At 68.0% G+C, this 56,002-nt stretch carries 52 protein-coding genes (2 of these 52 only partly in view); 39 read left to right on the plus strand and 13 right to left on the minus strand.

Annotated elements, in window-relative coordinates; genetic code table 11:
- A protein-coding gene (gene uvrD, locus ACUXVE_RS01800; protein ID WP_032976788.1) for a DNA helicase II crosses the window boundary here: on the plus strand, positions 1–2,186 show its 3' portion. 7 nt of this gene lie to the left of the window's left edge; the window shows 2,186 of its 2,193 coding nt (coding positions 8–2,193); its start codon lies off the left edge, out of view; its stop codon occupies positions 2,184–2,186.
- A gap of 97 nt (positions 2,187–2,283) precedes the next feature.
- Positions 2,284–2,610, plus strand: a complete 327-nt coding sequence (locus ACUXVE_RS01805) for a low molecular weight protein tyrosine phosphatase family protein (protein ID WP_059065622.1) — start codon at positions 2,284–2,286, stop codon at positions 2,608–2,610.
- Positions 2,611–2,622: 12 nt separating this feature from the next.
- Here ACUXVE_RS01805 and ACUXVE_RS01810 read toward each other — a convergent pair whose 3' ends face one another.
- Positions 2,623–3,249 (minus strand): hypothetical protein, encoded by a 627-nt coding sequence (locus tag ACUXVE_RS01810; RefSeq protein ID WP_445513698.1) that lies wholly within the window; start codon positions 3,247–3,249, stop codon positions 2,623–2,625.
- A 140-nt stretch (positions 3,250–3,389) separates the two neighbouring features.
- Here ACUXVE_RS01810 and ACUXVE_RS01815 point away from each other — a divergent pair, with 140 nt between their 5' ends.
- Positions 3,390–3,944, plus strand: coding sequence for a hypothetical protein (locus tag ACUXVE_RS01815; RefSeq protein ID WP_093821052.1), 555 nt, complete (start codon positions 3,390–3,392; stop codon positions 3,942–3,944).
- Positions 3,945–3,956: 12 nt separating this feature from the next.
- On the plus strand, positions 3,957–4,502 hold the full coding sequence (locus ACUXVE_RS01820; protein ID WP_445513699.1) for an SUKH-4 family immunity protein: 546 nt from the start codon (positions 3,957–3,959) through the stop codon (positions 4,500–4,502).
- Positions 4,503–4,577: 75 nt separating this feature from the next.
- Here the strand turns inward: ACUXVE_RS01820 and ACUXVE_RS01825 are convergent, their stop codons facing one another.
- Together ACUXVE_RS01825 and rtcR are read right to left on the minus strand one after the other, a co-directional pair.
- A complete protein-coding gene (locus ACUXVE_RS01825) occupies positions 4,578–4,724 on the minus strand; it encodes a hypothetical protein (RefSeq protein WP_445513700.1) in 147 nt (48 codons plus the stop codon).
- A gap of 75 nt (positions 4,725–4,799) precedes the next feature.
- Entirely contained in the window at positions 4,800–6,395 is a 1,596-nt protein-coding gene (rtcR, locus tag ACUXVE_RS01830; RefSeq protein WP_445513701.1) for an RNA repair transcriptional activator RtcR, read from the minus strand.
- Between the two features lie 187 nt (positions 6,396–6,582).
- On the opposite strand from rtcR, the gene ACUXVE_RS01835 reads away from it, so the two are divergent.
- From ACUXVE_RS01835 to ACUXVE_RS01850, 4 genes are all read left to right on the plus strand, one after another.
- Complete coding sequence (locus ACUXVE_RS01835; RefSeq protein WP_445513702.1) at positions 6,583–8,130, plus strand: vWA domain-containing protein; 1,548 nt, start codon at positions 6,583–6,585, stop codon at positions 8,128–8,130.
- 528 nt (positions 8,131–8,658) lie between these two features.
- The gene (locus ACUXVE_RS01840; protein ID WP_080149563.1) at positions 8,659–9,885 is read left to right on the plus strand and encodes an RtcB family protein; all 1,227 of its coding nucleotides are present in this window, start codon (positions 8,659–8,661) and stop codon (positions 9,883–9,885) included.
- A gap of 81 nt (positions 9,886–9,966) precedes the next feature.
- The gene (gene rtcA / locus ACUXVE_RS01845; protein ID WP_445513703.1) at positions 9,967–10,983 is read left to right on the plus strand and encodes an RNA 3'-terminal phosphate cyclase; all 1,017 of its coding nucleotides are present in this window, start codon (positions 9,967–9,969) and stop codon (positions 10,981–10,983) included.
- Positions 10,984–11,175: 192 nt separating this feature from the next.
- Entirely contained in the window at positions 11,176–11,622 is a 447-nt protein-coding gene (locus ACUXVE_RS01850) for a universal stress protein (RefSeq protein WP_025878044.1), read from the plus strand.
- 295 nt (positions 11,623–11,917) lie between these two features.
- On the opposite strand, the gene ACUXVE_RS01855 is transcribed toward ACUXVE_RS01850, so the two are convergent.
- On the minus strand, positions 11,918–12,202 hold the full coding sequence (locus ACUXVE_RS01855) for a DUF2782 domain-containing protein (protein ID WP_093819545.1): 285 nt from the start codon (positions 12,200–12,202) through the stop codon (positions 11,918–11,920).
- Between the two features lie 97 nt (positions 12,203–12,299).
- Here ACUXVE_RS01855 and polA point away from each other — a divergent pair, with 97 nt between their 5' ends.
- The gene (polA, locus tag ACUXVE_RS01860; RefSeq protein ID WP_445513704.1) at positions 12,300–15,074 is read left to right on the plus strand and encodes a DNA polymerase I; all 2,775 of its coding nucleotides are present in this window, start codon (positions 12,300–12,302) and stop codon (positions 15,072–15,074) included.
- A gap of 315 nt (positions 15,075–15,389) precedes the next feature.
- Positions 15,390–15,872 (plus strand): DUF421 domain-containing protein, encoded by a 483-nt coding sequence (locus ACUXVE_RS01865; protein ID WP_093819541.1) that lies wholly within the window; start codon positions 15,390–15,392, stop codon positions 15,870–15,872.
- Between the two features lie 95 nt (positions 15,873–15,967).
- Here the strand turns inward: ACUXVE_RS01865 and hemF are convergent, their stop codons facing one another.
- The 6 genes from hemF to ACUXVE_RS01895 are packed head-to-tail and all read right to left on the minus strand — an operon-like array spanning position 15,968 to position 22,712.
- Positions 15,968–16,864, minus strand: coding sequence for an oxygen-dependent coproporphyrinogen oxidase (gene hemF / locus ACUXVE_RS01870; RefSeq protein ID WP_093819539.1), 897 nt, complete (start codon positions 16,862–16,864; stop codon positions 15,968–15,970).
- A 10-nt stretch (positions 16,865–16,874) separates the two neighbouring features.
- Positions 16,875–18,053, minus strand: coding sequence for a hypothetical protein (locus ACUXVE_RS01875; RefSeq protein ID WP_445513705.1), 1,179 nt, complete (start codon positions 18,051–18,053; stop codon positions 16,875–16,877).
- Positions 18,054–18,094: 41 nt separating this feature from the next.
- A complete protein-coding gene (locus ACUXVE_RS01880; protein ID WP_445513706.1) occupies positions 18,095–19,294 on the minus strand; it encodes a hypothetical protein in 1,200 nt (399 codons plus the stop codon).
- Between the two features lie 35 nt (positions 19,295–19,329).
- On the minus strand, positions 19,330–19,893 hold the full coding sequence (locus ACUXVE_RS01885; RefSeq protein ID WP_093819533.1) for a hypothetical protein: 564 nt from the start codon (positions 19,891–19,893) through the stop codon (positions 19,330–19,332).
- Between the two features lie 30 nt (positions 19,894–19,923).
- Positions 19,924–20,343 carry an NUDIX hydrolase gene (locus ACUXVE_RS01890; RefSeq protein WP_093819531.1) on the minus strand — a complete coding sequence of 140 codons (420 nt, stop codon included), beginning with the start codon at positions 20,341–20,343 and terminating at the stop codon, positions 19,924–19,926.
- A complete protein-coding gene (locus tag ACUXVE_RS01895; RefSeq protein ID WP_222388137.1) occupies positions 20,340–22,712 on the minus strand; it encodes a S9 family peptidase in 2,373 nt (790 codons plus the stop codon). The genes ACUXVE_RS01890 and ACUXVE_RS01895 overlap by 4 nt, the downstream gene beginning before the upstream one ends.
- 167 nt (positions 22,713–22,879) lie before the next feature.
- Here ACUXVE_RS01895 and ACUXVE_RS01900 point away from each other — a divergent pair, with 167 nt between their 5' ends.
- From ACUXVE_RS01900 to ACUXVE_RS02025, 26 genes are all read left to right on the plus strand, one after another.
- On the plus strand, positions 22,880–23,209 hold the full coding sequence (locus tag ACUXVE_RS01900; protein WP_025878030.1) for a hypothetical protein: 330 nt from the start codon (positions 22,880–22,882) through the stop codon (positions 23,207–23,209).
- 37 nt (positions 23,210–23,246) lie between these two features.
- Positions 23,247–23,891 (plus strand): RNA polymerase sigma factor, encoded by a 645-nt coding sequence (locus tag ACUXVE_RS01905; RefSeq protein ID WP_093819527.1) that lies wholly within the window; start codon positions 23,247–23,249, stop codon positions 23,889–23,891.
- Positions 23,888–24,103 carry a membrane protein gene (locus ACUXVE_RS01910; RefSeq protein ID WP_032976798.1) on the plus strand — a complete coding sequence of 72 codons (216 nt, stop codon included), beginning with the start codon at positions 23,888–23,890 and terminating at the stop codon, positions 24,101–24,103. The genes ACUXVE_RS01905 and ACUXVE_RS01910 overlap by 4 nt, the downstream gene beginning before the upstream one ends.
- Positions 24,104–24,407: 304 nt before the next feature.
- Positions 24,408–25,805, plus strand: a complete 1,398-nt coding sequence (locus ACUXVE_RS01915) for a cytochrome ubiquinol oxidase subunit I (protein WP_445513707.1) — start codon at positions 24,408–24,410, stop codon at positions 25,803–25,805.
- A 1-nt stretch (position 25,806) separates the two neighbouring features.
- Positions 25,807–26,820 carry a cytochrome d ubiquinol oxidase subunit II gene (gene cydB / locus ACUXVE_RS01920; RefSeq protein ID WP_093819521.1) on the plus strand — a complete coding sequence of 338 codons (1,014 nt, stop codon included), beginning with the start codon at positions 25,807–25,809 and terminating at the stop codon, positions 26,818–26,820.
- A 229-nt stretch (positions 26,821–27,049) separates the two neighbouring features.
- Complete coding sequence (locus ACUXVE_RS01925; RefSeq protein WP_093819519.1) at positions 27,050–27,796, plus strand: beta-ketoacyl synthase chain length factor; 747 nt, start codon at positions 27,050–27,052, stop codon at positions 27,794–27,796.
- On the plus strand, positions 27,789–28,586 hold the full coding sequence (locus ACUXVE_RS01930; protein ID WP_025878020.1) for a lysophospholipid acyltransferase family protein: 798 nt from the start codon (positions 27,789–27,791) through the stop codon (positions 28,584–28,586). Before ACUXVE_RS01925 ends, ACUXVE_RS01930 begins: the two co-directional genes overlap by 8 nt.
- A complete protein-coding gene (locus ACUXVE_RS01935) occupies positions 28,573–28,830 on the plus strand; it encodes a phosphopantetheine-binding protein (RefSeq protein WP_222388141.1) in 258 nt (85 codons plus the stop codon). Before ACUXVE_RS01930 ends, ACUXVE_RS01935 begins: the two co-directional genes overlap by 14 nt.
- Before the next feature lie 16 nt (positions 28,831–28,846).
- Positions 28,847–29,104, plus strand: coding sequence for an acyl carrier protein (locus tag ACUXVE_RS01940; protein WP_025878014.1), 258 nt, complete (start codon positions 28,847–28,849; stop codon positions 29,102–29,104).
- A gap of 22 nt (positions 29,105–29,126) precedes the next feature.
- On the plus strand, positions 29,127–29,678 hold the full coding sequence (locus ACUXVE_RS01945) for a COG4648 family protein (RefSeq protein WP_093819572.1): 552 nt from the start codon (positions 29,127–29,129) through the stop codon (positions 29,676–29,678).
- Entirely contained in the window at positions 29,671–31,359 is a 1,689-nt protein-coding gene (locus ACUXVE_RS01950) for an AMP-binding protein (RefSeq protein ID WP_222388142.1), read from the plus strand. Before ACUXVE_RS01945 ends, ACUXVE_RS01950 begins: the two co-directional genes overlap by 8 nt.
- The gene (locus ACUXVE_RS01955) at positions 31,349–32,119 is read left to right on the plus strand and encodes a glycosyltransferase family 2 protein (protein ID WP_222388143.1); all 771 of its coding nucleotides are present in this window, start codon (positions 31,349–31,351) and stop codon (positions 32,117–32,119) included. The genes ACUXVE_RS01950 and ACUXVE_RS01955 overlap by 11 nt, the downstream gene beginning before the upstream one ends.
- A gap of 1 nt (position 32,120) precedes the next feature.
- Positions 32,121–33,062 carry an LpxL/LpxP family acyltransferase gene (locus ACUXVE_RS01960; protein ID WP_132823665.1) on the plus strand — a complete coding sequence of 314 codons (942 nt, stop codon included), beginning with the start codon at positions 32,121–32,123 and terminating at the stop codon, positions 33,060–33,062.
- Positions 33,052–34,602, plus strand: a complete 1,551-nt coding sequence (locus ACUXVE_RS01965; protein WP_445513708.1) for an HAL/PAL/TAL family ammonia-lyase — start codon at positions 33,052–33,054, stop codon at positions 34,600–34,602. Before ACUXVE_RS01960 ends, ACUXVE_RS01965 begins: the two co-directional genes overlap by 11 nt.
- Positions 34,589–35,020 carry an acyl-CoA thioesterase gene (locus ACUXVE_RS01970; protein WP_025878003.1) on the plus strand — a complete coding sequence of 144 codons (432 nt, stop codon included), beginning with the start codon at positions 34,589–34,591 and terminating at the stop codon, positions 35,018–35,020. The genes ACUXVE_RS01965 and ACUXVE_RS01970 overlap by 14 nt, the downstream gene beginning before the upstream one ends.
- Complete coding sequence (locus ACUXVE_RS01975) at positions 35,017–35,646, plus strand: outer membrane lipoprotein carrier protein LolA (RefSeq protein WP_445513709.1); 630 nt, start codon at positions 35,017–35,019, stop codon at positions 35,644–35,646. The genes ACUXVE_RS01970 and ACUXVE_RS01975 overlap by 4 nt, the downstream gene beginning before the upstream one ends.
- A complete protein-coding gene (locus ACUXVE_RS01980; RefSeq protein WP_445513710.1) occupies positions 35,639–37,984 on the plus strand; it encodes an MMPL family transporter in 2,346 nt (781 codons plus the stop codon). The genes ACUXVE_RS01975 and ACUXVE_RS01980 overlap by 8 nt, the downstream gene beginning before the upstream one ends.
- Before the next feature lie 62 nt (positions 37,985–38,046).
- Positions 38,047–39,321, plus strand: a complete 1,275-nt coding sequence (locus ACUXVE_RS01985) for an NAD(P)/FAD-dependent oxidoreductase (protein ID WP_222388145.1) — start codon at positions 38,047–38,049, stop codon at positions 39,319–39,321.
- Positions 39,309–39,863 (plus strand): DUF3261 domain-containing protein, encoded by a 555-nt coding sequence (locus ACUXVE_RS01990; protein WP_222388146.1) that lies wholly within the window; start codon positions 39,309–39,311, stop codon positions 39,861–39,863. Before ACUXVE_RS01985 ends, ACUXVE_RS01990 begins: the two co-directional genes overlap by 13 nt.
- Positions 39,860–41,047: a beta-ketoacyl-[acyl-carrier-protein] synthase family protein gene (locus tag ACUXVE_RS01995; RefSeq protein WP_445513711.1), complete on the plus strand. Its 1,188-nt coding sequence runs from the start codon at positions 39,860–39,862 to the stop codon at positions 41,045–41,047. The genes ACUXVE_RS01990 and ACUXVE_RS01995 overlap by 4 nt, the downstream gene beginning before the upstream one ends.
- Positions 41,044–41,502 carry an ApeP family dehydratase gene (locus ACUXVE_RS02000; protein WP_025877993.1) on the plus strand — a complete coding sequence of 153 codons (459 nt, stop codon included), beginning with the start codon at positions 41,044–41,046 and terminating at the stop codon, positions 41,500–41,502. The genes ACUXVE_RS01995 and ACUXVE_RS02000 overlap by 4 nt, the downstream gene beginning before the upstream one ends.
- Positions 41,499–42,230, plus strand: a complete 732-nt coding sequence (locus ACUXVE_RS02005; RefSeq protein ID WP_025877991.1) for a 3-ketoacyl-ACP reductase FabG2 — start codon at positions 41,499–41,501, stop codon at positions 42,228–42,230. The genes ACUXVE_RS02000 and ACUXVE_RS02005 overlap by 4 nt, the downstream gene beginning before the upstream one ends.
- Entirely contained in the window at positions 42,230–43,468 is a 1,239-nt protein-coding gene (locus ACUXVE_RS02010; RefSeq protein ID WP_025877989.1) for a beta-ketoacyl-ACP synthase, read from the plus strand. The genes ACUXVE_RS02005 and ACUXVE_RS02010 overlap by 1 nt, the downstream gene beginning before the upstream one ends.
- Positions 43,469–43,505: 37 nt before the next feature.
- Complete coding sequence (locus ACUXVE_RS02015) at positions 43,506–43,946, plus strand: hypothetical protein (protein WP_025877987.1); 441 nt, start codon at positions 43,506–43,508, stop codon at positions 43,944–43,946.
- A 159-nt stretch (positions 43,947–44,105) separates the two neighbouring features.
- Positions 44,106–44,366, plus strand: coding sequence for a YcgL domain-containing protein (locus tag ACUXVE_RS02020; RefSeq protein ID WP_032976812.1), 261 nt, complete (start codon positions 44,106–44,108; stop codon positions 44,364–44,366).
- Positions 44,359–47,697 (plus strand): ankyrin repeat domain-containing protein, encoded by a 3,339-nt coding sequence (locus tag ACUXVE_RS02025; protein ID WP_445513712.1) that lies wholly within the window; start codon positions 44,359–44,361, stop codon positions 47,695–47,697. Before ACUXVE_RS02020 ends, ACUXVE_RS02025 begins: the two co-directional genes overlap by 8 nt.
- 54 nt (positions 47,698–47,751) lie before the next feature.
- Here the strand turns inward: ACUXVE_RS02025 and ACUXVE_RS02030 are convergent, their stop codons facing one another.
- A complete protein-coding gene (locus ACUXVE_RS02030; protein ID WP_445513713.1) occupies positions 47,752–49,539 on the minus strand; it encodes a monovalent cation:proton antiporter-2 (CPA2) family protein in 1,788 nt (595 codons plus the stop codon).
- A gap of 343 nt (positions 49,540–49,882) precedes the next feature.
- Between ACUXVE_RS02030 and mgtE the strand changes: the two genes are divergently transcribed.
- The gene (mgtE, locus tag ACUXVE_RS02035; RefSeq protein WP_093819494.1) at positions 49,883–51,253 is read left to right on the plus strand and encodes a magnesium transporter; all 1,371 of its coding nucleotides are present in this window, start codon (positions 49,883–49,885) and stop codon (positions 51,251–51,253) included.
- 135 nt (positions 51,254–51,388) lie between these two features.
- Positions 51,389–54,115: a bifunctional acetate--CoA ligase family protein/GNAT family N-acetyltransferase gene (locus tag ACUXVE_RS02040; protein ID WP_445513714.1), complete on the plus strand. Its 2,727-nt coding sequence runs from the start codon at positions 51,389–51,391 to the stop codon at positions 54,113–54,115.
- Between the two features lie 42 nt (positions 54,116–54,157).
- Here ACUXVE_RS02040 and ACUXVE_RS02045 read toward each other — a convergent pair whose 3' ends face one another.
- On the minus strand, positions 54,158–54,538 hold the full coding sequence (locus ACUXVE_RS02045; RefSeq protein ID WP_222388150.1) for a YbjQ family protein: 381 nt from the start codon (positions 54,536–54,538) through the stop codon (positions 54,158–54,160).
- Between the two features lie 45 nt (positions 54,539–54,583).
- Here ACUXVE_RS02045 and ACUXVE_RS02050 point away from each other — a divergent pair, with 45 nt between their 5' ends.
- On the plus strand, positions 54,584–55,285 hold the full coding sequence (locus ACUXVE_RS02050) for an alpha/beta fold hydrolase (RefSeq protein WP_222388151.1): 702 nt from the start codon (positions 54,584–54,586) through the stop codon (positions 55,283–55,285).
- 73 nt (positions 55,286–55,358) lie between these two features.
- On the opposite strand, the gene dkgB is transcribed toward ACUXVE_RS02050, so the two are convergent.
- Positions 55,359–56,002, minus strand: partial view of a 2,5-didehydrogluconate reductase DkgB gene (dkgB, locus tag ACUXVE_RS02055; RefSeq protein WP_093819486.1) — the 3' portion only. 166 nt of this gene lie beyond the right edge of the window; 644 of the gene's 810 nt are visible here — the last part of the coding sequence; its start codon lies off the right edge, out of view; it ends in the stop codon at positions 55,359–55,361.

Below are 56,002 nucleotides of genomic sequence, written 5' to 3' on the forward strand. Positions count from 1 at the left end.
TCTCCCACTTGCTTGATGGCCTGAACCCGGCCCAGCGCGAAGCCGTCTCCGCTCCCCTCGGTCACCACCTGGTGCTGGCCGGTGCCGGGTCGGGCAAGACGCGCGTACTCACCCACCGCATTGCCTGGCTGCATGAAGTCGAAGGCGTGCCGACCCACGGCATTTTCGCGGTGACCTTCACCAACAAGGCCGCCGGCGAGATGCGCCATCGCATCGACGCGCAGCTGCCGCATGGCAGCCGCGGCATGTGGATCGGCACCTTCCACGGCCTGGCCAACCGCCTGCTGCGCCTGCACTGGCAGGATGCCAAGCTGCCTGAAGGCTTCCAGGTGATGGATTCGGACGACCAGCTGCGGCTGGTCAAGCGCGTGGTACAGGCGCTGGAGCTGGATGACGGCAAGTACCCGCCCAAGCAGATTGCCTGGTGGATCAACGCGCAGAAGGATGAGGGCCGCCGCCCGCAGCACATCCAGCCCGAGCCGAACGATGCGTGGCTGGAAACCATGCGCCAGGCCTACGCCGAGTACCAGGCGCGGTGTGACCGTGCCGGCCTGGTCGATTTCGCCGAGCTGCTGCTGCGCGCGCACGAACTGCTGCGCGACAATCCGCCGTTGCTGTCGCACTACCGCGCGCGGTTCCGCGAGATCCTGGTGGACGAATTCCAGGATACCAACGCCATCCAGTACGCCTTCGTGCGGGTACTGGCCGGGCATGAGGGCCACGTGTTCGTGGTCGGTGATGATGACCAGGCCATCTACGGCTGGCGCGGCGCCAAGGTCGAGAACGTGCAGGGCTTCCTGCGCGATTTCCCGGGCGCGCAGACCATCCGCCTGGAGCAGAACTACCGTTCCACCGCCAACATCCTCAGCGCCGCCAACGCGGTGATCGCGCACAACCCGGACCGCATCGGCAAGCAGCTGTGGACCGACAGTGGTGACGGCGAGCCGATCGACCTGTACGCGGCGTACAACGAGATGGATGAGGCGCGCTACATCGTCGAGCGCGCACGGCAATGGGTGCGCGACGGCGGCAGCTACACCGAAGTGGCCGTGCTTTACCGCAGCAACGCGCAGTCGCGCGCGCTGGAAGAAGCGCTGCTGAGCGAACAGGTACCGTACCGCGTGTATGGCGGCATGCGCTTCTTCGAGCGCGCCGAAGTGAAGGATGCGCTGGCCTACCTGCGGCTGCTGTCCAACCGCAACGACGACGCTGCATTCGAGCGCGCAGTGAATACGCCCACGCGTGGCATCGGTGACCGCACGCTGGACGAAGTGCGCCGCGAAGCGCGCGCCCAGGGCATCTCGCTGTGGGAAGCCACCATGCTGGTGACCCAGGGCAGTGCGCTGGCGGCGCGTGCCCGTAATGCACTGGCCGGCTTCCTGGTGCTGGTCAACGAACTGCAGGCGCAGACCCTGCAGATGACCCTGGCCGAGCGCGTGGACCATGTACTGGTGCGCTCGCAGCTGCGCGAGCACTGGAGCAAGGAAAGCCGCAACGCGCTGGATTCGGAATCGCGCACCGACAACCTCGACGAACTGGTGTCGGTGGCCTCGCGCTTCGTGCGCCGTGCCGACGACATCGAGGAAGTGGGCGAGGACATGGACGAGCTGGTCGCGTTCCTGGCCTACGCGGCGCTGGAGGCCGGTGAGGGCCAGGCGCAGGCCGGCGAGGAAGGCGTGCAGCTGATGACGCTGCACTCGGCCAAGGGCCTGGAATTCCCGCTGGTGTTCCTGGCCGGCGTGGAAGAGGGGTTGTTCCCCAGTGCACGGTCGCTGGAGGAAAGCGGGCGGCTGGAGGAAGAGCGTCGGCTGGCCTACGTCGGCATCACCCGCGCGCGGCAGAAGCTGGTGCTGAGCTACGCTGAATCGCGGCGCATCCACGGCCAGGACAACTACAGCCTGCCTTCGCGTTTCCTGCGCGAGATCCCGCGCGAGCTGCTGCACGAAGTGCGGCCGAAGGTGCAGGTCTCGCGGCCGGCGTCGATGGGCGCAAGCCGGGTGATGGGACACGCCGCCATCGAAACGCCGCCGATCAAGCTGGGTGCGCTGGTCAACCATCCCAAGTTCGGCGAAGGCATGGTGACCGACTACGAAGGCAACGGTGCCCACGCACGCGTGCAGATCGAGTTCGCCGACGCCGGCAGCAAGTGGCTGGTGATGGCGTATGCCAACCTGACGGTGATCTGATCACCGCCGGGGTCGGATCCCTCCCGTAGGAGGGCTCTGACCCCGGCGCGATGGAAAGCAGCCGAGCACGGGCTTGGCTCTACAAAGGCGAGTGCTGATGACCCGCAACGTGCTCTTCCTCTGCAGCCAGAACCGTCTGCGCAGCCCGACGGCCGAGCAGGTGTTCGCCGATTGGCCGGGCGTCGAAACCGCCTCGGCCGGGCTGCTCGCCGACGCCGAGGAAGTGCTCAGCCCCGAGCTCCTGCAATGGGCCGATCTGGTGTTCGTGATGGAGCGGGCGCACCGCAACCGGCTTTCCAGCCGCTACAAGGCATGGTTGAACGGCAAGCGGGTGATCTGCCTGGATATTCCCGATGACTACGAGTACATGGACCCGGTGCTGGTGGAACTGCTCAAGCGCAAAGTGATCCCGTTCCTGCGCTGACCCGGGCGGCGATCAGTCCTGCGCCTGTAGTTGCGCGGCCGTGTCCTGTTCGGACATGGACTGCTGCAGGCTGCTGCTGAAGCTCTTCACCGCGCGCTCCAGGGCGATCTCCCAGTTCTCGCGTGACGGCACCTGGAAAATGTTTGCGCCATGGCCGGTGGCGGTGAAGGTTCGGGTTTGACCGTCCCTCCGCGCAACGACCTGCACCGAAATGTCGGCCAGCATTTGTTGTGTGGATGACACCATCCGGAAGAAGTTCGCCGGCATCTTGACCGAGAAATCGGTGAGCGAGGTCTCCAACAGCGTGCATGACGCTTCGCACCGATCGGCGGTGCGATATCCCATGTTGCGCAATGCCTGGATCATGATTTCGCGCGTCTTGTCCGCCGCTGTGGTGGACTCGACGGAGACGAGAACGCCGTTGCCTTGCCGAACCACCCCGGCAATGTTTTTGGCGCGGTCGGCTGCCGCAACCTCCGGGAAATAAACCGGACGACTGTCACGCACCGGGGCCACCACCACCACCGGGCCCTGCTCCGGGTTCACCCGGATGTCCGGCACGTTCACGCGCACCACTTCGGTGCGGATGCCACAGCCGGTGAGCAACAGCAGCAGTGCCAGCGTAATGATCGACTTCATGTATTCCCCCTGTTGGAATGGTGTCCTTGCGCCGCGCATTATCGCTCGGCTGCCAGGCGCGGGGAGTGGCTTTGGTCAGGGAGAAGCAGTCGGGCAGGCTCAGTTCTACAATGGCGGCCACATCTCCCAGGAACGCCCTCATGACCGAACCCACGCTGCATGTCACCGTGAAGTTGAACGCCAGGCTGCAGCCCGAGCATCGCCATGAGCTGTTCGAGGATCCGCTGGACGCGCTGCTGCAGGCGGCCGAGCTGGGCGGGATCACCGGAGGCGGTACCGCGATGTCCGACGAGGGCGAAGTCGAATACGGCGATATCGAAGTGGCACTGGCCGATGCCGCGGGTGTGCCGAAGCTGGTCGACCTGCTGGAGCAGCTGGGGGCACCGAAGGGGTCGCAGGTGCAGGGCGCAGGCGAGGCCGACCGCAGCTTCGGCGTGACCGAAGGCCTGGGCATCTACCTGGATGGCCTGACCCTGCCGGACGAGGTATACGAGCAGTGCGATTCGAACCACGTGTTCGAGCAGCTGTCCGAGCGCATTGATGGCCTGGGCGAGATCTGCAGCTGGTGGCAGGGCCCGAGCGAGACCGCGCTGTACATGTACGGCCAGTCGTTCGAGGCGATGCGTGAGGCGATCGCTGAATTCGTCGGCAGCTACCCACTGTGCCAGAACGCACGCGTGGTGCAGATCGCCTGAGGGCTGGGCCTCATGACCATGGAGGACGCGGATCCGGCCTGCGGTGGTACACCCGTGGTCGTGACCCATTTCGAGGAGATGCTGACGGCACTGCTGCCGGCGGTGCCGGCCGAGCTGCTGGAGGAAGAGCCGGATCTGGCCGATCTCTTCGCCTTTCAACGGCACCCACTGGAGACCCTGCCGGCGTGGCTGGGCCCGGATGCACGGCGGCTGCTCAGCGAGCAGGGTCTGCCGCGCCAGGCGGCACCGCATCTCTCGTTCTTCGAGGCCGAGCGTGCGGTCGAGGTCTCTGCCCTGCTCCCGGAGCCCGGCAGGGCGCTCGGCCATGATGGCGGCGGCAACCTGCTGGCCATCGACGCGGCCAGTGGCCAAGTGGTGCTGTGGGATCACGACAACGGCGACGCGCGCATGTTCGTCAACCGGGATCTGCTTCGCTTTGCCGAATGCCTGTGCGAGTTTCCCTACGGCGTGGAAAGCAAGCAGTCCTTCCTGCAGGCGGTTGCGCAGATCGATCCGGAGGCCGTGGCGGAAGGAGCCTTCTGGCCTTCCGGATACTGAGTCTGCGCAGCGCCGTTGACGGGTGCGGGTAGCGTCGAGAGCAGTCGAGCGTGGGCTCGCCTCTACAGGTGCGTGTCAGCGGCCCGCTGGCTGGCGGGCGTTGTCGCGCAGCGCCATGTCCTTGCCGACGCGATAGGCACCGAACAGCACCGCCAACGCGATGATCGCGGCGATCAGGATGGACTTCCCGGAGCTCCAGACGGGTGGTCTGTTGTTCTGCATGTGGATCATCCCTGGGAGCGGCAAGTGGCCGCACGGCCACCATGCATCGTGGATGGCAGTCGAGCAAGCTGGGCGCTAGGACATGGCCGGCCCCCGCACCTGCTCCCAGTCCAGCCCGAACTTCGCCAGGTACTTGCGCAGGCGGTCGGCGTCGTTGGTGCTGGCGCGCTGCGTGCGCGAGACCGCAAACAGCTCGCGCCCGGCGGCGGACAGCGACTTCGAGCGTGCACAGACCCGCACCACTTCTTCCAGCTGCACGCGGTCGAAACGGTCCAGCGCGTCCACGGCCTCGCCCAGCAGGGCATCCAGCGGAGACGGCGCATCGCCGCCGCGCCACTGTGCCCGCAGGCGCGCGATCTCGTCCTCCACGCCCTCGATCTGGATGCGCCCGGCGCTGGCCAACGTGGCCAGGCGCATGATCGACGCGCCCAGGTCGCGGAAGTTGCCGCGCCACGCCGCTTCCGGGCTGGTGGCGAATGCGAGATAGCGCGTGCGCGCTTCGGTGTTGAAGCGCACCCGCGCATGCTGGTCCAGCGACCAGCGCTCCAGCTCGAACTCGATGTTCGGCTCGATGTCTTCCATGCGCTGCGCCAGCCCGGGCAGGTGGTACGTCCACAGGTTGAGGCGCGCCAGCAGGTCTTCGCGGAAGCGGCCTTCCAGCACCGACTGCTGCAGATCGCGGTTGGTGCCGGCGATCAGCTGGAAATCGCTCTCCACTTCGCGGTCACTGCCGACCGGCAGGAAGCGCTTCTCTTCCAGCGCCCGCAGCAGCATCGCCTGTTCGTCCTGGCCGAGTTCGCCGATCTCGTCCAGGAACAGCAGCCCTTGGTGCGCTGAGCGCAGCAGGCCGGCACGGTCGCTGGAAGCGCCGGTATAGGCGCCTTTGGTGTGACCGAACAGGGTGCTCATCGCACCGTCGCCGCGCAGCGTGGCGCAGTTCACTTCGACGAAGCGACCGGGCAGCTGGTGCTTGAGCTTCTTCAGCTCGAACACGCGCTTGGCCAGCTGGCTCTTGCCGGCGCCGGTCGGTCCCATCAGCAGCATCGGCGCGCGCGAGCGGGTGGCCACCGTTTCGATCTGCTCGATCATCCGGTTGAAGGCGGCGTTGCGGGTGGCGATGCCGCCCTTCAGCAGGTCGCGATCCAGCAGCTGCTGCTGGGCGAAGCGCTGGGCGATGTGGTCGTAGCGCGACAGATCCAGGTCGATGATCGCGTACGTGCCGGCGGCACCGTCCTGCTTGCGCGGTGGCGAGGTCTGCAGCAGCCGTCCGGGGAAATGACGGCTCTCGGTCAACAGGAACCAGCAGATCTGCGCCACGTGCGTGCCGGTGGTGATGTGGACGTAGTAGTCCTCCTCCTCCGGCTGGAACGGGTAGCGCGCGAGAAAGTCGTGCAGGGAGGCGTAGACCCCCTCGAATTCCCATGGATCGGCCAGGTAGGTGTCGTGACGCTGCACGCTGATGCCCGGCGCGGCCTGCGCCAGGTCCTCGCAGACCACGCGCGCCAGCTTGCTGTAGCGGCGCTCATCCAGCAGCAGCTCGATGCGGTCGGGCAGGAAATCCTCATGCATGCCCAGCGAAACGGTCGGGCGCCACTTCTGCCAGCGGCCCGGACCCTCGCCTGCGTCGAGCTGGGTGCCCAGCATGCCGAATACCACCTGCCGACGCGCCATATCCATTCCTATAAAAGAGGCGCGGGAAATATATATCTTTTCGCCGATGTTCGCTGGGCAGGACAGTCTTGTTTCACTGAAATCATTTCAAAATCAATGGCATGCGATGGTTTCGCAAAAGTTGGCACGGCCATTGCTCTATATCCGGCAAGACACGACGCGGGCTGTTCCCGCCGAGGACATCAGCATGGCCAACCTTTCGCTCTTCTCCTGGATGCGCACGCCGCAGCCGCCGCAGGCAGACACCGTCAATGAAGCCGGTGGCCTGGCCTACCGCCGCGACCCGCGTGCGGCGCTGGCGCTGTATGCGGCCACCGGGTGCCTGAACAACACCTTCTACAGCGATGCCGAGGCACAGCTGCAGCAGGTGCTGGCGCTGACCGCGCAGGTCGAGCCGCGCTTCATCGCCCGCACCGCCCTGTACGCCCGCCAGGTCGCACACATGAAGGACATGCCGGCGCTGCTGCTGGCGGTGCTGAGCCTGCGCGACCCGGAGGCGTTCGCCCTGGCGTTCCCGCGGGTGATCGACAACGGCCGCCAGCTGCGCACCTTCGTGCAGATCATGCGCAGCGGCCAGGTGGGGCGCCGCTCGCTGGGCTCGCTGCCCAAGCGCAGGGTGCGTGAGTGGATCCAGCAGGCGTCGGCGGAAACGCTGGTGCGTGCGGCGATCGGCCAGCAGCCGTCGCTGGCCGATGTGATCCGCATGGTGCACCCGAAGCCGGCCAACGCCGAGCGCAAGGCGCTGTATGCATGGATCATCGGTCGTCCCTACGACGAGGCGCAGCTGCCGGCAGTGGTGCAGGCGTACGAGGCGTTCAAGCGTGACCTGCGCGGACTGCCGCCGGACCTGCCGTTCCAGTACTACAGCACGCTGCCGCTGGACGCGGCGCAGTGGTCGGCACTGGCCCGCAATGCATCGTGGCAGTCGATGCGGATGAACCTCAACACGTTCGCCCGCCATGGCGTGTTCGACGATCCGGCGATGGTGCAGGTGATCGCAGAGCGCCTGCGTGATCCGCAACAGGTGCGTCGTGCCCGCGTACTGCCCTACCAGCTGCTGATGGCCTTCCACGCCGGCGGTGGCTTGCCGGCGCCGATCCTGGAAGCGTTGCAGGACGCGATGGAGATCGCCACGGCGTCGGCCCCGGCATTGCCCGGGCGGGTGGTGGTGGCGGTGGACGTGTCCGGTTCCATGCAGTCGCCGGTAACCGGCTACCGCAAGGGCTCCAGCACGGCAGCGCGCTGCGTGGACGTGGCGGCGCTGGTTGCAGCCTGCGTGCTGCGCGGTCAGCCGCAGGCCAAGGTGTTGCCGTTCGATACCGAGGTGCGCCACGTGCGCCTGAACCCGCGCGACAGCGTGATGACGTTGGCCCGCCAGCTGGCCATCAACGGCGGTGGTACGTCGGTCAGCGCGCCGCTGCACTACCTCAACCTGCGGCGCGAGCCGGTGGACCTGGTGGTGCTGGTGTCGGACAACGAGAGTTGGCGTGACACCCGCCAGGGCGGCCAGACGGCCACGATGCTGCAGTGGGATGCATTGAAGCGTCGCTGCCCACAGGCGCGGCTGGTGTGCATCGACCTGCAGCCGGTGGCCAGCAGCCAGACCGTGCAGCGCGGTGACGTGCTGCACATCGGTGGCTTCAGCGATGCGGTGTTCGACCTGATGGCGCAGTACGCCGCTGCGGCCGAGGACGGCAGCAGCTGGGTCGAGCGCATCCAGGACATGGCGTTGTAAGGCGGCAGGGAGGCCGCACGGACCGCCCGGCTGGCAATGGGGCCAGCCGGGCAGGGCCAGGAATTCGTTTTCGCGGTGAATGCTGGTGGAACTACATTGGTTGTCCCTTCGGGGTCGGGTTCGAGTCCCGCGTTTCCTGCCTGTCGTGAGGAAGCAGACGTTCCACCTCCCTTGTCACCGCACCTTTTCAAACGGCACCGGCAACGGTGCCACCGCTTCAATGCCGGCAGCGCGAATGCCGGAGGAGCTACAGCCCCTTAAGCTCCAGGTCGCGGGTTCGACTCCCGCCTGCCACGGCAACGCGGCAGTAGCTCAGTGGTAGAGCAGGATGTTCCTCCAGATTCTTGTCGTGCTGCCGGCACCTTCGCTTTCGTTGCGCGGGGAATGCAGGTGGAACTACATCGGAAGCCCTTCGGGGTCGGGTTCAAGTCCCGGCCGTCCTCCGCGGCAACGCGGGTGACGGAATGTTCCACCCCCTTTGTCACCGCACCTTCTTTGTTTTTGCTTTGGATGAAAGGAAACATCACCATGACCACCCTCAATTACGACGTGATCCAGCAGCCGGGCGCTGCACCGATCAAGCTGTGGACCCGCGGCGTGCCGCTGGAAGACCAGGCGCGCCAGCAGCTGCAGAACATCGCCAGGCTGCCCTTCATCCACAAGTGGATCTCGGTGATGCCCGACGTGCACCTGGGCAAGGGCGCGACCGTGGGTTCGGTGGTGCCGACCATCGGCGCGATCATTCCTGCGGCGGTGGGCGTGGACATCGGCTGCGGCATGATCGCAGTGCGCACCACGCTGGTTGCCAGCGACCTGCCGGACAACCTGTCGGCAGTGCGCAGCGCGATCGAGCGGGCGGTGCCGCACGGCCGCAGCGTCACTCGCGGTGGCCGTGACAAGGGCAGCTGGGACACGCCGCCCGAACTGGCCGTTGAGGGCTGGGCGCAGCTGGTGGATGACTTCGCATTGATCTGCGAGCGTCACCCGCGCCTGAAGAACACCAACAACCTCAAGCACCTGGGAACGCTGGGCACCGGCAACCACTTCGTCGAGGTCTGCCTGGACCAGGAGCAGCGCGTGTGGTTCATGCTGCACTCCGGTTCGCGTGGCGTAGGCAATGCCATCGGCACCTACTTCATCGAGCTGGCCAAGCAGGAAATGCGCCGCTGGATGATCAACCTGCCCGACCAGGACCTGGCCTACCTGCCCGAGGGCAGCCAGCACTACGGCGACTATGTGTTCGCGGTGGACTGGGCGCAGCGTTTCGCACGCATGAACCGCGAGGTGATGATGCGCAACGTGGTGGCCGCGGTGCGCACGGTGATCAGCAAGCCGTTCGAGGCCGAGGCCGAGGCGGTGAACTGCCACCACAACTACGTGAACCGCGAGACCCACTTCGGCAAGGAAGTGATGCTGACCCGCAAGGGCGCGGTGAGTGCGCGCAAGGGCGAACTGGGCATCATCCCGGGCAGCATGGGGGCCAAGAGCTTCATCGTGCGTGGCCTCGGCAACGAGGACAGCTTCCACAGCTGCAGCCACGGCGCCGGCCGCGTGATGAGCCGTACCCAGGCGCGCAAGCTGATCACGGTGGATGACCACGCCAAGGCCACCGCGCACGTGGAGTGCCGCAAGGATGCGGAGGTGGTGGATGAATCGCCTGCGGCCTACAAGCCGATCGAGGCGGTGATGGAGGCCCAGCGCGATCTGGTCGAGATCGTGCACACGCTGCGCCAGGTGGTGTGCGTGAAGGGATGAGGCAACCCGTGCGCGGCGTACACTGCGCCGCGCACGGCAGCAAGGCCCGGCATCGAACAACGGGCACGGAGGAACAGACAGATGGACATGATTGAACTGGATGGCGGGCACGGAGGCGGACAGCTGCTACGCTCGGCACTGACCCTGAGCCTGTGCACCGGCACCGGCTTCACGCTGCACAACATCCGCGCGATCCGGCGCAAGCCGGGGTTGATGCGCCAGCACCTGACCGCGGTGAACGCTGCGGCGCGGGTCGGCAGCGCCTGTGTGCACGGTGCAGAACTGGGCGCTACCTCGTTGCGCTTCGAGCCGGGGCGGGTGAGCGCCGGCACCTACCACTTCGCGACCGGCAGCGCCGGCTCGGCAACGCTGGTGCTGCAGACCGTGCTGCCCGCGCTGTGGCGCGCGCAGGGGCCGTCGCAGCTGCGCCTGGAAGGAGGTACCCACAATCCGCTGGCACCCAGCGCGGATTTCATCGCGCAAAGCTATCTGCCGGCGCTGGGCCGGATGGGCGTGCAGGCGTCGATGCAGCTGCTGCAGCACGGCTTCCATCCGGCGGGCGGTGGCGTGATGGAGGTGCAGGTGCAGCCGTGCGCGGCGTTGCAGCCGCCGTCGTTGGAGGTGCGTGCACCGTTGCAGGCGATCGAGGCACAGGTGCTGATGTCCGGGCTGTCCAGCGGCATCGGCCTGCGCGAACTGCAGGTACTGGCCGAGACGCTGGGCGTGGACCCGCACCCGCGCAACGTGCAGTCGATACGGCCGGCGCTGGGACCGGGCAACGTCGCCCTGGTGCGCGTGCGTCATGGTGATCACGTGGAGGTGTTCAGCGGCCACGGCGAGCGCAGTGTCTCCGCTGAGCAGGTCGGGGCGCGCCTGGCCGGGCAGGTCAAGCAGTACCTGGACGGGACCGGTGCTGTTGGCGAGTACCTGTCCGACCAGTTGCTGCTGCCGATGGCGCTGGCGGGCGGCGGCGCGTTCACCACCCACCTGCTGAGCGATCACCTGGTCAGCAATGCGCGGTTGATCGAGAAGTTCCTGCCGGTGGAATTCGACTGGCAGCCGCACGACGGTGGCTGGCGGGTGACGGTGCAGGCCTGAGTGCCCGCCGGGCATGGCCCGGCGCTACCGGAACATCCCAGCCGCCTGTCGATCCTGGGCGCGTCGGCCGATCATGCCGCGCTGCCCAGGCATCGCTGCGCGCTGCCGGATTGATCCTGCGCAAGGCACGATCTCCACACAGGCTGTGTAATGGTGTCGTTCCCACTGGCTGGATCACCGCGGAGCCCCACCATGTACAAGCGCATCCTGATCGCCACCGATGGCTCGGAGCTGGCCGACAAGGGCCTGGCCAAGGGCCTGGAGCTGGCCAAGGACCTCAACGCCGAGGTCGACATCGTCACCGTCTCCGAGCCTTGGGCCGTCGGCATGTACGACGCCATGGGCTGGAGCGTGGGCTACATGAACAGCCCGGAGTACAAGGCCGACCGCGAGGAAGGCGCGCAGAAGGTGCTGCAGCCGGCCCTGGCCAAGGCGGCCGAGCAGGGCATCACCGCCAATCCTGTGCATGTGCTGGACCGCTACGCGGCCGACGGCATCATCGAGACGGCGGGCCAGCGCAACAGCGATCTGATCGTAATGACCTCGCACGGCCGCCGCGGCGTCACCCGCGTGCTGCTGGGCAGCCAGACCGCCGAGGTGCTGGCGCGCAGCACGCTGCCGGTGCTGGTCATCCGCTGATACGGAAGCGTTCCCGGGGAGGGGACCCGACGCCGGCCGCAGGATGCGCGCCGGCGTTGTTTTTTATCGGCGGCCCGAAGAGCATCCACGCATGGCGTGGATCTACTCCAGTTCACCGTCAAAGGTCCACGCCATGCGTGGATGGGGCCACCGCAATGCCCGGTAGATCCACGCCACGCGTGGATAGGGCCACCGCAGTGCCCGGTAGATCCACGCCATGCGTGGATGGGCCGTGCCGATCGCCTTGATGGGGTCAGAGCCCTTTCCCGTGGAAAGGGATCCGACCCCGGCCGCATCACCAGCTGTACAGCTTCCAGTACACCGGCGACACGCCATCCTTGTCGTTGTCGAAGCGGCCATCGCCGTTCTTGTCATACATGTAGAACGGGGCGCCACGTGCCGGCGTCACCTTGACCATGCGCAACTGGCCGGACACCCGGTATTCCTCGATGGTGTCGCCGTTGTCCATCGTGCGCTTGGAAACATCGGCGCCCTTGACGTCCACCGGGGGAACACCCGCACCGCCCATGCTGGCGCAGCCAGCAAGCAGGAGCAGGGAAGCCAGCATCAGGGTCTTCATCGGCGGGGCCTTTGCCTGGAAAGAGCCTTGATTATGCCCCAACGCCGCGTCGCTGCCGTGTCGCCGCGATGCAGGAACAGGCGCGTAGAATCGACACATGAGCAGATTAGTCCTGATCGACGGGTCCAGTTACCTGTACCGCGCGTTCCACGCGCTGCCGCCCCTGTCCAATGCACAGGGTGAGCCCACCGGCGCGCTGTTCGGCGTGGTCAACATGCTGCGCTCGACGCTGAAGGAGCGCCCGGCCTACGTCGCCTTCGTCGTCGATGCCCCCGGCAAGACCTTCCGCGACGACCTGTACGACCAGTACAAGGCCAACCGACCACCGATGCCCGATGAACTGCGCAGCCAGGTCGAGCCGATGTGCCGCATCGTCGAAGCACTGGGCATCAGCATCCTGCGCATCGAAGGCGTGGAGGCCGACGATGTGATCGGCACCCTGGCCTTGCAGGGCGTGGCGCAGGACCTGAAGGTCACCATTTCCACCGGCGACAAGGATTTCGCCCAGCTGGTCCGCCCGGGCATCGAGCTGGTCAACACCATGACCGGCAGCCGCATGGACTCGGACGCGGCGGTGATGGACAAGTTCGGCGTGCGCGCCGACCAGATCGTCGACCTGCTGGCGCTGATGGGCGACGCGGTCGACAACGTGCCCGGCGTGGAGAAGTGCGGGCCGAAGACCGCTGCCAAGTGGCTGGCCGAATACCAGCATCTTGACGGGGTGATGGCGGCGGCGCCGACCATGAAGGGCAAGATCGGCGAGAACCTGCGCGCCGCGCTGGAGCGCCTGCCGCTGAACAAGGAGCTGGTGACCATCCGCACCGACGTCGTGCTGGACGCCAGCCCGACCACGCTGGCCCTGCGTGATCCGGATGTGCCCACCCTGGGCGAGCTGTACCTGCGTTACGGCTTCACCCAGGCATTGAAGGAGCTGGGCGGGCCGGTACCGGCGCCTGCAGTGGCCAACGACGCGACGCCGAGCCTGCGTGGCACCGCGGCCGGCTTTGCCCGTGGCAGCGCCGAAGCGCCGCCTGCCGGTGAGCTCGATCCGGCGCTGTCGGCGCCCGGCGAGTACGAGACCGTGCTGACCACCGAGCAGCTGCAGGCCTGGGTGGCGCGCGTGCAGCAGGCTGACCTGGTCAGCTTCGACACCGAGACCGACGCACTGGATGCGATGCGTGCGCGCCTGGTCGGCATCAGCCTGGCGGTGGAGCCGGGCAAGGCTGCCTACATCCCGGTCGGCCACGACTATCCCGGCGCCCCGGCACAGTTGCCGCTGGCGCAGGTGCTCGATGCGCTGCGGCCGGTGCTGCAGGACCCGGCGAAGAAGAAGCTGGGCCAGCATGGCAAGTACGACCTGCACGTGCTGCGCCGCCATGGCGTGGACGTGCAGGACTACCACGACGACACCATGCTTGAGAGCTTCGTGCTCAATTCCACCGCCACCCGCCACGACATGGATTCGCTGGCCCTGCGTTACCTGGGCTACAGCACCATCAAGTTCGAGGACGTGGCAGGCAAGGGCGCCAAGCAGATTTCGTTCTCGCAGGTGGGAATCGACGAGGCCGGCCGCTACGCCGCCGAAGACGCCGACATCACCCTGCGCCTGCACCACGCGCTGCAGCCGCAGCTGCTGGCCGAACCGACCCTGGACAGCGTGTACCGCAGCATCGAGATGCCGCTGGTGCCGGTGCTGGCCAGCATCGAGGCCAATGGCGTGCGGATCGACACCGACGAACTGCGCCGGCAGAGCCAGGACCTGTCCTCGCGCATGCTGGCCGCGCAGCAGAAGGCCACCGAACTGGCCGGGCGCAGCTTCAACCTGGATTCGCCCAAGCAGCTGCAGGCGGTGCTGTTTGACGAGCTGAAGCTGCCGGCGGTGGTGAAGACTCCCAAGGGCCAGCCCAGCACCAATGAAGAGGCGCTGGAGGCGATTGCCGAGCAGCACGAGCTGCCCCGGGTGATCCTCGAGTACCGTGGCCTGGCCAAACTGCGCAGCACCTATACCGACAAGCTGCCGGAGATGGTCAACCCCGATACCGGCCGGGTGCACACCAGCTACCACCAGTCCGGTGCCGCCACCGGCCGCCTGTCCTCGTCCGATCCGAACCTGCAGAACATCCCGATCCGCACCGAGGATGGCCGTCGCATCCGCCGTGCGTTCATCGCCCCGGAAGGCTTCCAGCTGCTGGCGGCCGACTATTCGCAGATCGAGCTGCGGATCATGGCCCACCTGTCCGGAGACCCGGGCCTGGTGCGGGCCTTCGAGCAGGGCGCCGACGTGCACCGCGCCACCGCCGCCGAGGTCTTCGGCCGCACCCTGGAAGAAGTGACCAGCAACGAGCGTCGCGCGGCCAAGGCCATCAACTTCGGCCTGATGTACGGCATGAGTGCGTTCGGACTGGCCCGCAACCTCGGCATCGACCGTGGCCAGGCGCAGGACTACGTGGCGCTGTACTTCAGTCGCTATCCGGGCGTCCGGGACTTCATGGAGCGCATGCGCGAGCAGGCCCGCGAGCAGGGTTACGTGGAGACCCTGTTCGGTCGCCGCCTGTACCTGAACGACATTCATGCACGTAACCAGGGCCTGCGTGCCGGTGCTGAACGTGCAGCCATCAATGCACCTATGCAGGGTACCGCCGCGGACATCATCAAGCGCGCGATGGTCGACGTGGATCAGTGGCTGCGGGACAGCGGCGCCCCGGCGCGGATGATCCTGCAGGTGCACGATGAACTGGTCTTCGAAGCCGAGGCCGGTTTCATCGAAGAACTGCGTAGCAATGTCGTGCAGCGCATGTCGCAAGCGGCACAGTTGCGAGTGCCGTTGGTAGTTGATACCGGTACAGGCAGTAACTGGGACGAGGCGCACTGAGTCGCATTCAGGCGAAAAACGCCGTGAATTCGTTCATTTGCATGATATTTCTGACTCGAACATGAATGTTTCCCTGAGGGGCGCTTATTAAATTGGGCCCCTTCACGAACCGTTAGTGTTCGGAGTGCTTCTATAACTCCCGACAGGCGCAATGCCTGTTGTGGATCTCTCCCATCCCCTGGAGCAGATCTCGGAACGGGGGCTCCTCCCCAAGCGCCCGTTCCCCGGCCCCGTTGACCTCCCCCTGGTCAGCGGGGCTTTTTATTTGTGCGCTGCTGCGCCACGCTGGGCCATTGTCCAGCAGGGAATCCCGCAATGCCCGATCTGTTCGACTTGGCGATGCCGTGGTGGGAATTCATCCTGCGCGCGGTGGTGGTCTACGCGGTCGTGCTGGGCATGGTCCGGCTCAGCGGCAAGCGCGCGCTGGGCCAGGTCACTCCGTTCGACGTGCTGCTGATCGTGCTGCTGGGCAACGCGGTGCAGAACGCGCTGCTGGGCACCGACACCTCGCTGGCCGGCGGCCTGCTGCTGGCCGCCACGCTGATCCTGCTGAACTATGGCGTCGGCTGGATCACCGCCCGCAGCCGCCGCATGGAACGGCTGATCGAGGGCGAACCGGTGGTGATCGCGCGCAACGGCAAGCTCTTCGACGGTGTGCTGCGGCGCGAGCTGGTCAGCCGCGCCGATTTCGATGTCGCCATGCGCCAGCAGAGCTGCATCGGCGTGGAAGAAGTGGAACTGGCACTGCTGGAAACCAACGGCCACATCACCATCATTCCCAAGCGCAAGGACGGGTAAGCGCTGCGGTCGATATCAAGCGTTCCCGACCGCCTGTCGCCTCGGCCTGGTCCCGGTAGTGGTCGAGCTTGCTCGACCACTGTGGGCGCCACGCATCACACCCAGTCGCGCGGCACCAGGTAATCGGCCAGGCGTGCCTCGGCGCTGCCTTCATCGGGGCTGAAGCCGTACTCCCAACGCACCCGCGGCGGCAGGCTCATCAGGATGCTCTCGCTGCGCCCGCCACTCTGCAGGCCGAACAGCGTGCCACGGTCGTAGACCAGGTTGAACTCGACGTAGCGGCCGCGGCGGTACAGCTGGAACTCGCGCTCGCGTTCGCCGTAGGGCGTGTCCTTGCGCTGTTGCACGATCGGCAGGTAGGCATCGAGGAAGCCATCGCCGACCGCGCGCAGGTAGGCGAAATCGCGTTCGAAATCGCCGTGCAGGTCATCGAAGAACAGACCGCCCACACCGCGCGTCTCATTGCGGTGGCGCAGGAAGAAATACTCATCGCACCAGCGCTTGTGCGCCGCGTAGCGCTCTTCACCGAACGGCGCGCACAGATCGCGTGCCACCCGATGCCAGTGCTGCATGTCCTCGTCGAACGGGTAGAACGGGGTCAGGTCGAAGCCACCGCCGAACCAGCTGGCCACCACCTCGCCGTCGCGCTGGGCCTGGAAGAAGCGCACGTTGGCGTGGGTGGTCGGCACGTAGGGGTTGAGCGGGTGGAACACCAGCGACACACCGGTGGCGCGCCACGAGGCACCGGCCAGTTCCGGCCGGTTGGCCGACGCGGACGGCGGCAGGCGACTGCCCGCCACATCGGAAAAGCCGATGCCGGCCTGCTCGAACACCGCGCCATCGCGCAGCACGCGGGTGCGGCCACCGCCACCTTCGGCGCGCTGCCACAGGTCTTCCTGGAACCGTGCCCGGCCATCGGCGGATTCGATCGCTGCACAGATGCGGTCCTGCAGGTCGGTGAGGTAGGCGCGAACGCGCTCGAATTCGTTCATGGCGCGTACTTTACCGCAGCGCCGTGCCTGCGCTGGCGCGCGCCCCGCAGGTCGGCGACGAACCATCACGCTGGTAGCGGGCGAAGCGGGCCCAACGGTCGTTGCCGACAAGATCGCCATTGGCCAGCTGCCAGAACACGTGGTCCTCACCTTCCTCGTTCCGCACCCGGATGGCGCCCTTGCGCATGACCGCCGGCTGCCTGCCGGACGCATCGACCTGGACCTGGGCGTCGTCGCCGAACACCAGGGCGTGGCCCTGCGCCGCATAGCGGCCGCAGGGCAGCTTGGCCTCGTCCACGATGACCAGGTCTGCGCTGCTCAGTGCGGCCAAGGGGGCGACGCTGCTGCAGGCCTGCGGGTCCCGACCGATGCTGCAGGCCAGCTGCAGGGCATCGCGGGCCGGCAGCAGGCGCGCCGATGCCCACAGCGCCACGGCTGCGGCATGGCAGGAACTGGCACTGGGATGCTCGCGGCACAGCGTGCTGACCTCGTCCAGCTGCGCTGCCGGCAGCGGCACGTCGCGCGGGATGCTTCGCGCCACCGAGAACGCCCAGGCCGCGTCACGGACCCGGCCCACCGCTTCGGCCTGTTTGCATGCTTCGTCGACGTCCGTACTGCCACGCTGGCATGCCGCAGGTTCAGCAGGCTCCTGGCGATTACTGGCCAGGGCGATGTCGAGCACCAGGGCATTGCGGGCGTCGCTGCGATAATCCTCGATCAAGCGATTGCAGCCGGCCGGCACGCCTTCACGGCACCACTGCCGCCAGCGCTCGGGTCCGGCCATTGCCATGTCATCCATGCAGCTGGCGATATCGGCGCGGCAGCTGCCCGCTGCGAACACCGGCGACGCCTGGCAGTCCGCCGTGCTTTCCAGCGTGTAGTAGCGCTCTTCGCCGGCCAGCGCGTGGCCCTCGTCGACGATCTGCAGGGCCTCGATGTCGCCGGTGGCCAGGTTGGCCAGCATCAGCACGTCCTCCAGCTGCTCCAGGTTGTAGGGCTCCGGGGCTGCGCCGGGGATGAGGCGGGAGCCCTGTACTGGGCTTTCCACCGTCAACCGGGCGCCGTTGTCGGCGTCCTTGAAGGTGCCGCACAGCAGTGGTTGCGCGGATGCTGCCGGGCCGAGCGACAACAGCAGCGCGGCGATCCACCCGCGTGAAAGGCGGCTGCGGTGGGCAGTGGAGGGGAGCATGCAGGAACTCCTTGCAGAAACGGTACGTGGAACGATGGTCATCATCGGTGCGCAGATGGTGCGGTATCTCGGGCGGGCGCAGCCTTGCAGCGCACAGCACCCGGCTGCCGCTGGTAACGCTGGTAGCCGGTCCAGGCATCCATGCCCAGCAGGTCGCCATTGGCCAGCAGGCGCAGCACATGATCGCTGCCGTGGTCATTGCGCAGATGGATGGCACCGTCCAGCAGTCGCACCTGCGAGCGCTGGCTACCGATCGTCGCGTGGCCATCGTCGCCGAACGCAACCGCATCGATCGTGCCGCCGTCGGCCCGGTACAGGCCACAGGGCGGCTCGGTCGCATCGACCAGGCGCAACGCGGCACCGAGTGCCTGCAGGGGTTCGACCCGTTCGCATGCGCTGTAGCGACCGCTGTCGCAGACCACCTGCAACGCCTGCACGGCCGCGCGTGGATCGCGCGCGTTCAACTGCTGCTCGGCCACTTCGGTGCAGAAGCGGCCAGCGCGCTGCTGCAGGCACAGCTGCTGCAACTGGTCGCGCTGCGCCGCCGGCAGTTCCACCCACGCTGGATCGATGCCACGGGCGAACGCCTGGCCGCTGGCCTGTGCCACGGCGGCGGCCAACGCGTCACGACGGGCATCACGGCAGGTCAGTACCTCCTCGCGCTCCGCATCGGTGGTGCAGGGCGCCGGTGCGGCGGTAGCCAGCGCTATGCCCTTGGCAGACGCGGCAGCGAGGAGCGCATCGTCCACGTAGCCCAGCAACAGGCCGCTGCAGGCCGCGCCCACGCCCTGTTGGCAGGCGGTCAGCAGCTGCGGCGGCGTCGCCGCGTGCAGGTGAGCCATACAGCGGTTCGCATCGGCCAGGCAGCTGCCGGCGGCGTTCACGGCTACCGGCTGGCAGACCGCCGGTGCACGCAGCTGGTAGTCCTGCAGCGTGTCGTTGATGCGTCTGCCATCAGCACTGGCAGTGACCGCTGTTGCCACGCCGTCATCCAGGTTGACCAGCACCAGGCCGTTGCCATCGCGTTCGATCTGCAGCGGCTCGAAACCAAAGCCCGCCGCCAGGCGACGGCCCCGGTTGTGTGAGTCGATCACCAGTGTGGAGTCATTCTGCGCATTGACGTACTGGCCACATCGCAGCGGCGCGGGCGCGGACGTGGACGCGGAGGCTGCGGTCGGCGCTGGCGGGGTGGTCAGCAGCAGCGCAGTGACGACCAGAAACATTCGGAGCAGGGCAGGCATGCGACATCCTTGTCGTGCGGAAGGAAGGGAGATGTTCAGCGGAAGCGCGCGCGGATGTCCGGCCGCAGCAGGCGCCAGCCGAGCCAACCCTGCAGCCCCGCGAACAGCACCGAGGTACCGACCAGTGTCAGCGTGAACAGCACACGCTGCACCTGCAGCTCATGCTGCGCCGTGGGGTCGCTGGCAAGCAGCGCGATCAACACCAGCAGCAGGCGGTCCATCCACCAGGCGATCACGAAGTTGGCCAGCGCGCTCAGGCCCAGCATCCACACATAGGCCCACAAGCCCCATCGCCGCCCGCGCCACAGGCCCAAGCTGGCCAGGGTCGAGAACAGGCAGAGCAGGGCAACCAGCAGCGAGGTGGCCGCCGGGTGTTTGAGCATCCACCACAGGCTGCCGTCGAGCTGCTGTTCCCATGCCAGTGTCACCAGCGTGGTCCAGAACCCGGTGCGGGCAAGCGCCGCAGCCATCAGCGCCTGCGCGAGGAAATAGAGGGTGACCAGCAGGCTCAGCCAGAACGAGCCCTGCGCCACCGCGCCTACCCAGTTGCTGGGTGGCGGTGGGGCGGGTGCTGGAATCGGGGGAATCGAGGCTGACATCCGTTGTCCGGGTGAGCGATGCCCGCCGGGTCAGCGGGCCGTCGCCAGGGCAGCGACCGCCGGCAGGATATGGTGTTCACTCAAGGGTGCCAAGGGCCGGCCGTGCGGCGGCTGCAGCGGCACCCAGGCCAGTTCGGCGATCTCCGCGCGCGCGCACGGCTCACCTTCGATCCACACCCGCCAGGCCTGCGCCTGCACGCGGTGGCCGGGCTCGTTCACCGCCCAGTCCTCGAAACTGCCGAGTGCGATGGCCGAAGCGGTGCGCAGCTGTACGCCCAGTTCCTCGTCCAGCTCGCGCGCCAGTGCCTGCAGAGGGGCCTCGCCCGGGTCGGGCTTGCCGCCCGGCTGGATGAAGCGGCTGGCACCGTGCTTGCGCACTACCAGTGCCCGGCCACGGTCATCGAGGATGACCGCGGCCACGATGTGGATCGTGGCCGCGGCAGCACTCACTTCAGGTTCTGCTCGAACAGCTTGAGGATGCGCTTGTACTGGTCCAGCCAGGAATCGGCACGCACGTAGCCATGGCGCTCCAGCGGGTACGGCGCGATCGACCAGTTGTCCTTGTGCAGCTCGATCAGGCGCTGGGTCAGGTTCACCGAATCCTGGAAGAACACGTTGTCGTCCATCATGCCGTGGGCGATCAGCAGGTTGTCCTGCAGGTTCTGTGCGTACTCGATCGGCGAGGACACGCGGTAGGCCTCCGGATCGATGTCCGGGGTGTTGAGGATGTTGCTGGTGTAGCCGTGGTTGTACTGGTGCCAGTCGACCACCGGACGCAGCGCGGCGCCGGCCTTGAACGTGCCCGGCGAGCGGAACAGGGCCATGAAGGTCATGAAGCCGCCGTAGGAGCCGCCGTAGATGCCGGCGTGGTCACGGTCACCCTGCTGGGTGTCGACCAGCCAGTCCAGGCCGTCCTTGTAGTCTTCCAGCTCCGGGTGGCCCATGTTGCGGTAGATCGCCGTGCGCCAGTCGCGGCCATAGCCCTCGCTGCCGCGGTAGTCCATGTCCAGCACGATGTAACCCTTCTGCACCAGCAGGTTGTGGAACATCTGCTCGCGGAAATAGGCCGGGTAGCGCTGGTGCACGTTCTGCAGGTAGCCGGCACCGTGCACGAACATCACGATCGGGTACTTCCTGCCGGGTTCCTTGTTTTCCGGCGCGTAGTACTTGGCCCAGACCACGCCGGCGCCATGCTTGGACGGCACCGCCACCAGCTTCGGCTGGATCCACTGGCGCGCCTTGTACTCGGCGGTACGGGTATCGGTCAGCACGCGCGCCTGGCCGGCGCCGGTACTCGGCACCACCGCCAGCTGCGCCGGCAGGTAGGCGCCGGAATAGCGCACCAGCAGCTGCTGGCCGTCCGGCGACAGCGAGAAATCTTCCACGCCATTGAGGTTGGTCAGCTCGCGCACCTGGCGGGCAGCGGTATCGACCGCGCAGACTTCGTAGTCATGCGGGGCCTGCTGGTTGCACAGGAAGTAGAAGCCCTTGCCGTCGGCCGACAGCACCGGCGCCGAGGTTTCCCACTTGCCGCTGGTCAGCGCCTGCGGCTTGCCGCCACCGGCCTGGGTGTACAGGTGCGAGAAGCCGGATTCCTCGGACAGCAGCCACAGCGTGCGGCCATCGGCCATCCAGCCGAAATCGTTGAAGCCCCAGTTGATCCAGGCGTTGTCGGTCAGCCGGTGGCGGTTCTGCACGCGGCCGTCGGCGGCAGCAACGCTGACGATCCAGCGGTCCTTGTTGTCGTTGGCGCGCAGCATCACCGCGGCCTGCTGGCCGTCAGCGCTCCAGCGGATGCCACCGCCCATGAAGTCGCTCATCACCTGCACGCTGCGGTCGCCCTTCAGTGCGTCCTTGCCGGCCTTGCGGCGCAGCTCGGCCAGCGGATCGGTGCCGATGCCCGGCAGGCTGGACAGCGACAGCTTCTCGGCCTTGCCGCTGCGTACATCCACGAACCACAGGGTGTGCGGCTCGAAGCCGTTGCGGCCGACGCGCTGGCGGGTGTCCTCGGTTTCCTCATAGCCCGACTCGGTCACGTACAGCGGCATCTTGCCGCCGCGGCCGTCATCGAAGTCCTTCGGCTTGGTGGTCACGATCAGGTGGCCCAGGTCCGGCGACAGCACGCTGTCGACGATATCCACGTCGGCACCCAGGAATACCGGACCCGGTGCGCGGGTCGGGTCGGCCTGGCGCCAGCGCTGGTCCTGGTCCTTCAGCGCCTCGCGCTGTTCGCGGTCGCGGCGCAGGGTTTCCAGCGTGCGCAGTTGCTGGTCGCGCAGCACGTCGGCCTTCGGCGGCGTGCTGGGATCCTTTTCGGCCTTCAGGCTGGCCACCTGCTGCACGCCGCTGGCGGCGGTCCAGTGGAACCAGTTCTGGCCCACGCGCCAGATCACGCCGTTGTCGGCGGCGAAGTTCACGCCGCTGGCGCGCTCGTTGCTGCGGGTCAGCTGGGTCAGTGCGCCGCTGCGCAGGTCGCGCACGAACACGTCGCCGTTGCGCACGAACGCGCTGCGCGTGCGGCTGCGGTCGTACACCGGATCGGCCACGTCCAGGCTGCCGCGCTGGTCATCGGCCACCTGCGCGGCCACGCCACCGGCGATCGGCTGGCGGAAGGTGTCGCGCACCGGGCTGCCGTTGCGCTTGAGCTGGTACTCCACCTGCTGGCTGTTCCACGACCACCAGGCCTTCTCCACCGGCGGACCGATCCAGTCCGGGTCGGCCATGGCCTGTTCGATGGTGATCGGTGTCGGCGCAGCCTGCGCGGCCGGAGCGGCCAGCACGGCAGACAGCAGGAGGGACAGGGGCAGCACTCGGGACATGGGCGGACGGCACCAGAAGAGGAAACCGGGCAAGCGTAGCAGCCGCCCCGGCCCCGGGCAGGGGCCACAGGTCATGGCAGCGGAATCGGCAAAGCGGTGCAACCGGTCGGCAGGGTCGCGCATCCAATCTCCTGAACCCGCATCATCCACCGGACAGGAGCACGACCATGCAGGAACTCATCCCGATCACCCTTTTCATCTGCATCGCCTATGCGATCCATGCCATCGCCGATGCGCGTGCGCGCAGCAAGCTGGTGGCACCGCACGTACCGGAAGAGGTGATCCGCTCGCTTGCGGTGCTGGAAGAGGAACGCCGCCGCCAGGGCGCGCTGCGCTGGGGCATCAGCCTGGTCTGCCTGGCGCTGGCCATGGCGCTGCTGGAGGCCATCGGTGCACGCGACCTGACGTTCGGCGCAGCTGCCGCGCTGGTTGGCAGTGCAGGGCTGGGCCAGCTGCTGGCTTGGCACTTCACCCGCCCCGCCACGCGCAAGGGCTGAGCCGGCGCATGCTGCGGGCACAGGGGGAGCCCCACGCATGAGCCTGCTGGGGGAAGCGCTGGCTGCACTGCGGGGGCGGCGGCGCAATGTCCCCGTGGAGGAGCCCTCTGCGTGGTCGGACGACCGCGCCCTGGTGGGCGCGATCATCGACGGCTCGCAAGCGGCCTTCGCGCAGTTGGTGGAAACACATCAGCGCACCTGCGCACATGTGATCGGGCGCATGGTCGGCGACCGTGACCAGGTGGCCGACCTGCTGCAGGAAACCTTCCTGGCCGTGTTCCGCCAGCTGCACCGGTTCCGTTTTGAATCTTCGTTGCGGACCTGGATTTCGCGCGTGGCCTACACCACCGCGCTGCAGCACCTGCGGCGGCGGCGGCTGGAAGCGCAGTGGATGGTGGCGGTGGAGGTACCTGAAGAGCTGGGTATCGGCGATGAAGGGCCGGGCCCGGCCGAACTCAGCGAGGCGCTGCAGGCCGGCCGCCAACTGGGCGCAGCGCTGCAGCGGTTGAGCGCGCCGCAGCGCCTGATCGTCGGCCTGCACTACCTGGAGGATTTCGATCTGGCCGAGATCGAGCAGGTGACCGGGCTGGCCCGGGGTACCATCAAGAGCCACCTGCACCGTGCGCGCCAGGTCCTGAAACAGGAGCTGGTGAAGCACGCCACCGCCGGAGAACCGTTGTGAGCCGACCAACCGATTCCCGCGAACCCGACGAGCGTGCGCTCTCGCAGGCCTTGCATGAACAGGTAAGGCAGGACGAGGTGCCGGATGTGAGCGAAGCGCTGCAGAAGCGGATTGCGTCCGAGTCGCGCGACAGCAGCGTGGGCTATGCGGTGGTGCAGATCGTGTTGCTGGGCGCGTTGCTGGCGATGGGCGTCTGGTATTTCTGGCGGTGATCGCCCCGCCGGGCATGGCCCGGCGCTACCGCGTGAATCAGCGCCCCGCCGGGCATGGCCCGGCGCTACCGCGTGATTCAGCACCCCGCCGGGCATGGCCAGGGGCTACCGCGTGAATCAGCACCTCGCCCGGCATGGCCCGGAGCCGCCAATGATGAAATGACGTGTAGCGCCGGGCCATGCCCGGCGGCGTCCACGCACCCTGCGACAAAGTGAAGCAGCGCGTCACCCGGTCGCATCCCGGCTTAACGATATCCCCCTAAAGTGGTCTGGTATCCCACCGGCAGCTGGCAGGAGGCGTCCCTTGGACGCGTTGTTTTTGTCCCGGATCCAGTTCGGATTCGTCATCAGTTTCCACGTACTGTTCCCGGCCTTCACCATCGGTACGGCCAGCTGGCTGGCCTTCATCGAGTGGCGCTGGCTGCGCACGAAATTGCCCGTATGGCGCGAGCTGTATTTCTTCTGGCAGAAGATCTTCGCGGTGTCCTTCGGCATGGGCGTGGTCAGCGGCATCGTCATGGCCTTCCAGTTCGGCACCAACTGGCCGCGGCTGAGTGAAGTGGCCGGTACGGTCATCGGACCGCTGCTGACCTACGAAGTGCTGACCGCGTTCTTCCTGGAAGCCAGCTTCCTCGGCGTGATGATGTTCGGCTGGGGCCGGGTGTCGCCGCGCCTGCATTTCCTGTCCACCTGCATGGTGGCGCTGGGCACGCTGTTCTCTACCTTCTGGATCCTCTCGTCCAACAGCTGGCTGCATACGCCGGCCGGCTACGAGATGGTCAACGGCATCGTGCATCCCGTCGACTGGTGGCAGGTGGTGTTCAACCCGTCCTTCCCGTACCGGCTGGCGCACATGGCGCTGGGTTCGTTCATCACCACCTGTTTCGTGATCGGTGGCGTGGGCGCGTGGTATCTGCGCAGGGGAACGCACGTGGAAGCGGGGCGGCGCATGCTGATCGCGGCGGTGGCGTTCGCGGCGCTGACCGTGCCGCTGCAGATCTTCGTCGGCGACATGCATGGCCTGAACACGCTCAAGCACCAGCCGATGAAGATCGCGGCGATGGAAGCGCACTGGCATGAGGCCAAGAAAGGCGAGGGCGTGCCGCTGGTGGTGTTCGCGCTGCCCAACGAGAAGGAGGAGCGCAACGATTTCGAGGTGGCCATTCCCAAGCTCGGCAGCGTGATCCTCACCCACACCCTGGACGGTACGTTCGATCCGCTGACGTCGGTGCCGGCCAGCGAGCGGCCGCCGGTGACGCCGGTGTTCTTCGCCTTCCGCATCATGGTCGGGCTGGGCACGCTGATGCTGGTGCTGGCCTGGGTCTCGGCCTTCCAGCTGTGGCGGAAGAAGCTGCTGGCCTCGCCGTGGCTGCTGCGTGGCTGGAACTGGATGCTGCCCAGCGGCTTCATCGCGCTGCTGTCGGGCTGGTTCGTCACCGAGATGGGGCGGCAGCCGTGGGTGGTCTATGGCGTGCTGCGCACCGCCGATGCCGTTGGCCCGCAGAGTGCATGGATGACCGCGCTGTCGCTGGGTGTCTATGTGATCGGCTATGCCTTCGTGTTCGGCTGGGGCGTCTGGTACCTGGTGAAGATCCTGCGCCACGGCCCGCAGCCATACGACGAAGGCCCGTCGCTGGACCATGGCAGCCACACCCCGGCGCGGCCGCTGTCGGCCGCCGACGAACCGCTGGAGGAGCGCTGACATGGACCTGGTGACCTGGCTGCCGGTGGCATGGTTCGCGGTGATCGGCTTCGGCGTGCTGATGTACGTGGTGCTGGACGGTTTCGTGCTCGGCATCGGCATCCTCGCCCCGTTCGCCGAGGACGAGGAACAGCTGGACCTGATGATGAATACCGCCGCGCCGATCTGGGACGGCAACGAGACCTGGCTGGTGCTCGGCGGTGCTGGCCTGATGGCCGCCTTCCCGAAGGCGTATGCCGTACTGCTGTCGGCGCTGTACCTGCCGGTGCTGCTGCTGGTGGTGGCGCTGGTGTTCCGTGGCGTGGCCTTCGAGTTCCGTTTCAAGGCGCACCGTTCACGGCGGCTGTGGAGCGTGGCGTTCGGCCTCGGTTCGCTGCTGGCCACGTTCGCCCAGGGCGTTATCCTCGGCACGCTGGTACAGGGCCTGCCGCTGGTCGATGGCGTGTACCAGGGCGGCGCGTTCGGCTGGTTCAGTCCGTTCGCGATGCTGACCGGTGCCGCGCTGGTAGCCGGCTACGCACTGCTGGGCAGCACCTGGCTGATCCTGAAGACCGAAGGCCGCGTGCAGGCGCTGGCCCGGCAGATGACCCGCCCGCTGGTGGTGGCGGTGATCGCGGCAATGGGCCTGGTCAGCAGCTGGCTGCCGTTCCTGCAGTCGCGGCTGATGGACCGCTGGTTCAGCGACGGCAACTTCTGGTGGCTGTCGCCGGTGCCGCTGCTGACCTTGGCGGTGGCCATCGCGCTGTGGCGCAGCGCCACCCATCCGCGTCGCGACCTGCCGCCGTTCCTGCTCAGCCTGGCCTTGTTCGTGCTCGGCTTCGCTGGACTGGTGCTGGGCATGTGGCCGTACCTGCTGCCGCCGTCGATGACGCTGTGGCAGGCCGCCGCGCCGGCCTCGTCGCTGGGCTTCACCCTGGTGGGGCTGGTGGTGCTGCTGCCGGTGATCCTGGGCTACACGGCGTGGTCCTACCGGGTGTTCCGCGGCAAGGTACGCGCCGACGCCGGCTACCACTGAACCGGCTCGCTGGATCGGTCCAAGCGGGGGGCGGTCGCTGACCGCTCCCCGTTGTGCTTTGTGAAACATGTCATCCCTGTGTCGGACGTGCTAGCGTGCGCTCCTTTCCGGCAGCCAGGGGGGCAGCCGGCGACGTCCTGGACGGATGCATGGCTGCAGGAATGGGGGGCAGCCGCGTGTCGCCGTAATGGCTCGAGACTCTCGTTCGCCCATCGAAACATCACCGGTAATGATCGAATTTTCCGTTGTCGACTGGGCCGCCTGGGCGCCTGGCCTGACCGAGCGTAGCCAATGGATGGGCTGGGCCGGAGCACCGTTCCTGCCGCAGGGTGAGGACACGCCGGCCCTGGCCGAGATTCCGGCCATGCAGCGGCGCCGTATCGAGCGCCTGGGCCGCATGGCGATCCAGGCCGCGTGCTGGTGCGAGGACGGACAGGGCGCTGACAGCCAGGTGCCGCTGGTGTTCGCCAGCCGCCATGGCGATGTCGCCCGTTCGATGGACCTGCTGGGCTCGCTGGTGGCCGATCAGCCGCTGTCGCCCACCGGCTTCGGCCTGTCCGTGCACAACGCGATCGCTGCGCTGTATTCGATCGCCCGCGGCCACCGGGGCAACTACCTGGCGCTGTCCTCCGGCCAGTCGACGGTGGAAGCGGCGTGCCTGGAGGCCGTGGGCCTGCTTGGTGATGGTGCGAGCGAGGTGCGGGTCGTGATCTACGAGTCGCCGTTGCCCGACGTTTACGCCGAATTCGCCGACGAACCCGACCCGTTCTTCGCCTGGTGCTGGCGCCTGGCACCTGCCGGTACTCCCGGTGGCGCCGATCTTTCGCTGTCCTGGCAGGTCGCCGGCGACGCCGATCCGACCGCGCCGGGTCTGTTGCCGCATGCACTGGACCTGCATCGCTTCCTGCTGGCCGGGGATCCGCAGCTGCAGCACGTGACCCAGGGCCAGCGCTGGTCCTGGCGCCGCCGTGGCTGAGGCGCTGCGCCGCCTCGATCATGCCTGGCGGGTGTTCGGCACCGGCCTCAGCTTCGCCGCGTTTGGCGTCGGCGGTCTGTTGCTGGGCGTGCTGGTGATGCCGGTGCTGCTGCTGATGCGCGACCCGGTGGCGCGTCGCCGCCGGGCCCGCCGGCTGGTCCAGCGCGCCTTCGCCAGCCACGTGTGGCTGATGTGCCGGCTGGGGGTGATGACCCTGCAGGTCGACGGGCGCGAACGCCTGCAGCGCGATGGCCTGCTGGTGCTGGCCAACCACCCCACCCTGATCGACGTGGTCTGCCTGATCGCCCTGCTGCCCAACGCCGACTGCGTGGTCAAGCGGGCGGTGGCCTGCAACCCGTTCATGCGCGGGCCGGTGCGTGCCGCCGGTTACATCTCCAATGACGACGGCGCTGGGCTGGTCGATGACTGCGCGGCGGCCGTGCATGCCGGCGGCACCCTGGTGATCTTCCCGGAAGGCACCCGCAGCGTGCCGGGGCAGCCGTTGCGGCTGCAGCGTGGCGCGGCCAACATCGCCGTGCGCGGGCGCCTGGACATCACCCCGGTGCGCATCACCTGCACCCCGCCGACGTTGACCAAGGGCCAGAAGTGGTATCGTGTACCCTCACGTCGTTTTCACGTTCAGCTGCAGATCGGCGAAGATATCCCGATCGCGCCGTTCCTGGCCGAAGATGACTCGCCAAGGGGGGATGCCCTGGCGGCCCGTCGCGTCACCGACCACCTCACTCGTTATTTCGACCTGTCTGGAGATCCGACCCGTGCAAGCACTTGAGCACGAGATCAAGGAATTGATCATTTCCTCGCTTTCACTGGAGGACATCACCCCGGAGGACATCGATCCGACCGCGCCTCTGTTCGTGGAAGGCCTCGGCCTGGACTCGATCGATGCACTGGAACTGGGCCTGGCGCTGCAGAAGAAGTACGGTGTCAGCCTCTCGGCCGACTCGGAAGAAACCCGTCGCCATTTCTCCAGCGTGCGCGCGCTCGGCGAGTTCGTCGCCGCCCGCCAGTTGTAAGGCGCCAGGAACTGCCATGACCAAGAATGAACTGTTCGAGCGCATCGTCCGCATCCTGACCGACAGCTTCGAGATCGAGCCGGCGCGGATCAGCCCGGAATCGCGCCTGTACGACGACCTGGACATCGACAGCATTGATGCCGTGGACCTGATCGTGCAGCTCAAGCCGCTGCTCGGTCGCAACCTGCAGCCCGAAGCGTTCAAGGCCGTGCGCACCGTGCAGGACATCGTTGATGTCGTGCATGGTCTGCTGCCCGGCCAGGCCGCTGCCTGACAGCAGCACGGACGCCGCGACCATGGCACGGGCACGCATGGTCGTGGTGGCAGCGGTTTCGCTTGCCTATCCGGTGCTGGTCTACCTGGCGATGGGCCGCTTCGAGCCGCGCTGGCTGTCGCTGCTGCTGTTCGCGCTGGCCCTGCTGCGCGCGCTGAGCACCCGCCAGCCCTTGTGGTGGGCCGCCGCCGCCGGCGCGGGCCTGCTGGCCGGGCTGGCCACCGTGCTCAACCAGGCCCTGCCGCTGAAGCTGTACCCGGCGCTGGTGAACGTGGTGATGCTGACGGTGTTCGCCACCAGCCTGCGCTTCGGTCCGCCGCTGGTGGAACGCCTGGCGCGCCTGCAGGAGCCGGACCTGCCACCGTTCGCGGTGGTCTATACCCGCCGCGTCACCCAGGTGTGGTGTGGCTTTTTCGTTCTCAATGGTGGTCTCGCCCTGTTCACCGCGCTGTATGCGTCGGACCGGGTCTGGATGCTCTACAACGGAATGTTGGCGTACGTGATGATGGGATTGTTGTTCGGGGGCGAATGGCTGGTACGGCGTCGGGTCAAGGCAGCGCACGCGCATGGCTGACTGGATTGCCCTGGACCGGCTGCTGATCGCGGCGCAGCCCGGTCGTGACATCGGTATCTGCGATGGCACTGCCCTCGACCATGTCGCCTTCCGCCTGCGCGTACTGGCCTGGCATGACGCTTTCAGCGCTGCCGAAGGTCGTGACTGGGCGCTCTACTTCGATGACACCGTGGCCTTCGCTGCGGCGTTGTTCGGTGCCTGGCATGCCGGCAAGCGGGTGTTCCTGGCCGCCGACAACCTGCCCGCGACATTGCAGGCGCTGCAGCCGCAGGTGAGTGGCTTCGCAGGCGACCTGTCGGCGGATTACCAGCCGTTGCAGGCCACCGACAGCGCCGCCGACGACGTGGCGCTGCTGCCGTTGGACGAGCGCGCCTGCGAACTGTGCGTGTTCACCTCCGGCAGCACCGGCCAGCCCAGCGCGATCAGCAAGCGGCTGGACCAGCTGGCGCGCGAAGTCGATGCGCTGCAGGCCGCCTTCGGCGCCCAGCTCGATGGGGCCCAGGTGCACGGCACCGTGTCCCACCAGCATATCTACGGCCTGCTGTTCCGCGTGCTGTGGCCGCTGGCTGCCGGCCGTGCGATCCAGCCCCGGCGCTTCTTCCACGAAGACCTGGTGGGCGCGCTGGCCGGTACCGACACGGTGCTGGTGGCGACCCCGGCCCATCTCAAGCGACTGCCCGAGCAGCTCGACTGGGCCAGCCTGCACGGCCGCCTGCGTGCGGTGTTCTCCTCCGGCGGCCCGCTGCCCGAGGACGCCGCGCGCCAGGTCCGCCAGTGGTTGGGCGTGGCGCCCACCGAGGTTTACGGCAGCAGTGAAACCGGTGGCATCGCCTGGCGGCGCTGGGACATCGATGCACCGCCGTGGCAGCCGTTGCCGGGCGTGCAGTGGCGGATCGAGGAGGACTGCCTGGCGGTGGCCTCGCCGCACCTGGAGACGTTGGACTGGTGGCGCACCCAGGATCGCGTGGAAGCACTGGCCGATGGCCGTTTCCGCCTGCTGGGCCGTGCCGACCGCATCGTCAAGATCGAAGAACGCCGTGTTTCGCTGGATGCACTGGAGCGCGCGCTGCGCGAGGATCCGGAAGTCGAGGACGTGCGCGTGCTGGTGCTGCAGGGCCAGCGCGAGCAGCTGGCGGCCGTGGTGGTGCCGGCCGATCCGGCGTTGGCACGTGCCGGTGACAGCGCACGGCGTGCGCTGGGACAGCGGCTCGGTGCGCGGTTGGCGCAGGGCCACGATGCGGTCACCCGGCCGCGGCGCTGGCGCCTGGTCGAATCGCTGCCGATCAATGCCCAGGGCAAGGTCACCCAGGCCGCACTGGTGGCGCTGTTCCAGCCGATGATGCCGGTGCCGGTCTGGGACTGTCGCGACGAGGCGGCGGCCACCCTGCGGATGACGCTGGACCCCGCGCTGCGCGCGTTCCAGGGCCATTTCCCGCAGGCGGCGATCCTGCCCGGCGTCGCCCAGCTGGACTGGGCGGTGCGCTTCGGCCGCCAGGCCTTTGTGTTGCCGACCGGTTTCCAGCGCATGGATGCAGTGAAGTTCCAACGCGTGGCCCGCCCCGGCGACGAGCTGACCCTGCACCTGGAGTGGGACACCGGGCGCGGCGTGCTGACGTTCCGCTACACCTCCGTGCATGGCGTGCACGCCAGCGGCAGGGTGGTCTTCGCCGATGCGCACTGAGCCGGCCATCGCTGGCGGCGCGTTCGCGCCGCTGGTGGTCATTCCCGTGTACGACCACGAACACGCCATCGGCGCGGTCGTCGATGGCGTGCAGGCAGCGGGCCTGCCCTGCCTGCTGGTCGACGACGGCTCGCAGCCGTCCTGCGCGCTGGTGCTGCGGGAACTGGCACAGCGAGCGGGTGTCGACCTGCTGCGGCTGGACGCGAACCAGGGCAAGGGCGGTGCGATGCTGGCCGGTTTCGCCGAAGCGCAGCGACGTGGGTATACCCATGTGCTGCAGATCGATGCCGACGGCCAGCACGACACCGGCGACCTGCCGCGCTTCATCGACGCCGCCCGCGCGCGGCCGGATGCCGTGATCTGCGGCATTCCCGCCTACGATGCCAGTGTGCCGAAGGCGCGCCTGTATGGTCGCTACGCCACCCACATCTGGGTGTGGATCAACACGCTGTCGCTGCACCTGCGCGACACCATGTGTGGATTCCGGGTGTATCCGTTGCCGCCGGTGCTGCGCCTGGTCGGCGAGGAAACCATCGGCCAGCGCATGGATTTCGACACCGAAGTGATGGTGCGCCTGTACTGGCGGCAGGTACCGGTCGAACACCTGGCTACGCGGGTGACCTATCCCGCCGACGGCGTTTCGCATTTCGACGTGTGGCGCGACAACGTGCGCATCAGCCGCATGCATACCCGGCTGTTCTTCGGCATGCTGTGGCGCGCGCCGCGCCTGCTGTGGCGCCGCCTGCAGGGGCAGGGCTGAGATGAGCCACGCGCACGACGCCCCGCACTGGGCCGACATCGGCGAGTCCACGTCGGTTGCCGGCGTGCTGTTGCTGTGCTGGGTGCACCGCTGGTTCGGGCGCTGGCCGTTCCACCTCTGCGTGTGGCCGGTCGTGGCCTGCCACTGGCTGGGCAACCGCGTCGGGCGCCAGGCCTCGATGCAGTACCTGCAGCGGCTGCAGGCCCATGCCGGTGCGCTGGGCCATGCGCCCACCCGGCGTGACAGCCTGCGCCACTTCTTCAGCTTCGCCGACACGATGCTGGACAAGATTCTCGGCCTCGGCGGCCGCTATCCGCCCGAGCGCATCCGCCTGCAGCGTGACCTGGTGCTGGGCAGGATCGCGCGCCGCGAAGGCGGCCTGATCCTGACCGCGCATATCGGCTGCCTGGAACTGTGCCAGGTGCTGGCCGAGCAGGTGCCGGGCTTCCGCATCACCGTGCTGGTGCATACCGCGCACGCGCAGCGCTTCAACCGGCTGCTGCAGCGGCTGGACCCGCTGGCCGCGGTGGAGCTGGTGCAGGTCACCGAGATGGGCCCGGCCACGGCGATGATGCTGGCCGACAAGGTCGCCTCGGGGGGCTTCGTCGCCATCGTCGGCGACCGCGTGCCGGTGCAGGGCGGGCGCAGCGTGATGGCGGATTTCCTCGGCCACCGCGCGCCGTTCCCGATCGGCGCCTACGTGCTGGCGGCCGCGCTCGGCTGCCCGGTCTACACGATGTCGTGCCTGCACCAGGGCGACGGCTATCGGGTGGCATTCGAACAGTTCGCCGACCGCGTGGTGCTGCCGCGCGGTTCACGCGATGCCGCACTGGCCGAACAGGCGCAGCGCTTCGCGCGCTGGCTGGAACTCCAGGTCATCCAGTCTCCGCTGGACTGGTTCAATTTCTTCCCCTTCTGGGATCAGGCTCCTCATGACGATTGACGCCGTACCCGTGTGCCGTTTCGGCGATGCACCGCTGACCATCGAAGAGGTGGTCGCCCTGGCCCAACGCAAGTGCGAGGCCGCGCTGAGCGATGTGCCGGCGTTCCGCGCACATATCCAGCGTGGTGCCGACTTCCTCGACCGCCTGCTGCGCGAGGATGGCGTCATCTATGGCGTGACCACCGGCTACGGCGATTCGTGCACGGTGAACATTCCGCCGGCACTGGTCGCCGAGCTGCCGCACCACCTGTACACCTACCATGGCTGCGGCCTGGGCCGTTACCTGGACCCGGCCGAGACCCGCGCCGTGCTGGCCGCCCGCCTGGCTTCGCTGGTGCGCGGCATGTCCGGCGTCAGCGTGCCGTTGCTGGAAGGCCTGGCCACGCTGCTGCAGCACGATGTGCTGCCGTTGATTCCGGCCGAAGGCTCGGTGGGCGCCAGTGGCGACCTGACCCCGCTGTCGTACGTGGCGGCCGTGCTGTGCGGCGAACGCGAGGTGCTGCACGACGGCCGCGTACAGCCGGCTGCCGACGTGCTGGCGAAGATCGGCATGACGCCGCTGAAGCTGCGGCCGAAGGAGGGCCTGGCGATCATGAACGGCACGGCGGTGATGACCGGCCTGGCCTGCCTGGCCTGGCAGCGCGCCGATTACCTGGCACGCATGGCCACGCGCCTGACCGCGTTCAACGTGCTGTCCAGCGACGGCAACGCGCATCACTTCGATGAAACCCTGTTCGCCGCCAAGCCGCACCCGGGGCAGTCGCGCATTGCCGCACGCCTGCGCAGCGACCTGCACAGCGAGCGCCCGCCGCGCAACGAGCAGCGCCTGCAGGACCGCTACTCGCTGCGCTGCGCGCCGCACGTGATCGGCGTGCTGGAAGACACCCTGCCGTTCCTGCGCCAGCTGATCGAAACCGAACTGAACAGCGCCAACGACAACCCGCTGATCGACGCCGACGGCGAGCGCATCCTGCACGGTGGCCACTTCTACGGCGGGCACATCGCGCTGGCGATGGACACGCTGAAGAATACGGTTGCCAACATCGCCGACCTGCTCGACCGGCAGCTGGCGCTGGTGGTCGATGCCCGCTACAACCACGGCCTGCCGGCCAACCTGTCGGCGGCCACCGGCCCGCGGGCGGCGATCAACCATGGCCTGAAGGCGCTGCAGATCAGCGTTTCGGCGTGGACGGCCGAGGCCCTGAAGCAGACCATGCCGGCCTCGGTGTTCTCACGGTCCACCGAATGCCACAACCAGGACAAGGTCAGCATGGGCACCATCGCCGCGCGCGACTGCCTGCGCGTGATCGAACTGACTGAGCAGGTGGTGGCGGCCATGCTGATCGCTGCCCGCCAGGGCCTGGCGCTGCGCGAACGGGTTGGCATGAACGCGCAGCTGCATGGCAGTCTGGCCGATATGTACGCCGACCTGGGGCAGCGCATCGCCCTGGTCGAAGAAGACCGCGCGCTGGATCGCGAACTGCGGGAACTGCTGGTGGAGATCCGCGCGCAACGCTGGGAGCTGTATGTCGGTGAATGAAGGTAATGAACTGGTCGGCGAGGTCGAGCTGGCCCCCGCTTTCCACGACTGCGATCCGATGAACGTGGTCTGGCATGGCAACTACTTCAAGTACTTCGAGATCGCGCGCTGCGCGTTGCTGAAGCGCTACGACTACGACTATCCGCAGATGCTCGAATCGGGCTACCTGTGGCCGGTGGTCGACGCGCGGGTGAAGTACGTGCGGCCGCTGCTGTTCGGCCAGGCGCTGCGCGTGCGCTCGCGCATCGTCGAGTGGGAGAACCGGCTGAAGATCGAATACGAGATCCTCGATGCGGAAAGCGGCCAGGTGCTGACCCGCGCAATGACCATCCAGGTCGCGGTCGACGCGGCCAGCAAGGAAATGCTGTACCAGTGCCCGCCGGTGCTGTGGCAGCGTCTTGGAGTGCCTGCCCCGTGATCCGATCCCTTCGTCTTCCGTGCGTGCTGCTGTGCGCGCTGCTGCTGGTGGCCGCACCGCTGGTGCAGGCGGCTGATGCCGCCGTCGATGCCATCACCCAGGCCGTCGCCCGGCCGGACGTGCTGCGCGGGCAGTTCACCCAGGAAAAGCAGGTCAGCGGTTTCAAGAACCCGCTGCGTTCGCAGGGCCAGTTCGTGGTCGCGCGCAAGCACGGCGTGATCTGGTCCACGCTCAAGCCGTTCCCGTCGGAGGTGGTGGTCACTGCCGACCGCATCCTCAGCCGCCAGCGCGATGGCAGCACCCGCGTCGAACTGGACGCGCGCCAGCAGCCGGCGATGCGCTCGGTCAACGCGATCATGTTCGCGTTGATGAGCGGTGACGTGCAGGCACTGTCCAGCCAGTTCAACGTCGAGGCCACCCGTGAAGGGCAGGGCTGGCGCCTGAAGCTGACGCCGAAGTCGGCGATGCTGGCCAAGGCCTTCCAGTCGCTGACGTTGCAGGGCGACCGTTACGTGCGCCAGGTCGAGATCATCGAAGCCAACCAGGATCGCACCCGCATCCAGTTCACTGCGCTGAGCGAAGCGCCGGCCACGTTGAACGCCGACGAGGCGCGCCGCTTTGAGTGACAGCGCCGCACCGGATCGCCTGCGCCGCTGGTGGCACTGGCTGGGTATCGCCTGGCTGCTGCTGTTGCTGGTGCTGGGTGCGCAGCAGTGGCGCCTGTGGAGCCAGGAGTCGCGGATCGACACCGACATCCTTGCCCTGCTGCCGCAGGACGCGCACGACCGCCTGCTCAGCGACGTCACCCGGCGCATTGCCGATGGCAGCTCGCGGCAGGTGGTGGTGCTGCTCGGCAGTACCGACGGTGCCGCTGCCAAGCGCGCGCAGGCCGCGTTCGCCGCGGCGATGGCCAGTGATGCCGACAGCGCGCTGCTGGTGCCCAGTGGTTCGATCGAAGGCTGGTTCGATGAAGCGCGTGCGTTCTACGCACCGTACCGCGATCGCCTGCTGACCCCGGCCCAGCGCGAGCAGTTGCAGCAGGCCGAACCCGGTGCGTTGGCCGAACAGGCACTCGGCGCGCTGTACGGCCCGATGGGCGCGCCGCGGTTGACCGAGTGGCGGCAGGATCCGCTGTCGCTGTGGCCGCAGTGGTGGCAGCAGCAGGCCCAGGGCTCCGGCCTGCGCCTGGGCGATGACGGCCTGCTCGAGGCCGAAGGCAAGCACTGGGCGGCGCTGCAGTTCGATACGCCGGGCTCGGCCTTCAGGCTCGATGGCGAGCGTCATCTCGATGGCCTGCTCGAACGCGCCGGACAGGCGGCCAAGGCCGCTGCGCCGGATCTGGAGATCCTGCATGCCGGCGTGCCGTTGCATGCCGAAGCGGCTGCCGTGCAGGCCAACCAGGAGATCAACACCATCGGCTGGGGCTCGCTGGCGGCGGTGCTGCTGCTGGTGTGGCTGGCGTTCCGCTCGCTGCGGCCGATCCTGCTGGTTGCCGCCTCGCTGCTGATCGGTTGTGGCGTGGCGCTGGCGGTGACCGTGCTGGTGTTCGACAAGGTGCATGTGCTGACCCTGGTGTTCGGTGCCTCGCTGGTCGGCGTGGCCGAGGACTACGGCATCCACTGGTTCGCTTCGCGCCAGGCCGAACCGGCCGACCGTCGCTGGAAGCTGCTGCGGCATCTGCTGCCGGGCCTGTGGCTGGCGCTGCTGACCAGTGCGCTGGCGTACCTGGCGTTGGGCCTGGCGCCGTTCCCCGGCCTGCGGCAGATGGCGCTGTTCTCGGTGGTGGGGCTGGCTGCTGCCTTCCTCACGGTGATCTTCTGGTTCCCGTGGCTGGACGGTGGCGAGATCCGCACCACCCGCTTCGCGCAGTGGCTGGGCAACACGCTGGAGCGTTTCCCGCGCCTGCACGGGCGTCGCTCGGTGGCGATCTTCCTCGGCGTGGCCGCGCTGGTGTCGGTCATCGGCATCGCCCGCCTGCAGAGCAACGACGACCTGCGCAGCCTGCAGTCGTCGCCGCCGGCGCTGATGGCCCAGCAGATCCGCCTCAGCCAGTTGCTGGGCATGCCCAGCCCGGCGCAGTTCTATCTGGTGCAGGGCAGCGATGCCGCACAACTGCTGCAGCGCGAAGAAGCGCTGACCACGCGCCTGCGTGAACTGACCTACGACAAGCGCATCGGCGGTTACCGCGCAATCAGTGACTGGTTGCCGTCGCCCGCGCGGCAGCAGGCCGATGCGGCGCTGACCGCCAGGGTGGAACCGGGCGTGCTGGCCGCGGTGGGCGAAGCGGTGGGCGAGCCCCTGCAGCGCCCGGCATTTGCAGCGGCGCCGCTGAGCGCCGAGGCCTTCCTCGCCTCGCCGGCGTCGCAGCCGTTCCGCCACCTGTGGGTCGGCAACGTGGGCGGGCAGATGATCAGCGTGGTGATGGTCGATGACCTGTCGCGTGCCGATGCACTGGCCACCCTGCGCGGTGCTGCCGAAGGCCTGGACGGCGTGCGCTGGGTCGACCGTACGGCCGATTTCTCGCAGCTGCTGGGCCACTACCGCAAGCTGATGGGCGGCCTGCTGCTGGTCGGCATCGTGCTGGTGTTCGGCGCCCTGTGGCTGCGCTACCGGCGCCAGGCCTGGCGCGTATTCGCACCGACCCTGGTGGCCGGTGCACTCACCCTTGGATTGCTCGGCCTGTTCGGCCAGCCGCTGCAGCTGTTCAACGTGCTGGCACTGATGCTGCTGCTGGGCATGGGCATCGACTACGGCATCTTCCTGATCGAGCACCGCGGCGATGCCAGCGCCTGGCTGGCGGTATGCGTGGGTGCGGCCAGCACCTGGCTGTCGTTCGGCCTGCTGGGTCTTTCGCAGACGCCGGCGCTGCGTGCGTTCGGGCTCACCCTGCTGTTCGGCATCGGCCTGGTGTGGCTGATCTCGCCGCTGTTCCGGCCGCCACCGCATGACGCTCCGCCGGCCTGACCGGGCACGCTTCATTCCGATTCCTCCGCTTTTCCACCTGATCGAGCAACAAGGACGCACCGATGACTACTGCTGTGGATGCCGCTGATTCTTCCCGCCACGAAGACGTGGAACGTACCGAGATCCTGATCATCGGCGCCGGCCCGGCCGGCTCGGTGGCCGCGGCGATGCTGCGCCAGCAGGGCCGCAAGGTACTGATGTTGGAGCGCCAGCAGTTCCCGCGCTTTTCCATCGGCGAGAGCCTGCTGCCGCAGAGCATGGAATACATCGAAGCGGCGGGCCTGCTGCAGGACGTGGTCGAGGCGGGCTTCCAGTACAAGAACGGCGCGGCCTTCGTGCACGGGAATGCGCGCACCGCGTTCGACTTCAGGAAGAAGTTCTCGCCGGGCTGGGGCACCACCTACCAGGTGCAGCGCGCCGACTTCGACAACGTGCTGGCGCGTGGCGCCGAGCGCATGGGCGCGACCCTGCGCTTCGGTGACGAAGTGCTGTCCGTCGAGCCGGGCGAGCAGCCGCTGGTGAGCGTGCGCCGCCCCGATGGCAGCGAGTACCGCATCGAAGCCGATTTCATCCTCGACGCCTCTGGTTTCGCGCGCCTGCTGCCACGCCTGCTGGACCTGGAATCACCGTCCAACTTTCCGGTGCGGGGCGCGATCTTCTGCCACGTGCGCGACAACATCCCGGCCGAAGCGGAATTCGACCGCAACAAGATCCTGATCACCACCCATCCCGAGCACATCGACGTCTGGTACTGGACGATTCCGTTCTCCAACGGCTGCTGCTCGCTGGGCGTGGTCGCCGAGCCATCGTTCTTCGAGCGCTACGAAGGCGACGACCTGCAGAAGCTGCAGGCCATCGTCGGCGAGGATCCGAACCTGACCTCGCTGCTGGCCAATGCCGAATGGGCGGTGCTGCCGGTGCGCCGCATCACCGGCTATTCGGCCAATGTCAGCTCGCTGTGGGGCCCGGGCTATGCGCTGCTGGGCAACGCCGGTGAGTTCCTCGACCCGGTGTTCTCCTCCGGCGTCACCATCGCGTTCAAGTCGGCGCAGCTGGCCAGCGAATGCCTCAAGCGCCGTTACGCGGGCGAGACCGTGGACTGGGAAAGCGAATTCTCGATTCCGCTGCGTGCCGGCGTGAAAACCTTCCGCCGCTTCGTCGAAAGCTGGTACCAGGGCGGCTTCCAGAAGATCATCTACCACCCCGACCAGCAGCCGCAGGTGCGCGACATGATCAGCTCCATCCTGGCCGGCTACGCCTGGGACACCAACAATCCGTATGTGGCCGACGACAGTGGCCGTCGCATGCGCGTGCTGGAGGAACTGTGCAGCGCCTGATCGTCCGCCTCTCCGCGGTCCTGCTGTGCCTGCTGCTGGCCGCCTGTGCCAGCCGCATGCCGCGGCCGCTGGTCGACCTGCCGCCGCTGCGGTTGGCACCGTCCAGCCTGCCGGCGCCGTTGGCCCTGCAGCAGCAACTGCACTTCCGCTTCGGCAGCCACGAGCGTGATCTGGATGCGCTGCTGGAAGCCGACGCGCAGCAGGTGCGGCTGGCCGTGCAGGCGATGGGCCAGACCGGCGTGCGCCTGCAGTGGGACGGCCAGCAGCTGACCCAGCAGCGTGCACCGTGGCTGCCGCCACAGGTACGTGCCGAACGCGTACTGGATGACCTGCAGTTCGCGCTGTGGCCGACGGACGCCATTGCCGCCGCGCTGCCGGCCGGCTGGCAGGTGAACGACGACGGCCGCCAGCGCAGCCTGTCCCGCGACGGCACCGTGTGGCTGCAGCTGCAGCGCCTGGGCGATGGCAGCGTGCAGCTGGACAACCGCGCCGAGGGCTACACCCTGCGCATCGAATCGATCGACATGGCCGGCCAGGAATGAAGAGCGCTCCCATTTTCCTGAACGACCTCGGCGTGGTCTGCGCGTTGGGCGAGGGCCGCGCCGCGGTGGCTGCTGCGCTGTTTGCCGATGCGCCCGGCGGCCTGAGCGACAACGCCAGCCTGCTGCCGGGTCGCACCCTCGCGCTGGGCGAGGTGCACAGCCCGCTGCCGACACTGGAAGAACTGCCGGTGTCCCTGCGTGGCCGCAACAATGCTCTGCTGGACGTGGCACTGGCGCAGATCGCGCCGGCCGTTGCCGATGCCATCCACCGTTACGGCGCCGAGCGTGTGGCGGTGGTGCTGGGCACCAGCACCTCGGGCATCGGTGAATCCGAGCAGGCGCTGCGTACCCGCGCCGAGCACGGCCATTGGCCCGAAGGCTTCGACTACGCACAGCAGGAAATGGGCACCGCCGCGCAGTTCGTGCGTGAGCGCAGCGGTGCGCTGGGCCCGGCCTGGACGCTGTCCACGGCCTGTTCGTCCAGCGCCAAGGCGTTGATGTCGGCAGCGCGCATGCTGCGTTCGGGCATCGTCGATGCGGTCATCGCCGGTGGTGCCGATTCCCTGTGTCGGTTCACCGTTGCTGGGTTCAGTGCGCTGGAATCGGTCTCCGCAGTGCGCTGCAATCCGTTCTCGCAGCATCGCTGCGGGATCAACATCGGCGAGGGCGCCGCGCTGTTCCTGCTGACCCGCGATGCAGGCCCGGTCAGCCTGGCGGGGTGGGGTGAGTCGGCCGACGCGCACCATATGTCGGCACCGGACCCGCAGGGTCTGGGTGCCATCGATGCCCTGCAGCAGGCGTTGCAGCGTGCTGGCTGGGCACCTTCGGAAGTGGATTACGTGAACCTGCATGGCACCGCGACAGGCCACAACGACGCCATGGAAAGCCACGCCGTGGCGCAGGTGCTGGGCACCGCCGTGCCGGCCAGTTCGACCAAGCCACTGACCGGCCACACGCTGGGGGCGTCCGGTGCGATCGAAGCGGCGCTGTGCTGGATCGTGCTGGCCGGGAATCCGCAGCAGCAGCTGCCGCCGCACTGGTGGGACGGCGTGGCCGATCCGGCGCTGCCGGCGTTGCCGCTGGTAGCCCCGGCGACCTTCCTGCAGCAGCTGCCGCGGCGGGTGCTGAGCAATTCGTTCGCCTTCGGCGGCAGCAATGCCGTACTGGCACTGGAGCGCCGATGAACATGCCGCTGTATGCCATCGAAGAGGTGGTGCCGCACCGCCAGGACATGTGCCTGCTGGACCGCATCCTGCGCTGGGACCAGGACGGCATCGAGGCGGAACTGGTGGTGCCCGAGGCCGGCCTGTTCATCGAAGACGGTGCGGTCCCGGCATGGGTCGGCATCGAATACATGGCCCAAGCCATCGCTGCCTGGGCCGGCTGCCGCGCACGCACGGCCGGCAACCCGCCGCAGCTGGGCTTCCTGCTTGGCAGCCGGCGCTACACGAGCACGCGCAGCAGTTTCCCCAGTGGCACCCGCCTGCAGGTACAGGCGCGTTGCGAGTTGTTGGGCGACAATGGATTAGGGATGTTCGCCTGCCGCATCCTGGCAGGCGAAGAAGAATGGGCGGTTGCCAACGTGTCGGTGTTCGAACCGGCCGACTCGATGGCCTATCTGGAGAGTGGACAGGCATGACAGGGAATCCAAGCGTGCTGGTGACCGGCGCGAGCCGGGGCATCGGCCGGGCCATTGCGCTGCGTATCGCGCGCGATGGCTTCGACGTGGTGGTGCATTGCCGCAGCCGTGTGGAAGAAGCACAGGCGGTGGCCGACGAGATCCAGGCGCTGGGCCGGCAGGCGCGCGTGCTGGCCTTCGACGTGGCCGACCGTGCTGCCGCGCGTGCTGCGCTGGAGGCTGACGTGGAGGCACATGGCGCCTATTACGGCGTGGTGTGCAATGCCGGCATCGCCCGTGACGGCGCGTTCCCGGCATTGTCCGAGGACGACTGGGACCAGGTGATCCACACCAACCTGGACGGTTTCTACAACGTGCTGCATCCGCTGATCATGCCGATGGTGCGGCGGCGCAAGCCGGGCCGCATCGTCACCCTGTCCTCGGTGTCCGGCGTGGCCGGCAACCGCGGCCAGGTCAATTACAGTGCGGCCAAGGCCGGCATCATCGGTGCCAGCAAGGCATTGGCGCTGGAACTGGCCAGCCGCCAGATCACCGTCAACTGCGTGGCCCCGGGCCTGATCGAGACCGACATGCTCAACGAAGAAGTGGTCGAACACGCATTGAAGCTGATCCCGGCCGGCCGCGTCGGCCGTCCCGAGGAAGTGGCGGCCACGGTCGCGTTCCTGCTGTCCGAGCCGGCCGGCTACATCACCCGCCAGGTGATCTCGGTCAACGGAGGGATGATCTGATGGCCGCCGATCGTCGCGTGGTGGTCACCGGTGCTGCCGCCATCAGTCCGCTCGGCCACGACTGGCCGACCATCCAGGCCCATCTGCGCAGCTGCCGCAATGCGGTGCGTTCGATGCCGGAATGGGATGTGTATGCGGGCCTGAACACCAAGCTTGCCGCGCCGGCGCAGGACTACGAGCTGCCGCCGAACTACAACCGCAAGACCACCCGCTCAATGGGCAAGGTGGCGATCATGTCGGTGCGCGCCACCGAGGTCGCCCTGCGTGAGGCGGGCCTGTTCGAGCACCCGGTGCTGCGCAGTGGCCGTACCGGCGTGGCCTATGGCTCGTCGTCGGGCAGCCACGAAGCCACCGGCGAATTCGGCCGCATGCTGCATGAGTTCACCACCGACGGCATCAGCGCCACCACCTACCTGAAGATGATGAGCCACACCGCGCCGGTCAACATCGGTGTGTTCTTCGGCTTGTCCGGGCGTGTCTACACCACTTCCAGCGCCTGTACGTCGGGCAGCCAGGGCGTGGGCGCCGGCTATGAAGCGATCCGCAGCGGCAAGCAGACGGTGATGGTGGCCGGTGGTGCCGAACAGCTCGACGCCACGGCTGCGGCGGTGTTCGACACCCTGTTTGCCACCAGCACGCGCAACGACGCACCGCACACCACCCCGCGTCCGTTCGATGCCGGCCGCGATGGCCTGGTGCTGGGCGAGGGCGCCTGCACGTTGATCCTGGAGGATCTGGAACACGCGCAGGCACGCGGCGCGACCATCCTCGCCGAGATCGTCGGTTACGGCACCAACAGCGACGGCCAGCACGTCACCCAGCCCAGCGCCGATACCATGGCCCAGGCCATGCGCCTGGCGCTGGAAGACGCCGGTCTGCAGCCGGCGCAGATCGACTACGTGAACGCCCATGGCACCGCCACCGACCACGGCGACATCGCCGAGACCCAGGCCACCGCCCAGGTGTTCGGCAGCCGCGTGCCGATCAGCTCGTTGAAGAGCTACGTCGGCCACATGCTGGGCGGTTGCGGCGCGTTCGAAGCCTGGATGAGCATCGAGATGATGCGCGCCGGCTGGTTCGCGCCCACCCTGAACCTGGTCGAGGTGGACCCGCGTTGCGGCCAGCTCGACTTCATCACCGGGCAAGGCCGCGAGCTGCAGGCCGAGTACGTGATGAGCAACAACTTCGCCTTCGGCGGCATCAACACCTCGCTGGTGTTCCGCCGCTGGAGCGCGTGACCCCGCCGTACCCGCACCCCAACAAGGAGACGTTCCGATGCGCCGCACCCTGCTGATCGCCACTGCCACCGCGCTGCTGGCCCTGACTTCCACCGCTTCGGCGCGCGATACCCGCGTCGAACAGTCCCTGCGCGAGCTGATCAGTTCGCAGGCCGCCAAAGATGCCGGCATCGACGGCAGCGTGCGCTTCTACCTGGCCGGCCAGCCGGTCAGCGTGCAGCAGCGCCTGGGCGAAGACGTGACCAACAAAAAGACCAACGCTGCCAACAAGAGCGATGTCGAGGCCTGCAACTGGGTCGCGCTGTCGGCACTGCTGGCCCTGCAGGACGGTGCCAAGTCGCGCGGTGCCAACGCCGTGGTCGACATCGTCAGCTACTACAAGAAGAACGAGTTCAAGAGCGCGACCAACTACGAGTGCTGGGCCGGCACCTTCGTCGCCGGCGTGGCCCTGAAGGGCACCTACGCCAAGGTCAAGTAAGCGCTGCCGACCGGTGGCGCAGCCTGAACGGCGTCGCCACATTGCTGAACCTCAACGGGGAAACGCCGTCGATCGCGCCGCCATCGTCGCGTGACGGCTTTCCCCGGTGTCGGCTTTCCGACACAATCACGGCTCTTCCCGGGTTATCGTCCCGTGGACATGCACGCCTACGTCTACAAAAGCCAACTCAAGCCGGACACCTACGTCTATCTCGCCCGACGCGATGACTTCAGCGCTTTGCCTGCGCCGCTGTCGGCGTCGTTGGGTTCGCTCGTCTTCGTGCTGGACGTGACCCTGGACGCGGAGCGCCGGCTGGCCCAGGCCGACCCGGCCAAGGTGCGCAGCGAACTGACCGAGCGCGGGTTCTACCTGCAGGTGCCGCCGTCGGTGAGCAGCATGATGCTGCGCCACTATGACTGAGCTTTCCCGATCCCGCGCCCTGTCGCTGGCCTTCACCCTGGGTGCCTTGCTGGCACTGGGTTCGGCGCTGGGCGGCCTGCCCGGTGCGGTGCTGGCGGCACTGGCACAACCGGCGTTCGCGCTGGGGATTTCGTGGTGGCGGCGCAGCCGCGCGCTGCTGCCGCCGAAGGTGATCGCCCGCCAGGATCTGCCAGCGCTGCTGGCGCTGTGGACGGCCGCGCCGCTGCTGCTGGCCCTGTTGCTGGCCTGGCCCCTGGCCGCGCTGCGCGACAGCGGCAGCCTGGCTGCGGTGCTGGGCCTGAGCGTGCTGGTCAGCGCCGGCCTGCTGGCGGCCTGGCGCACCTGGCCGCTGTGGAACGATGTCGAGCGCCTCGATGGTGGCCTGGCCCAGCATTGGCAGGCGCTGGCCGGCCGCGACCTCAGCGCCTGGCGTGGCCTCGGCGTGGCCGCACTGGTGATGGCCCTGGCCGCACTGGTGGTACTGCCGACCTGGCCGGGCCTGCTGCCGGAAAGCGCGCGTTGGCCGTCGGCACTGGCGGTGCTGCTGCTGTCGCCGCTGCTGCACCTGCTGCTGCAGCGCATCGCACCGGCGCCGCTGGTCTCGCTGCGCGGCCCGGTTGGCGCTGAACTGCCGGTCGATCGCGAAACGCTGTTCAGCGCTGCGGTGGACACCACGCCGCTGGAAGCATTGGCGCCGCAGGAGCTGACCCCGGCCCTGTACGAAGCCGCGCGCCACGGCCGCATCGACCGCGCGCTGCAACTGCTGCAGGCCGGCGCCGATCCGCATTCATTGCCTGACCCGAACTGGCGCGACCAGCGCAGCCTGGCTGTACTGGCCGCGGTATTGCCGGACCTGCGCCTGCTGCGCGAGCTGATCGGCCGCGGCGTCGATGTGAACGCGCCGCACCGCGGCATGACCCCGCTGCTGGCCGCGACCCGCGACAGCTGGCATGGGCGTCCGGAAGCGGTGATGACCCTGCTGGCCAACGGTGCCGATTCGCGCGCCACCGACAGCGAGGGCAACACGCCCCTGCACCACGCCGCGCGCAGTTCCGACCCGGGCGTAGCCGCGCTGCTGCGCGATGCGGCGGCTGAAGTGGACGCACTGAACCGTGATGGCTGGTCACCGCTGGCGGTGGCCTGCCAGGTCGGCAACTGGCGCCTGGCGCGCTTCCTGCTGGAGCGTGGCGCGCGCAGCGAACCGGCTGACGGCACCCCGGTGCTGCTGGCCGCGGCCGCCACCGAGGACGACGATCCGGCCGGCGTGCAGCTGCTGCTCAAGCACAAGGCACGTGCCGACGCGCGCGACCGCCAGCGCCGCAGCGCGCTGCATGAAGCCGCACTGGCCGGCCACGTGGACATCATTGGCGTGCTGCTGGCCGCCGGTGCCAACCTGGAAGCGCGCGATGCGCTGGGCCGCACCCCGTGGCTGGAAGCCGCACGCGCCGGCCGCGCTGCCGTGGTCGAGCACCTGCTGCCGCACAAACCCGACCTGGTTGCGGTCGACACCGATGGCCGCAACGCGGTGCTGCTGGCCACGATGGCCGAGGACGTTTCGCCGCTGTTGATCAAGCGCCTGCTGGAACTGGGCATCGCCGCCGACGGCAGCGATCCGGCCGGCCGGCGCGCGGTGGACTATGCCGCCGAAGCCGGTCGCTGGGCGATCGTGGCCCTGCTGGACCCGTCCTACCCGCTGCCCGCCGCCGTCAGCGATGGCCTGGCCGAGCGCGGTGAGACGGCCAGCGCCAGCGGCCTGTTGCCCGACCGCCCGCCGTTGACCCTGCTGCGCGAGGCGCTGGGGTTCGGCAATACCGATGGCATGGCCGCACTGGCCAGGCTGTGCCAGCCCGAAGAACTGGGTGGCCTGCTGCTCGATCCGGAGCTGGCGCTGGAGCCGCGTGCGGTCGACTGGCTGCTCGCCCATGGTGCCGATCCGTACGTGCGCGACGCCTGCGCAGATACGCCGATGTTCGCCCTGCTTTCGCGTGGCATCGATGCCGTGCCAGCCCTGCAGGTGATGCTGCAGCACGGCCTGTCGCCGGCCGGGCGTGGTGGCCTGGCGCGTTTCCTCGCCGCCTGTGCGCAGCACGACCAGGCGGCGCGTGGCCTTGAGCAGCTGGCGCTGGAACTGCTGGAGCGGGGCGCCGATCCGTTTGCCGCCTCGCCGGCCGGTGATCCGCCGTTGTCGCTGGCGGTGCGCCTGGGCTGGCTGCGCCTGCAGCAGGCCCTGCTCACCACCGGCGTGGACCGCGAAGCACGCGACAGCCATGGCATGACCGCGCTGCATCTGGCCACCGCACTGGCGCGCGAAAGCGCCTTGAAGCTGCTGGTGCAGCACGGCGCCTCGCCGGAAGCGCGTGCTGCCGATGGGCAGACACCGCTGGGCGTGGCGTTGTCGATCGGTCGTCGTGATCTGGCTGATTGGCTGGACTGGCGCGTCTGGCCGCTGCCGCGCCGGACCCTGCGCGAAGGCGATCTGCCGGCCGCCGCGATGGCCGGCGATGTCGACGCCGTGCGTCGTTTGAATGATCTGGGCTTTGCCATCGATGCCGTCGATGCGCAGGGCTGCACCGCGCTGCTGCGTGCTGCCGGCGGTGGCCACCTGGCCGTGGTCGACCTGCTGCTGGCGCGCGGCGCTGATCCGCAGCATGCCGCTGCCAGTGGTGCCACGCCGTTGTCAGCGGCGGTCAGCATGCGCCAGGTCGAGATCGTCTCGGCCCTGCTCGACGCCGGTGCGCAGCTCGAACACCGCCTGCCGGGCGGGGTCACCGTGCTGATGCTGGCCTCGGCGCTGGGCCTGCCGGACATCGTGGCGCGCCTGCTCACCGCCGGTGCCGATGTGCATGCCGGCGATGCCCAGCAGCTGGCGCCGCTGCACTGCGCAGCCCTGTATGGCTTCAGTGCGCGCGACCGTTCGCGCCTGCTGGCGCTGCTCGATACCCTGCTGCTGGCTGGTGCAGAGCCGGACCAGGCGGCCGCCGGTGCGGTCACGCCGTTGCTGCTGCTGATGGGCGCGCGTGCCGAACCGGGCACTGCCTGCGACGAGCAGGTGGTGATGGCCGCCGTCGAGCGCCTGCTGGATGAAGACGTGAGCCTGGACGTGCGCGATCCGCGCGGCTTCGGCCCGCTGCACCTGGCCGCCCTGCACGGGTTGCCGCTGCTGGTGCAGCGCCTGCTGCGCGCCGGTGCCGACCCGGAAGCGCGCGATGGCTTGAACCGCAGCCCGCGCGAGATCGCGGTGATGCGCGGCTTCATCGACGTCGCCGCCGAGTTCGAGCCGCGCGTGCCGGGTGTCTCGTCGATGGCCAGGTTCCTGCGCGACAACGGCTGAAGGTCGCCTTCCATTGGGTGGGTGCCGACCGTTGGTCGGCACACCGGCCCGCGGTCAGCGCTCCTTGTCGCTGTCGCTTTCCGCGTCCGCTTCGAACAGGTGCATCAGGTCGTTGCGGGCATCGCGCGAGGTCTGGATCACGGCGGCTTCGTCGTCGTAGACCAGGTACTGGTCGCGCAGCAGCTTCTCGTCGTGCTCGCGGAACTGCTGCACATGGCGCTCGGCCACGTTCGGCGCCACGCCCAGCGCGGTCAGCACGCGCCCGCTCATTTCCAGGCTGGTACCGAATACTTCGCGGAACGGTTCGGCCGACATGTCCATCAACCGCCAGGCATGCTGGCGGTTGCGCGCACGCGCCAGCACCGTCGCGTCCGGGTACAGGCGGCGCACCATGCGCACCGCACGCAGGTTGGTTTCCGGGTCGTCCACGGTGATCACGAACACGTCGATGTGCTCGCCGCCGGCGGCGCGCAGCATTTCCGGCCGGGTCGGATCGCCGTAGTACAGCTGGTTGCCGAAGCGGCGCAGGTCGGCCACCGTGTCCGGGTTCGCCTCCAGTGCCACGAACGGCACCTTCTGCGCGGTGAGCAGGCGCGCGATCACCTGGCCGAAGCGGCCCATGCCGGCAATCAGCACCTTCGGGCGATTGTCCGGCGCCACCTTGTCGGCCTCCGCCGCCTGGCGGGGTGCGACCTTCTCCTCGCCGAGCAGGCGCATCAGGGCGATCATCAGCAACGGGGTGATCGCCATCGACAGGCCGACGATCGCCACCAGCCGGTCATGGTTGGCATTGCCCAGCAGATGCGCACGCTGGGCTTCGTTGAACACCACGAAGGCGAACTCGCCGCCCAGCCACAACACGCTGCCCAGCAGCAACGACTGCCGCGAGCTGAGTCTGGCGATGCGGCCGATGGCGTACAGCAGGCTGAACTTCACCACCAGCAGGATCGCCACGCCCGCAGCGATCATCCACGGTTCGGCGGCGATGCGGTCCAGGTCGATGCCCATGCCCACGGCAATGAAGAACAGGCCCAGCAGCAGGCCCTTGAACGGCTCGATCTGCGATTCCAGCTCATGCCGGAATTCCGAATCGGACAGCAGCACGCCGGCCAGGAATGCCCCCAGGCTGGGGCTCAGGCCGGCTTCCTGCATGAACCAGGCGGTGCCCAGCACCACCAGCAGCGCGGTGGCGGTGAACACCTCCGGGCTGCGGGTGCGGGCGATGATGCCGAACACCCGGCGCAGCACCGGCCGCCCGCACAGGATTACCACCGCCAGCGCGCCCAGCGCGACGGCCGCATCTTCCCAGCGCAGCGTCTCGTTCTTGACCCCGCCCAGCAGCGGAATCGCGGCCAGCAGCGGAATGGCGATCAGGTCCTGGAACAGCAGGATGGCAAACCCCAGCCGGCCATGGTCGCTGTTGATCGCTTTGTGTTCGGACAGCAGCTGCAGGCCGACCGCAGTCGACGACAGCGCCAGCGCCACGCCCACCACCAGCGCGCTCTTCCACTGGAAGTGATCGAGCAGCAGCAGGCCGCCCAGCACCAGCCCGGACAGCGCCACCTGCGCCGCGCCCGCACCGAACACCGACCGCCGCATCACCTTCAGCCGGGCCGGGGACAGCTCCAGCCCGATCACGAACAGCAGCATGACCACGCCGATCTCGGCCGCGCCGAGGATGCGGTCGGCGTCCTGTACGAAGCCCAGACCGTCCGGACCCAGCACGACGCCGGCCGCCAGGTAGCCCAGCACCGCGCCGAAGCCGAACTTCTTGAACACCGGCACCGCGATCACCGCGGCCAGCAGCAGCACCAGTGCCAGTTCCAGACCACCGCTATGCATGGGAATACCTGGTCATCGGGAGGCCGGCTGTGCGTCCGTTCGGCGGGGGGGAAAGTGCGGCAGATGCCACCTGGGCATTATGCGCGCGCCGCTGTGTACGCACGAGAACGGCAGCGGGCCCATTGGCCGGTCAGCGCGGCGGGTTGACCTGCACCGACCGCAGGTCCAGACTGCCCGCCGCTGCCGGCGTGTCCGGCAGTACACCCCTCCGGAGTCCCCAACCCATGTCCAGCGACAGTAGAAGTCGACCTCGGTCGACGCCAGCGATGGCCACCGCCTGACACCGGGACGGTTTGCCTGCGTTGGCGTTGCGCGAAGTCGCACCCCATGAAGGCGAATCACCATGAACCAGAAGCAATTGCTGCGTCCGGTGGCCGATGCCGCAGCATTGTCGGCACCGCTGGCGAACTACAACACCGCCGATGCGGTGGAATTCCTCAACACGCTCGAACTGGAGCGCGCCGCCGAGACGCTGGCCGCGCTGTCGCTGCCGCGTGCAGTGAAGATGCTCGAGGCGCCGGAGCTGCACCGCAGTGGCGAACTGGTTGCCGCACTGCCGCCGGCACGCGCCGCTGCGCTGCTGGGGTTGATGGCCGACGACCGTGCCACCGATATCGTCCACGAGCTGGATGAAGAAGAACGCGCGCGGCTGATTCCGCTGCTGGGCAACGAAGCCCGGCAGACCATCCAGAAGCTGCTGAGCTACCCGCCGAACACCGCCGGTGCGCTGATGACCACCGAGTTCGTCGCCGTGCCCGCCACCTGGACCGTGGCCCAGACCCTGCAGCACATCCGCCAGGTCGAACGCACGCGCGAGACCGTGTATGCGATCTACGTGCTCGACCCGGCCAACCAGCAGCTGCAGCAGGTGGTGACCATGCGCCGGCTGATCACCGGGCTGCCGGAGGAATCGATCCTGGATGTGGCCCAGGTCAATCCGCCGGTGATGGTGGATGCGCAGATGGACCAGGAAGACGTGGCGCGGCTGATCCGCCGCCACGATCTGCTGGCCATTCCGGTGGTGGACGCGCAGCAGCACATGCTCGGCATCGTCACCGTCGATGACATCCTCGATGCGCTGATCGAAGAATCCACCGAGGACGCGCACAAGTTCGGCGGCATGGAAGCGCTGGACAAGCCGTACATGCAGATCGGCTTCTTCGAGATGCTGCGCAAGCGCGCCGGCTGGCTGAGCGTTCTGTTCGTTGGCGAGATGCTGACCGCCAGCGCGATGCAGCACTACGAGGACGAACTGGCGCGCGCGGTGGTGCTGACCCTGTTCATTCCGTTGATCATGAGCTCGGGTGGCAACTCCGGTTCGCAGGCGACCTCGCTGTTGATCCGCAGCCTGGCGCTGCGCGAACTGCGCCTGCGCGACTGGTGGAAGGTGGCCCTGCGCGAAGTGCCCACCGGCATGGTGCTCGGCGCCATCCTCGGTTGCCTGGCCATCGTACGCATCGTGATCTGGCAGCTCGGTGGCTTCCATGACTACGGCGAGCACTGGATCCTGCTGGCGATCACCATCGGTGCCGCGCTGGTGGGCATCGTCACCTTCGGCTCGCTGTCCGGGTCGATGCTGCCCTTCATCCTCAAGCGGCTGGGCTTCGACCCGGCCAGTGCCTCGGCTCCGTTCGTGGCCACCCTGGTGGATGTGACCGGCCTGGTCATCTACTTCAGCATCGCCGCGATGATCCTGCACGGGACGCTGCTGTAACGGCGTCGTCGTCCACGCATGGCGTGGACCTCCTGGTCCCGGCCGGCGCAGCAGATCCACGCCCTGCGTGGATGCGATGCCAGGATCCTGCGCACGATCATGCCGCCGCAGCGCCGGTCCGTGTAACGTAGGCACATGAGTACCTACCACCTGCAGTCCGTGTTCCGTCCGCAGTCGGTCGCGGTGATCGGCGGCAGCCCGCGTGAGCGCTCGGCCGGCCGCGCAGTGATGCGCAACCTGCGCGGCACCGGCTTCCCCGGCAAAGTGGCATGGATCAACCCGCGCCACGCCGAGATCGATGGCATCCGCACGGTGAAGCGGCTGAAGGACCTGGACTGGGTGCCCGATCTGGTGGTGATCACCGCGCCGGCCGCCATCGTGCCGCAGGTGGTACGCACCGCTGCCGAACGTGGCGTGCAGGCCGCGATCATCCTCACCGCGCATCTGGGAGAAGGCCCGGGCTCGCCGTGGGCACAGGTGGAGGCCGCCGCGCGCGCGCATGGCCTGCGCATCCTTGGCCCGCACTGCCTGGGCGTGATCGCACCACATGCACGGCTCAATGCCAGCATCGCTGCGCATTTCCCGCAGGCCGGCGATCTCGCGCTGATCTCCGAATCCTCGGCGATTGCCGCGGCCCTGGTGGAGTGGGGCGTGGCGCGTTCGGTAGGGTTCTCCGCCGTGGTTTCGCTGGGTGACACCATGGACGTGGACTTCGGCGACCTGCTGGATTACTTCGCCACCGACTACCGTACCCGCGCCATCCTGCTCTATGTCGAGCAGATCAAGGACGCGCGCAAGTTCATGTCGGCCGCGCGCGCCGCTGCGCGTGCCAAACCCGTGGTGGTGGTGAAGTCCGGGCGCGCCGAACGGGTACAGCCGGGCAGCGCCGATACCCACGTGCAGGCACTGGCGCGCGCCGATGATGTCTACGGCGCGGCATTCAACCGTGCCGGCCTGCTGCGGGTGAGCGCGCTGGACGAGCTGTTCACCGCGGCCGAGTCGCTGGGCCGGCTTGGCACCTTCCCCGGTCGTCGCCTGGCCATCCTCAGCAACGGCGGTGGCGTCGGCCACCTGGCGGTGGACCAGCTGATCGCCCTGCAGGGCACGCTGGCGCAACTGTCCGACAGCACCGTGCAGAAGCTGGATGCGGTACTGCCGCAGGGCTGGACGCGCAGCAACCCGGTCGACATCGTGGTCGACGCCGATGGTGATCGCTATGCCACTGCCATCGAAGCGTTGCTGGCCGACAGCGAGAACGATGCGGTGCTGGTGGTCAACGTGCCTACCGCGTTCACCTCGTCGGCCGATGCGGCGCAGGCGCTGACCCGTACGCTCGGCCTGCGCCCGCGCCACCACCGCGACAAGCCGGTATTCGCGGTGTGGCTGGGCAACGACGACCAGGCCACTGCCACCCTCAATGCCGCACGCGTGCCGACCTATCCCACCGAAGCGGAGGCCGTGCGCGGCTTCCAGCATCTGGTGCGTTACCGGGAGGCACAGAGTGCGTTGATGGAAACGCCGCCGAGCCTGCCGCAGGATTTCAGCGTGGATACCGCGCGTGCGCGCGCGCTGGTCGAAGCCGCGCTGGCCAATGGCCAGGGCTGGCTGGACCCGTTGGCCACCCATGAACTGCTGAAGGCCTACGGCATCCCCTCTGCACCGGTGATGCACGCGCGAGATGCGCACGAGGCGATGGACCTGGCGCAACCCTTGCTGGAGCGTGGCGCGACAGTCGCGCTGAAGATCCTGTCGCCCGATATTCCGCACAAATCCGCAGTGGATGGCGTGCGCCTGAATCTGGCGACGCTGCCGGCGGTGCAGAGCGCGGCCAAGGCGATCCTTGCCCGTGCACGCCAGCTGCGGCCGGACGCGCGCATCGACGGCCTGCTGGTGCAACCGACCATCGTCCGCCCGAAGGCGCGCGAGCTCATCGTCGGGATCGCCGACGACGCCACGTTCGGACCGGTGATCGTGGTCGGGCGCGGTGGCACGGCGGTGGAAGTGATCAACGACAAGGCGCTGGCGCTGCCGCCGCTGGACCTGCGCCTGGCCCACGAGCTGATCGGCCAGACGCGGGCCTCGCGCATCCTCAAGGCCTATGGCGATGTGCCCGCCGCCGATGAGCGCGCACTGGCACTGGCGCTGGTAAAACTGGCGCAGCTGGCGGCGGACATTCCCGAAGTGCGCACGCTGGACATCAATCCCCTGCTGGTGGACAGCAAGGGCATCCTCGCACTGGACGCGCGCGTGGCGGTCGCGCCGTCGCGCATCCTGCACAAGGGCCGTGGCCATCCACGCTTCGCCGTGTTCCCGTATCCGAAGGAGTGGGAGCGCACCATCGAGCTGTCCGACGGCGGTCGCGCGTTCGTGCGCCCGGTGCGGCCGGAAGATGACGCGCTGTTCCGTGCGTTCTTCGCGCGTGTCAGCGACGAGGATCTGCGTCTGCGTTTCTTCCAGTCGGTGAAGCATTTCAGCCACGAGTTCATCGCCCGCCTGACCCAGCTGGACTACGCGCGCTCGATCGCATTGGTGGCGCTCGAACCGCGCAGCGGCGAGATGCTCGGCGCGGTGCGACTGCATGCCGATGCGGATTACCACCGTGGCGAGTACGGCATCCTGATCCGTTCGGATCTGAAGGGCCACGGCATCGGCTGGCGCCTGATGGCGATCATGATCGAGTACGCCAAGTGGCTGGGCCTGGACGTGGTGGAAGGCCAGGTGCTGCGCGAGAACAGCACCATGCTGGCGATGTGCCGGAGCCTGGGCTTCAAGACCCGGCTGGACCCGGACGACCCGACGGTGATGATGGTGACGTTGCCGGTGCAGCAGGTGGAAGTGCCCGACGTCCCGCCGGTGGCGTGACCGTGACGGTAGCGCCGGGCCACGCCCGGCGGAACATCGGATTCAACGCAGCGGCTCGACCACCACCGCCGTGCCATAGCACAGCACTTCGGTCAGCCCGGTCATCACATCGGTGGCGTCGTAGCGCATGCCGATGACCGCGTTGGCCCCCAGCTGCCGTGCATGCTTGACCATGTCGCGATAGGTTTCCTCGCGCGCCTGCTCGCACAGCTCGGTGTAGATGGTGATGTTGCCGCCGAAGATCGTCTGGATGCCGCCAAGGAAGTTGCCCACGATCGAGCGCGAGCGTACGGTGATGCCGCGCACCACGCCCAGGTTGCGCGCGATGCGGTAGCCGGGCAGCTCGAAGGCGGTGGTCACCATCGAATCATCCAAGCGCGCTGCGGACGTGGTCGGGGTACCGCTGTTGTAGGGGTCGGCCATGGGTGTCTGGTCGTGTTGTGGGTTTGAAGACGCCACAATACCCACATGACCGACCGCATTCCCCTGCTGCTGCTCCCCGGCCTGCTCAACGATGCCGAACTCTGGCGCGCGCAGCTGGCCGATCTGGCCGATATCGCCGACTGCACCGTGGGCGACCAGACCCGCGGCGAGACCCTGCAGGCCGTTGCCGAGGAGGTACTGGCGCAGGCGCCGGAACGGTTTGCGCTGGCCGGTTTCTCACTGGGCGGCTTCGTCGCCCAGCAGATCCTGCGCACCGCGCCGGAGCGGGTGCTGCAGCTGGCCCTGATCGACACCTCGATCCATGCCGACTCCCCGGAACGTGCCGAACAGCGCCGCAGCCAGCGCGCCAGCGTGCGCCTGCCCGGCAGATTCCACGGCTTTGGTGACGCGCTGATGCGCAGCTATATCGACGCCTCGCGGCTGGACGACTACGTGCTGGTGCAGCGCGTGCGTGACATGACCGCACGGCTGGGTGCGGAGGTGTTCCTGCGCCAGAGCGCGCTGGAGCGCAGTGATGGCCACGATGTGCTGGCCGGCTACCGCGATCCGCTGCTGATCGTCTGTGGTGCGAACGACCGCATCACGCCGTTGGCGGTGAGCGAGGAGATGCACGCGCTGGTGCCGCATTCGCAGCTGGTGGTGGTGCCCGATTGCGGGCACCTGGCACCGATGGAGAAGCCGGACGAGGTGAGTGCGGCAATGCGCGGATGGTTGTTGCAGTACTGATGGATCCGCCGGGCATGGCCCGGCGCTACCCACCGTCATCCGGTAGCGCCGGGCCATGCCCGGCGGCCGTTCTTCAATCCCAGGCCGGTGCGATGCCTTCCGGATTGGCCAGGCGGTGGCCACGGTCCAGCTTGGCGATCTGCGCCATGTCGTCTTCGGTCAGGCGGATCGCGGCGGCTTCCAGGTTGCTGGCCAGGTTCTCGCGCTTGGTCGACGACGGAATGACCGCGTAGTCCTGCTGCAGCGCCCATGCCAGCGCGATCTGCGCCGGGCTGGCCTGATGACGGCCGGCGATGGCCTGGATCACTGGGTCTTTGATCACCTCGCCGTAGGCCAGGCTCATGTAGGCAGTGACGCGGATCCCGTTGTCCTGCAGGAACTTCACCAGCAGGCGGTTCTGCAGGTAGGGGTGGATCTCGATCTGGTTGGTGGCGATGGCATCGGCGCCGAGGATCTCGATCGCCTTGCGGGTCTGGGCGATGGTGAAGTTGGAGATACCGATCTCCCGGGTCAGCCCCTGTGCCTTGGCCTCAGCCAGGGCAGGCAGATATTCCTCCATCGGCGTGTCGACCTTGTCGTTCGGTGACGGCCAGTGGATCAACGCCAGGTCGACGTGGTCGGTGCGCAGCTTTTCCAGGCTGGTGTGCAGGCTGGCCAGCAGCGCATCGCGCTTGAACTCGGTGATCCACACCTTGGTGGTCAGGTAGATCTCGTCAC

This window comes from Stenotrophomonas sp. 3(2025) (genome assembly GCF_052665395.1).

Excerpts from the sequence above, each read along its gene's own strand:
- ACUXVE_RS01885 (WP_093819533.1), bottom strand. The coding sequence starts at position 19,893 with ATGTCAGCCTCGATTCCCCCGATTCCAGCACCCGCCCCACCGCCACCC.
- ACUXVE_RS01875 (WP_445513705.1), bottom strand. The coding sequence starts at position 18,053 with ATGCTCCCCTCCACTGCCCACCGCAGCCGCCTTTCACGCGGGTGGATC.
- ACUXVE_RS01960 (WP_132823665.1), top strand. The coding sequence starts at position 32,121 with ATGAGCCACGCGCACGACGCCCCGCACTGGGCCGACATCGGCGAGTCC.
- ACUXVE_RS01850 (WP_025878044.1), top strand. The coding sequence starts at position 11,176 with ATGTACAAGCGCATCCTGATCGCCACCGATGGCTCGGAGCTGGCCGAC.
- ACUXVE_RS02020 (WP_032976812.1), top strand. The coding sequence starts at position 44,106 with ATGCACGCCTACGTCTACAAAAGCCAACTCAAGCCGGACACCTACGTC.
- ACUXVE_RS01815 (WP_093821052.1), top strand. The coding sequence starts at position 3,390 with ATGACCGAACCCACGCTGCATGTCACCGTGAAGTTGAACGCCAGGCTG.
- ACUXVE_RS02015 (WP_025877987.1), top strand. The coding sequence starts at position 43,506 with ATGCGCCGCACCCTGCTGATCGCCACTGCCACCGCGCTGCTGGCCCTG.
- ACUXVE_RS01825 (WP_445513700.1), bottom strand. The coding sequence starts at position 4,724 with ATGCAGAACAACAGACCACCCGTCTGGAGCTCCGGGAAGTCCATCCTG.
- ACUXVE_RS02045 (WP_222388150.1), bottom strand. The coding sequence starts at position 54,538 with ATGGCCGACCCCTACAACAGCGGTACCCCGACCACGTCCGCAGCGCGC.
- ACUXVE_RS02040 (WP_445513714.1), top strand. The coding sequence starts at position 51,389 with ATGAGTACCTACCACCTGCAGTCCGTGTTCCGTCCGCAGTCGGTCGCG.
- ACUXVE_RS01820 (WP_445513699.1), top strand. The coding sequence starts at position 3,957 with ATGACCATGGAGGACGCGGATCCGGCCTGCGGTGGTACACCCGTGGTC.
- ACUXVE_RS01835 (WP_445513702.1), top strand. The coding sequence starts at position 6,583 with ATGGCCAACCTTTCGCTCTTCTCCTGGATGCGCACGCCGCAGCCGCCG.
- ACUXVE_RS02025 (WP_445513712.1), top strand. The coding sequence starts at position 44,359 with ATGACTGAGCTTTCCCGATCCCGCGCCCTGTCGCTGGCCTTCACCCTG.
- ACUXVE_RS01950 (WP_222388142.1), top strand. The coding sequence starts at position 29,671 with ATGGCTGACTGGATTGCCCTGGACCGGCTGCTGATCGCGGCGCAGCCC.
- rtcA (WP_445513703.1), top strand. The coding sequence starts at position 9,967 with ATGGACATGATTGAACTGGATGGCGGGCACGGAGGCGGACAGCTGCTA.
- ACUXVE_RS02010 (WP_025877989.1), top strand. The coding sequence starts at position 42,230 with ATGGCCGCCGATCGTCGCGTGGTGGTCACCGGTGCTGCCGCCATCAGT.
- ACUXVE_RS02000 (WP_025877993.1), top strand. The coding sequence starts at position 41,044 with ATGAACATGCCGCTGTATGCCATCGAAGAGGTGGTGCCGCACCGCCAG.
- ACUXVE_RS01805 (WP_059065622.1), top strand. The coding sequence starts at position 2,284 with ATGACCCGCAACGTGCTCTTCCTCTGCAGCCAGAACCGTCTGCGCAGC.
- ACUXVE_RS01940 (WP_025878014.1), top strand. The coding sequence starts at position 28,847 with ATGACCAAGAATGAACTGTTCGAGCGCATCGTCCGCATCCTGACCGAC.
- polA (WP_445513704.1), top strand. The coding sequence starts at position 12,300 with ATGAGCAGATTAGTCCTGATCGACGGGTCCAGTTACCTGTACCGCGCG.
- ACUXVE_RS01905 (WP_093819527.1), top strand. The coding sequence starts at position 23,247 with ATGAGCCTGCTGGGGGAAGCGCTGGCTGCACTGCGGGGGCGGCGGCGC.
- ACUXVE_RS02005 (WP_025877991.1), top strand. The coding sequence starts at position 41,499 with ATGACAGGGAATCCAAGCGTGCTGGTGACCGGCGCGAGCCGGGGCATC.
- ACUXVE_RS01880 (WP_445513706.1), bottom strand. The coding sequence starts at position 19,294 with ATGCCTGCCCTGCTCCGAATGTTTCTGGTCGTCACTGCGCTGCTGCTG.
- ACUXVE_RS01810 (WP_445513698.1), bottom strand. The coding sequence starts at position 3,249 with ATGAAGTCGATCATTACGCTGGCACTGCTGCTGTTGCTCACCGGCTGT.
- rtcR (WP_445513701.1), bottom strand. The coding sequence starts at position 6,395 with ATGGCGCGTCGGCAGGTGGTATTCGGCATGCTGGGCACCCAGCTCGAC.
- ACUXVE_RS02030 (WP_445513713.1), bottom strand. The coding sequence starts at position 49,539 with ATGCATAGCGGTGGTCTGGAACTGGCACTGGTGCTGCTGCTGGCCGCG.
- ACUXVE_RS01855 (WP_093819545.1), bottom strand. The coding sequence starts at position 12,202 with ATGAAGACCCTGATGCTGGCTTCCCTGCTCCTGCTTGCTGGCTGCGCC.
- mgtE (WP_093819494.1), top strand. The coding sequence starts at position 49,883 with ATGAACCAGAAGCAATTGCTGCGTCCGGTGGCCGATGCCGCAGCATTG.
- ACUXVE_RS01925 (WP_093819519.1), top strand. The coding sequence starts at position 27,050 with ATGATCGAATTTTCCGTTGTCGACTGGGCCGCCTGGGCGCCTGGCCTG.
- ACUXVE_RS01945 (WP_093819572.1), top strand. The coding sequence starts at position 29,127 with ATGGCACGGGCACGCATGGTCGTGGTGGCAGCGGTTTCGCTTGCCTAT.
- ACUXVE_RS01965 (WP_445513708.1), top strand. The coding sequence starts at position 33,052 with ATGACGATTGACGCCGTACCCGTGTGCCGTTTCGGCGATGCACCGCTG.
- ACUXVE_RS02050 (WP_222388151.1), top strand. The coding sequence starts at position 54,584 with ATGACCGACCGCATTCCCCTGCTGCTGCTCCCCGGCCTGCTCAACGAT.
- ACUXVE_RS01840 (WP_080149563.1), top strand. The coding sequence starts at position 8,659 with ATGACCACCCTCAATTACGACGTGATCCAGCAGCCGGGCGCTGCACCG.
- ACUXVE_RS01895 (WP_222388137.1), bottom strand. The coding sequence starts at position 22,712 with ATGTCCCGAGTGCTGCCCCTGTCCCTCCTGCTGTCTGCCGTGCTGGCC.
- ACUXVE_RS01995 (WP_445513711.1), top strand. The coding sequence starts at position 39,860 with ATGAAGAGCGCTCCCATTTTCCTGAACGACCTCGGCGTGGTCTGCGCG.
- ACUXVE_RS01955 (WP_222388143.1), top strand. The coding sequence starts at position 31,349 with ATGCGCACTGAGCCGGCCATCGCTGGCGGCGCGTTCGCGCCGCTGGTG.
- ACUXVE_RS01985 (WP_222388145.1), top strand. The coding sequence starts at position 38,047 with ATGACTACTGCTGTGGATGCCGCTGATTCTTCCCGCCACGAAGACGTG.
- ACUXVE_RS01970 (WP_025878003.1), top strand. The coding sequence starts at position 34,589 with ATGTCGGTGAATGAAGGTAATGAACTGGTCGGCGAGGTCGAGCTGGCC.
- cydB (WP_093819521.1), top strand. The coding sequence starts at position 25,807 with ATGGACCTGGTGACCTGGCTGCCGGTGGCATGGTTCGCGGTGATCGGC.
- ACUXVE_RS01900 (WP_025878030.1), top strand. The coding sequence starts at position 22,880 with ATGCAGGAACTCATCCCGATCACCCTTTTCATCTGCATCGCCTATGCG.
- ACUXVE_RS01865 (WP_093819541.1), top strand. The coding sequence starts at position 15,390 with ATGCCCGATCTGTTCGACTTGGCGATGCCGTGGTGGGAATTCATCCTG.
- hemF (WP_093819539.1), bottom strand. The coding sequence starts at position 16,864 with ATGAACGAATTCGAGCGCGTTCGCGCCTACCTCACCGACCTGCAGGAC.